This window comes from Pseudoalteromonas sp. ABV4_021, assembly GCF_056159365.1.
Map to the genome: position 1 here is coordinate 1 of NZ_JBSWVB010000002.1, position 57,671 is coordinate 57,671.

Here is a 57,671-nt window from a genome sequence, read left to right on the forward strand (position 1 = left end):
GTTAATTAACTGATTTTAATATTAAAACCCGAGATGCACTCTCGGTTTTTTTGTTGCGTAAAATTTGCTTTGAATAAAAAGTGTGCGAAATTGATTTTTTATGGTACAAAGTGGTTGTACATAAAACAACCGCAAGAGAATCGTTATGTGTCGTAAAAATAAATTAATTATGCGCGTGGTATTAAGTGAGTTGATGACATCTCACCCAAAGCCAGTTAAGCGCCATGAATTAGAACTGTCTGGCGTGGCAGATAGCGATGTTGATACGGTAATCGAGTATTTAACGCAAGAAAATTACATTCATTGTGATAACCAAGGTCAGCTAATATTAAGCGATGATTTTGAGTCTGTTACGTAACTTGAACTTTGGTTACTTGACCTGATTATGTAAAACAAAAAGCCCGAAATAATTTTCGGGCTTTTTAGGGTACGTAAATTAGAATGAATAACGTGCTTCAAAACGCAGGTAACGTGCTCCTAAACGTGATGATGTCATCCCCCAGTTTGGATTCACTTCTTGCCCGTTTTCACCGTCACGCGCATGTTCTTGTACAACAGCTGTTTGCGTATCGAAGTTAAACACGTTAAATGCTGTTGCTTTTAACTCAAGTGGGTTACCGGCAACTGAAATGTTGTAAGCTAGGCTTAAGTCAAACTCTTTTAGCCAATCTGTTTCGCCAAATGTGCCACGTGGAGCAGGGTTACCATCAGCATCATAGAATGATACATGGTCATAGCCACGGCTATTACATTCACTCCACACTGAGTTCGCTGCGCAGCTATCAATGCCTTCTGGGTGACGTGAGAATCGGCTAATTGGTACACCTGAAGTAACACGCGCGTTAAAGCCAAGCACAAGATTTTCAGTAATGTTGTAATAACCATTTACTTTAAATGAGTGGCGACGGTCATTTGGCAGGTTACCGCTTGAATGATCCATTAAATCAGCATAGTCATAAGAGGTTGTCCAACCTGGATCCGCTTGACCGTTATCGGTACGTACAAGGCCTTCGGTGTTACCCCAGCTGTGCGACCAAGTGTATGATGCATTGTAATGGAAATCGTTGCCAATACTGCCTTTTAAGGTATTTTCAATTGCGCCATATTTACGTTTAGGGTCCGGTAATGCGATGTAATCTGCTGGAATAACAATGCGCTCGGTCACACCGTCGCCATTTGTATCGTAGAAAATATCAAGGTCAGTACCTGGGTTATTCAAGATATAAGCGTAACCAGGATCGCTGTCGATACCGTTTTCTGCAAACCATTTTCGCATAACTGGGCCGTAGTTGGTGTCTTCAATTGATTTCTTTAAGTCGCGATAAATACCGCGTACACCATAAACTAAATCACCGTCTAAAAATTCACCCTGATAACCAATTGTAATTTCATCAGAATACATGGCTTCTAGGTCTTGGCTCACAATCATACCCGTGTTGATCTCACCAGTTTGTACAACATCTTCACCTAAAAATGCACCTGTACTTGGTGAGCCATCAGCAAGTAGCATTGGTTCGCCGTTTGCATCTAAATCACCTAGTTCATAGTAGTAATGAATATCACGGCGTTGGCCACCTTGCGTGATGTTCATGTTTGCTGATACTGGCTGGTAGTAGCGTCCAAATGTGGCATAAACTTTTGACGTGCCTTCACCTAAATCATAAATCGCTTGCAGGCGAGGAGCGATTTGCTCGTCAACATCTACGTACTTTTCACCCGTAGAAACCGTATTGTAAACGCTTGAGTAACGTAGGCCTAAGTTTAAGGTTAGTTGATCGGTAACCATCCACGTATCTTGAATGTAGAATGCGGTTGAGTTAACCTCTGAATTAGTGAAGTCGGTTCTTACACGTTGATCAATAAATGCTTCGCCCGCAGGGTGTCCAACCGGGTTACCTTCCCACGCGTAAAGTACTTCCCACCAACCAGCGCGATCACCAACACCATTTGGGCTGTTTTCGTAATCAACATCAATATTTACGTAATCAAAACCAATCTTGATATCATGGTCGTCGAGTGTCCAGCTAAAGTCTGCGCGGAATTGATCGCGAATAAACTCACTTTCAGTAATTGATGATGCTGACTCTTGTGAGATTTTGTTCCAGCTACCTGAAAGTCGTGACCACACGAGTGGATCTGAGCTAGTTGCTGAGTTATACGTTTTATCTACTGTGCGACCAGCAACCACTTCAATCGACATATCGTCATTGAGAATACCTGAATATGTTAAGCCATAAATATCGCCACCTGTACGGGACTTATAATCACTTCGGAGCTCACCAATGGTTTCTGTTTGCCAATCGTTTGCGTAAGTTTTACCTTTGCCTTTGTTAGTAAAGCCAATGGCTGTGGCAGTAATTGAATGATCGTCAGTAATAAACCAGTCAACAGTAGCAAGGTAACGATCTGATGTATTTTCACCGATATCTATCGTGTTACTTTCGCCGATTTCGTAATCAGTCTTTTCAGGAGCATAAACACCATAAAAGAATAGGGTATCTTCTATTAAAGCGCCGCCCGCCGAGATTGAATAACGGGTAAATGTGCTTTCGCTTTGCGCTGTATTTACGAGGTTTGTGTCTTCTATGGTAATTAAATTGTCGTGATGTGAACGCGTAAGTTCTGGGTCGATACGAGCGTAGGCTTCGAATTCCCACTCATTACTACCTGATTTTGATACGGCATTTACAATTCCGCCTAAAGCACCCCCAAATTCAGGGTCAATGCCGCCTGTCATAACTTCGGTTTGCGCAACACCTTCCCATGGTAAACCTATAGAGCCAATACCGGTTTTGATATTGGTAATATTAATACCATTTAGATAATAGGCATTTTCAGCAGACGAACTTCCGCCAATGCTTGATGCGCCGAATTCACCGTTACTTACAACACCTGGTGTCAGTAAAGCGATTGCCTCAAACCCTGCTTCCACAGGTAAACGCTCTAGTTCAGCTTTTGTAGCAACGATACCACCAGTAGAAGATTCCATATTAACGCGAGCAATGCTGCTACCGGTAATTTCTATGGTTTCCATATCGGTGCCGACAGAATACATGGTATTGTTAAATACAACTGAGCCACCTACGGTCACCAGAAGATCTTGCTCGCTGATCTGTTCATAACCATTTTTTTCAATGGTCATAGTGTATTCACCAATAGGCAGTTTGCGGAGGGTATAACTGCCGTCTTCGTTAGTTGTGATGGTTCGTGTTACGCCCTTTGTTTTATGTTTTAGTGTAACCGTAGCATTTTCGAGTACTTGCTGTTGCGCATTTGACACAACACCTTTCACAGTACCATTGAAAGTGTCATTTGCAAACGCGGGAGCGCTTATCGCGATAGCGCCGGAAACGGCAAGAGCGCATGCCGAACGCTTGAGTAAATTGCTTGTTTTTATCATTGTTGCATATCCTGAATTGTTGTGAAGGTATAATGTATACATTATGTAAATAGATGTAACACGAACGTGCTTGCTGTGTAAATATTGTATACATTATATTTTGTGTTGGTTTACATTTGCGGACGAAATGTAACTCTAGTGAAAAAATTAAAATTCAAATAATGCAAGAGGTTATGGGTTTTTGTTTAATGTATCTTCGGGTGAAATTTAAACAATAATAATTTATTTAATTAGCGGCTTCATAAGGTTTTCGATGTAAAAAATGTGTTTAAGACTGCCAACATTAATCAATTGGATATGTTAAGAATTGAGATCAAAATTAGGCAATGTGAATGTAAAAAAAGCTCATCTTCTTAGTCAAAAAGCATGGCTATTTTTAGTTGTTTGTATGGAAGGAAAATATTAAAAGCTTGATTACAGTACTACTTAAGCCATTGAGCGCAATGCGATTTCAGGAAAATTGGTATGTTGGTAATCTAAAAGTTCGAACGAACTTGTAGTAAATAGCCTAATTAGTCTTTATCTAACTCAAACAGTTGGTCGAGTGAATAAACCGCTAACGGTGATGCTTGATTAAGTGACACATCGAGCATTTTTGTTGCTACTTGCGATGCGGTTATCGGTTTAAAGCGCTTTAAGAAAGTTAACTTACACAGTGTAGGTAATATCAAACTTGCTAAATATTCACCAAGACGAAACGTATCTCGATTCCCCAAAAGTAATGACGGTTGTAAAACACTAATATGTTTAAAAGGTAGCGCCTTTATTTTTGTTTCTAGCTCGCCCTTCATTTTGAGGTACGCGCTCGCACTTTTACTATTAGCGCCACTAGAAGACAGCAAAATATAGCGACTAACGCCATTTTCCGCTGCAATTTTTGCTACTGTATATTGATAATCAATATCGACGATACGTTGTGCGTTAATTGAACCCGCTTGGCGTTTTGTTGTGCCTAAACAAGAAAATAACATATCACCGGTTATCAATGTGTGATGTTGCGCTAGTTCGTCAAAATTAATAATGTGACATGTTACTTTGGCATGGTTGTACTCAACATTTCGCCTTACCAGTAAATTTATGTGCTTAACTTGGTCACATTTAATTAATTGCTTTACTAGTTTGCTACCAACAAGGCCTGTTGCACCAATCACTGTTACGTTAAACGCCATATACTTTTCTCAATCTTTTCGTATTCAGCTTATTGCTATCGCTTTCTATTTTTACTTTGTTGTTCTACAAAGTAACGCGGCCATTAATCTCTTTTTAATTTAAAAACGATTTGGCCTGAAACTTAATACACGCCAGCCGCTAAATATTGGTTACTACAACGCGTATTGCCAACAAAATAAATGCAATGGCAAGAATATTATTAATTGCTTTGCCGTATCGTAACAATTCAAATTTTTGATTAGCATGACTCGTAATAAGGCTGACCAAGCAATACCATAGTGTGTCGACCACTAAAACAGTAATGCACATAATAGCCGCTGAACTAATCGTTATGCTATCTGGGTCAATAAACTGTGAAAATAGCGCCAAAAAGAATATAGCGAGTTTTGGGTTTAAAAATGCAATGGCAAAGCCATCTTGCGCTGCAGCAAAATTCCCCGTATTTGCATTATTAGCGATTTCAAAGTGGTTGGTTTTTTGTCGCAGAATATTAACTGCGAGATAAACTAAATAAGCGGCACCAGAAAATAAAATAACTTTATAGGCAATAGGAAATTCATGGATAAAACCCGCTAATCCAACAACCGCAAGTGTTGCGTAAATTCCAACCCCCATGCCATGGGCGATGCTGGCAATCAGCCCTTGTTTTAACCCGCGAGTCATAGAATGAGATAACACCACAGCTAAACTAGGCCCTGGGGACATAGCACCGATTGCGCAAACTCCGACAAGGCTTATCCAAAGTGTAAAATCCATAATTGTTCCTTTTCTTAGCTGTGATGTTTACTGGTGCTGCAAATTTAACATACGTGTTTGTTTAGACTGTGTAAAAGCTAAATTAGACGATTTAATCACAATCGGCTTTATACAAAAACGTAACCCATTCAGGGTGGTCGATAAAGGGATTACGATTTGCTTGAAAGGTATAAATTACCGTATTTCTGTTAATTTCAAAACTATCAACTGGGTCGGCAAAATGCCACTGTAATAACGTGCATAAATCGCCAATCTGGCCAACGCCGTCTTCGATTTTGCTGCGTGCAGTATCGTGATGCGTTACAACTTGTAAATCTGGCATATCAGGGTGTGAATCACTTTCATACATCACGTCCATATAAAAAATCATGCGCGCAATATCGCCTTTAACCCCGTTATGTGGCTCAAAAGATAGGGACTTGTGCTTTTTATTCCAAGGGGCTTCTTTAATCGGCATACCCCCATTAAAAAAGTCATTATCACTGCGCTGAGTATTGAGTGACACATCGGCTGGTTTTATGTGATGAACATCGGTATAGCCTTGTTGCGAGCGCTTCGGAAAGCCATGACTTTTGGGCCAAATATGTTCTCGGTTCCAGTAATCTTGATTACGGCTAAATTTACCGGTGCCATTATGTTGTTTTGGAATCGAGGTGTTTTTGTAAATTAATCTGATATTTTCGCGATTATTTGGATCTTCATCGCTGTAGGTAAGTACCGACCATACCTCTTTATATTTAAGAGTGTGAAATTGTCGATTGATATCTTTATGAATGGCGTGTTTGAGATTTTGGTGATCAGTTGTGAGCGTGCGGTAGCTATCGCGGTAATAATTATTTGCATCAAATAAGCTGGCGTCTTTAACGGTGTTGACGATAGGGCAATGAGTACACGGAGCATTCGATTTTGCAAGTACAGTACTAACACTCAAATATAAAACAAGCAAAAACAAACAAGGTTTTAACATTACGCGCATTTATTATTATTTTTTTAGGCCGCTAAATTGTACCTAGTTTATTGATAATTATGCAATCAAAAGCCGTGTGGTAAGTAAAGTCACCAGATTTACACTAGTTTATCTACTAAAAAACCTCACTAAATATAAGTGATTGACTTAGTTGGTATTGTTGCTTAATTTTTCAAGTTTAAGAGTGTCAGAAAAGGGTAAAGTAAGATATACTTGAGTAATATACACGCTATTGTTTCATGCCCGTACACACTAGTGTGGCGATTTATTATGTCGCGCAGGTAAATAATTCCAAGCAAACTGACATTAGGTGACCAATGACGGCTGAATTAATGAAGCGAATCGCTATTTTAGAAAGGATGCTAGATAACGTGGGTGCTTGTATTTTTAGTAAAGATTTAGATGGGCGATATACTTATGCTAATCAAGCCGTCTTAAATGTGTTTGATTTAACCGAAGAAGAAGTGCTTGGAAAGGATGATAGCCATTTTTTCAACTTAGCTAAGTCGCAAGAAATCATTGAAAATGACCGCGCCGTAATGCAAACAGGCAAAGTACTGGAAAAAGAAGAAACAAGCTTCGTAAAGCCCTTTAATAAAGAAGTCACCTACCGTATTGTAAAAAAGCCAATTTATGATGAAGACTCAAAAGTTATTGGTTTATTTGGTATTGCGAGTGATGTGAGTGAGCAACGTGAATTAGCAAGTAAAATACATGAACAAAACCAACTGCTTGATATTGTTTTAGACAATGTCGCAGCGCACATTTATATGAAAGATGATGCCCGTGAGTTTATGTATGTTAATGCTAAAGTCGCCTCGTTGTTTCGCTTACCGGTAAAACAAATTATCGGTGCGAAAGAGCAAGACATATTGCCTGCTGAAATGGCTGCACATTTCCACCAAAGTGATTCGGAATTATTTGCCAGTGGCAAAAAGCAAACGATTGAAGAAACCGTTACGGATGAAAGTGGTAATACGCGCCACTACCTAAGTGTAAAAGTACCCTTTGAGCAACAAGGGCGCCGTTCGCTTATTGGCTTTTCTACCGAAGTGACAGAGCTTTATGAGCTGAAAGAACAATTTCGCAAACAAGCTAACACCGACTATTTAACCGGACTATATAACCGCCGCTATTTTGTTGAAGTTGCCGAACGTGAATTTAAGCGAGCGGTGCGCAGCGGCGAGCCATTTGCATTAATGTCGCTCGACATCGATCATTTTAAGCGCATAAACGATAAATATGGTCACCCCGCAGGTGATGAAGTGCTTAAAACAATAGCAAAAAACCTGATAGGAAATTTACGTGACGAAGACGTATTGGCACGTATTGGTGGTGAAGAATTTGCCATTATTTTGCCACATACGACCTTTGAACAGGCTAGCAAGGTCGCAGAACGAATTCGCGACTATCAATCATCTCATGCCATTGCTACAGAGCAAGATGACGTGTTGGCAAAAGTGAGTATCGGCTTGGTGATGGGCGAACATGATGATGAAACGTTTGATAGTATGTTTAAACGTGTTGATAAAGCGCTTTATCAAGCTAAAGAACAAGGCCGCAATCGAGTCGTCGCGCACGTAAGTTAAACTGTTGTACGTTACTCATTTTCAAACAGGGCATTTTACAGCCCGTTGTTAGTTAAAAGCCGCGAAATCGCGGCATTTTTGTATCTGTTCGCGTTAGTTCGAACACTACATCGCGAATAGATGAAGTCAGTAACCGGTTATTGGGTGCGTGTTTGTTCTAGCCGCGTCAGTACATCAATGGCATTTAGATAAACCTCATTCGACCCACTGCTTTGCCCGCCAAATGATGTGCTTAGCTTATAGGTGTGTTTCATATCATTGAGTAAATCATGCTTTTGATTTGGTAATTCATTCATTGAGGTGGGGGCGCCAATTGCCATCATTTCACCGCGGCCAATAAATCCACCTTCAAATAACTCTTTAGATAGGCTGCGAATTTCATCGCCATAGATACTGTGTAAATCGTACTGAGAGGCAATGGTTTGCCAGTTTTCATTCATTTTATGGGCTTGTTCACTGATTGACACCGAATCACTGACACTTTTGTTCACTGTATCTTGAGGCGTTTGATCTGCTTGTGTCACCCGAAATAATTGAGGTTTGTTAACCGCACTGAGGTTACTTGCGCTGTATACATTCATAATTGAGTTCCTTTCATACGTATTGTGTGGAACAAAATATGAGCAAGTTAAGTGCCAACCCGAATTATTTTAGAGCGTTAACAGCGCATAGTTATTTCAATTTTGTTGCGTTTGCACCCGTAACACAGTGTACTATTTAACCTGATACATTGTTTGGGTATTTAGCCATCGCCTTTGGATATTGTTGTTTGATAAGGGCTAAGTCAGATTCGATATTACCGCTTAGTGTAACCGCTGGCATTACAATAAATTCTTTGGTGCGAAAATCGAGTGCCATGGGCACAACAGGAACATTAGCAGCATAGGCTATGTGTAAAAAGCCCGTCTTCCATTCATCGGTGTGTTTTCGTGTGCCTTCTGGCGCAATGCCTAGAATCAGTTTTTCTTGTTGCTGAAATACATCGGCAACCTGTGCAACTAAACCATGTTTAGAAGAGCGTTCAACGGCAATGCCACCCCACTTTTTAAGTAAAACACCCAGCGGCCAGAAAAATATGGTGTGTTTACCAAGAAACTTAATCTCGATACCTAACGAAAGCTTAACGGCAATCGCGATTATAAAGTCCCAGTTTGATGTGTGTGGTGCCACAGCCGCAACAAATTTTGACTGATCTGGGAATGCCCCAGAGACACGCCAACCTAATACCTTTAGAAAGTTGCGTCCGATAAAACGACCAAGTTGGCTGTTTGTGCGAGGAATAGAATGAGGAATGTCAGTGTGCATAAGCATTTATTATTTTTACTACCATCTATCACCATCACAGATTTAGAGCATAAAGTCTAGTAACTGTGATCTATAACGAGTTCATCTTTATACGTGAAAGCACTTAAAGAATCGATATCAACTTAGGGAATTTAATATTATTTACAATAAAACAGTCTATATTCTGAGTGGAGATATGAGTTAATAAAACAAAGTTAAAAAATTAAAAAAGAGGCAAATGCCTCTTTTTTGCGATTAGAATGTGTAGCTGTATTGCACTGCAGCTAAACTGGCGTCGCCGTGCGATTCAAAACCCCAAGTTTGGCCTAAATCATCACGTTCTTCAAAACTAACCGACTCACCATCAATGAAAGTGACTGCAAAATCAATTTTATGCTGTTTGTTAGGAGAATAGCTTAATCCGGTGCTGTACCAAATTCGGTCGCTATCTGGAATTGAAATTGACTTGTGCGCCGAGTTAGTCGGTGTTGCATCATTGGCGATACCTGCACGGATCATTACTGTCGGCGTAAGTTGATAACTCGCACCGAGCGATACACGATATGCATCGCTGAAATCTTCAGTTTTGCTAAATACTGCGTCTTCTTTGCCTTCGACATAAGCGGCTAACTCTTGGAAATCACTCCAGTCGGTCCATTGCACGCTGTAATGAATAGCCAATGCCGGAGTTAATGCGTGATAACCCGAAAACTCAGCAATATCAGGTAAGGTAATGGCAAGTTCGCCTGGTAATACCTTACCTTGTAAGCCACCGATCATGGTAGGTAGTTGATTAGAGTAATCACCTTCTAGATCGAGCTCTACTTGAGAGCGGTAGCTTAGGCCAAAACGGTGGTCATGGTTTACTTCGTACAATGCACCGATATTCCAACCAAATGCAATATCATCACCTTCTAAGTTCGCGGCTTCTAACTCATTTGGTAGGTTAAATGCTGTTTCACCAAAGTGTCGAACTAAGTTTGCGTCGGCATAGACTAAATTTAAACCTGTGCCTACGCTCAGTTGCTCTGTTACCTTGTATGCAGCACTTAGGTTAAAATTGACCGTGGTAAGTGATGTTTCGCCAGCAAGTTGGCCCGCGTTGTAATCGTCATTTAGCTCGGTACTTAAACCGTAGTTTGAAAATGCACCACCACCAAGCGTTAAATGCTCGTCGATTGGTAACACAAAATACCCTGCTGGAATGACAGCTGAAGGCGCGATGCTGTTGTCATTTAAGCTTGCGATATCACTGCCGTTTGAGGCACTTAATCCAGATACCGACACATCGGGCGCAATGTATGACACAACACCACTGATTTGTGCGTCTTTAATTTTGCTCATACCTGCAGGGTTACGCGCAACAATACTGGCATCATCGGCAATTGCAGCGTCACCTGCGAAGGCTCGGCCTAAACCTGATGCACTGTGTTCATTGAGTTGAAAAGCGCCAGCGGTGGCATTTGCACACACCATCATTAGCGATGATGCGATAAGTGTTTTTCTAATAAGCACGGACGTTACTCTTTATAATAAGATTTCGCGCTAGTGTAGAGTAATGAAAAGTGTAAGCCTGTAGTTATTGGTGATTGTTGTAATTGCGTGGTTACAAATGTAAAAAAGGGAAGCACGCTTCCCTTTTTAATTGCTATTATTCAATTATTTCTGGCAATGGAGAGGCATCTTCATCCTGTTTGAACGCTAACATATCGCGAATATTCTTTTGTACTGTGATGGCTGAAAACAGTGATAAGGTATACGCCATGGCAAAAAAGCCCTTTTCACTGAGTAACATATCGGCGTTAAACAGGCCAATTGCGAGTAATGCGATAGCAATTGCCAGTGATACCCAACAAATCATTGTGTACGGCTTTGATATAGGTAAACCTTGTTGTTTATCACGTACCACTTTTTGTAACGACACTGCGGCAAATAAACTGTAAAGCAAAATAATTAGGTAATAACCTTTCTCGTTCAACAGTAAGGTTGCATTGTATAAGCCAATTAAATATGCGCCCATGCCAATCACTAAACTTGCGATCGCGCTTAATTTAAATGCGCTGGTTGGTTTTAAATTATCCATAATATTTTTCCATGCTTGTGAATTAAGTTACATACAAGTATCTGGATAATTACAAATAAGTAAACTTTGCTTTTGAAAGTTGCTTATTTTACGCTTAATGGTATTAATTTATGCTACTAAGTTAGCTTTTTGCGCGTTTAAACTGCTCGAATAACGATGGCTCCCATGGGCGCATCGCAAACAATATGCCCATGTGTTTGCGTTTATCAAGGGCAAGATCGGCATCTTCAATATTGAGTTGCGCTGCTTCTTTAGTCAGCTGCTCTAGTTTCTTCTTAATGTAATCGATGGAAGTTTGTGAATAACGGCCGCGTAAATAAAAGCGAGATGCATCAATGTTATCGAATTTGTTAGCCATAAACTTAGTCATGACTTCGTTTTCCATAAAGCGCTCTAATGGTCCATTTTTTTGCCAACGAAAATCTTGTGCGATAAGCGATTTGTAATGATTATTGGGCAAGAGCTGAATAATTTTGAGTTTGTCTAGCTTAGCCATCAAACGGATCGCTTCGAATTGATCTATGTCGTATTGCTCAATAATTTCATCAAATTGCCAGCCATCGCGAATACATACCGCAACAAGTAACAGTTTAGGGTTATCAACCAGCTGTTGTTCTTGTTCTAAGTTTAATTGTGATAATTGGCTTTGTTGTTTCTCAGTTAATGAAAACAAATCAGTAAGGCTAATATTGAGCAGTTGGCAAATTTGTTCAAGCCGCGTTAGCGAAAAGTTATTACTAGCAAAAACACGCTTTACATTTGCTTCACTTAAATCTAGATGCGCTGCAACATCGCGGTAGGTAAGTTTATGTTGTTTAAGCAATTGTTTAAGCGTTAAGGTGACGCTTTTAATTTGGCTCATAATCATCCTTGGTATTATTTTTTGATACTTTAAGTCTTTAAATTTCATACTTCAACCATTTTGGTTTACATAGATAATTCTTTCTCCTAATTTAAAAAACGTAAACGGAACCACCCAAGAGGAATTAACATGAAGTTTATTAAATCAATTGTAATCAGTTCAGTACTTTTCGCAGCAATGCCGTATCACGCAAATGCAGCATCAGATAATTTTAGTGAGGCGAGCAAACATTCATCGCTAGCAACGGTCCATTCAGCAAAAGGCTCAGCACAAGTTGCTAGCGGTGTAGTCGCGGTACCTTTAATTGCCGCTGGCAGTGTTGGCATGGTGAGTATGGCTGCGGGCGATAAAGCAATGCGCACTGCAAAATCACTTAGCAAAAAACCAGATGCATCGCTTGAAATTACCGAGGTGACCATCACAGTAGACCGTTCACCTGCACATGCAATGAAGAAAAAATGCAAGCAGTAATTAAGTAATCTGAATACGGAATAACAAATTACTTTCTAGCAGCTACTTTTACTTATTTCCGGGTTAAATAGTATTAAGGGAGAAACATTATGAAATGGACATATGCGCTAATTAGTTGCTTGTTGTTATCGAAGGCTGCCATTGCAGGCAGCCAGCAACAACAAAAGAAAACGTTTCCGGTTGAGGATGTCACCGCATTTGCTAAACAAGTTGAACACTATGCCGCTAAAAAAGGTGCGCGTGCATTTATTATTGCGCGCATGGGGCAAGCGAAAAAAGATTTGCCAAAAGGCGTTAATTTCACCCATTCGGCATTAGCGATTTATTCGGAAATTGCCCTTGATAACGGCGACACAGCGAAAGGGTATGCTATTTATAACTTGTATCAAGAGCCAAAAGATAAAGACAAAAGCAGTTTAGTGACCGATTATCCTGTGGATTTTTTTTGGGGTGTGCCTGAGCTTACAGCGGGTATAATTATTCCTGACAGTGACCTACAAACAAGGCTAATTGCAGCCGTTGTTAACGGTAATAATGTTACTCTGCACAATAGCAATTACTCACTTATATCAAACCCTTACTCAACAAAATATCAAAATTGCAACGAGCATTTACTAGATCTGATTAACTCAGCGATTTATCAAACTACAGATAAGCAGCAATTAAAAGCGAATACCAAAGCGTATTTTAAGCCGCAGCGTATTAGAGTAAACCGTGTAAAATTGGCGATGGGAAACTTATTTATGGATGGCGTGTCGACCGATGATCATGGTACGAAAATTTATACCACCACGTTTACGAGTATTGCGAAATACTTGTCATCGTATGATTTGGCGTCAAATGTCATAACGCTTAGTTACAATCAACCCGCTCGTCAGTTACTTGCGTCTAACTAGCGCATATTATGAGTCAGCGTAGGAAAACACTGATTGGTGCGGTAACTCGCACCTAAAAAATCTCGCCAGCCTTGCCACTCATCATACACTTCATTAGGTAAAATCGGCAGGTTATCTGCAATGAAATGGCGCTTGGTAACATAGTCATTAATACTACGAAATTGTTGTTCGCGCACCATAGTTTTAAGTGTTGAAAACGAAGGTAGTGCGTGTTGGTTACAATCGCCTATTCCTAAGAAATCACGCCAACCAATCCAGTCTTCTTTGTACTTTTCGCGCGGTTTACAGGGTAGGCGAATGTCACAACGTTTCGCGCGTTTTTGATAATCACTGGCTGAGGTAAATTTAAATTGTTTCGCAACCGATTTGGCGGTGCTGTATTCACTGTAAAGTTTATTGTCTTCACGTTTAGTGCCTAAAAAGTCATACCAAGATACCCAGTCGTTCGCATACTGTTTAATTGGGTTAGGAGGCAGCTTTTCGTCATGTTCTTTACGTTTTGCAAAATAAGCAAGCGAACTTGAAATACCGAGCGCTTTTGCAGCTTGCTGGGCTTGTTTGTAGTCTTTGTAATAGGTTTTTCTTTTGATGCCTAGAAAGTGCGACCAACCTTGCCATTGCTCTGCGTAAAACTGTTCAGGTACTTTGGGCAGGCGCTCGTCAATTGATTTACAAAATAGCTTATATGCACGGGCATTTTTAAAATTGGCGTTTGAAGCAGTGCGTTGTGCACAGGAATAGTCTTTGTAAAGTCTTTCTGTGGCGGGGGCTGTGTTTAAAAAATCATGCCAGCCTTGCCACTCATTTTTGTAATAGGACTGTGGATTAGAATGTAAGCGACTATCGCATTGGCAACGCCGATAGCGATAGTCGATTGCACTGGTAAAGTTAAAAGTGTGTGCTGCGTGCTTGGCTTCGGCAAATGTCGTATAAAAGTCACGCTTGCTCATCCTAAAGCCCCGCTATTTTGCTTGAGTGTGCTTTTGCTTCCCCCCAAATAAAGGGGGTGGGTTGAGACATTTGTGTACCATGAAACTCAAAGCCACATACAATATCGCTGCTAAGGAGCAAAGGCCCGTCTAAATCAACAAAATCCGCGTGTTGTGCAATTAGAAAGGCGGGTGCCATCGCTAACGAACTCGCTACCATGCAGCCGGTCATAATAATAAAACCGTGTTGTTTTGCTTCGTTTAATAAAACTAATGCCTCGGTTAGACCGCCAGTTTTATCAAGCTTAATATTGATTGCCTGATAGCGGTTTTTAAGCTCTGCTAATTGGTGTCGTGTATGGCATGATTCGTCGGCACAGATTGGAACGCACGGCGTTAACTGAGCGAGCGCCTGATCATTATCGGCTGACAGGGGTTGTTCTATCAATGCAACATTGTACTGTTTCAGCGTAGGCAATACGGCTTTTAATAAATCGAAATTCCATGCTTCATTCGCATCAACAATAAACTTGCTGTGTGGCGCTGCTACGTGAATTGCTTTCATTTTATCTAGCACCGAATCGGCATCAAGTTTGACCTTGATGAGCGGTGCATTGGCTAATGCTTTTGCCGCAATAGCCATATTTTGTGTACTGTCTAAACTAATTGTTTGAGCTGTCGTTAAGGGGCGTAATGGTATTTTCAGCATTTTGCTAACACTTTGCGATTGTGACTTCGCGTTAAAGTCCCAAAGTGCGCAATCAAGCGCGTTACGAGCGGCACCTGCTTTTAACTCACTGATTGCGTGCTGGAGCGCAGCGTCCGATGAAAATTCACAGCCCAGCGCTTCGATTTGTGCAGCTACTGATGCACAGGTTTCACCATAGCGAGCATAGGGCACAGCTTCACCAAAGCCTTGAAATTCGCCGTCTGAAATTGTCACAATAATCGTTTGTGCATGGCTTTTAACCCCGCGTGAAATACGAAACGGCTGTGCTAAGGGCCAAGATTGTTGATGCAAGGATATCGAAATAGCCATTATAAATTGTCCACAATTGATTGTACGCCATGACGTAATGGATCAACCACGGGCAGTCCCAGCTCTTGACTTAAATTACGGCAGATTTCATTGGCTTGTTGTTCACTTACCGAGGATGTATTAATTGTAATACCAGCAACTTTAACCGCTGGATTAGTGATACTGGCTGCCGCAAGATTAAGTTCGATTGTGTGCTTTAAAGTAGGTAAAGGGCGATCTGTTAGCCCGCGTATTGAACTGCGTCCAAGCGCATGACAAATAACCAGCGCATCTGGTTGTGAACCGTGCAATAATCCAAGGCTAACTCCTGCAAAGGCGGGATGCGATAACGAACCTTGGCCTTCGATTATATCCCAGTGTTCAGCAGTATTATTGGGTGATAATGTTTCCGCTGCACCGCTAATAAAATCTGCCACTACACAGTCAATTGCAAGGCCTTTGCCCGCAATTAGTACGCCGCATTGACCTGTTGCGCGAAAATCCACATTTATGCCGTTTTCACGCATTGCACTCTCAAGGGCTAACGAAGTATACATTTTGCCAACCGAGCAGTCAGTACCAACGGTCAATAGGCGTTTACCGCTGCGTTTATAGCCAGTACCGGTGGCGAATTTTTCAGTTGGGTGGCGAATGTCGATTAATTTGCAGTGATGTTGTGAACTTAGCGCTACAAGCTCCTGAAAATCAGTGAGTTTATCGTGAAGGCCGCTGACTATATCCATGCCATTTTCAATTGCTTCTTTTATATAGGGCAGCCAGCTTTCATCAATTTTTCCGCCAGAATTGGCAAACCCTAGTACAAAGGTTTTCGCTCCTTTTTCAGCAGCTTCGGCAATGCTCATATCGGGTAAGTTAGCACTTTCAGAACAGCCATCTAAACGATATTGACCAACGCATAACTCTGGCTTCCATGTGGCTACGCCTTTGGCCATTTTGATGGAAAGTGGATCGGTGGCATCGCCAAGGAAAACTAAATAAGGGGCTTGTAGCATAGTGGGTCTCGTTGTTCTTAATGTTGATACCGCTACACTAAGTGAATGTACAAACCTTGCCTATTTCCAAGCCTTTTTAGGCCTATAACTAAAGGTTATAGGTGTTATTTTTGAATGTGTTAACTAAACCTGTTTCAGTAAAATATCGATAAATGCCTGGCAGTTAACCGATAAAGGTTTATCACTTAAATGAAGCGCTTGTACATCAAATTCCAGCTTAGGTTTGAATCCTGCGTAGTCGGTATCATTTGTTAAATTACCTCGCGCAGTAAATTCATCTACCACACATACGCCAATATTTTGCGCCACTAAACGCGACGCAATGAAATAGGTTTGTACTTGAATCGAACTTGACACACTGACTTCATTTTCGGATAAGCGATTCCATAATAAGTCACCGAGCGGTCCGCTATCCCAAATGCCGATTAGTTCATGCTTTGCCAGCTCACTGGTTTCGATATTAGTTTGCTGCGACGGTAAAATTGGTTTGGGTGCAACCATTACCATCTCGCTTTTACAAAGTGGAATTGCGCTGATGTTGGCTATCGGTGGTGGGGAAAACATAATCGCTAAATCGAGTTTATGTTCCATCAATGCTTGTTGTACATCTTCGTTATGTAATGTTTGCAAGTTTATATGTACTCCTGGGTAGCGCTTTTTAAATTCGCTAATTACAAGAGGAATAAGATCAAAACCAAGCGCTGGAGTAAAGCCAATATTAATGTGCCCAGAGCTGCTTTTCTTGATATTTTCTGCGGTATTTCTAACCCCGCGGATCTGCTTGTATACCTTGTCGACTTCGCTAAACAAGGCTTCTGCTTGCGAAGTGGGGATAAGGCGTCCTTTTACCCGTTCAAATAGTGCAAAACCTAATTGTTGTTCGGCATGAGCCAACACCTTACTCACTGATGGTTGAGAAACATGAAGAAACTGCGCCGCATTGGTGATTGAACCAGTTGTGTATATGGCGTGAAATACTTCAATGTGTCTTAATCGCATAGTGCTCTCGTTCTTTTAATGCTGAATTTAATGCTTAGCAAGTCGCTAAATTGGACTCGTTGTAAACCAAAAGTCTGCTCAACGTATCGATTTATTATATTTGTATATTATTTTATGCAATAAAACGAGTTTCTGTGAGAAAGATGTAACGTCATATTAACAAAGGTGAAATCCCCCTGGTAGTGACGAAATAATCGCTATGCATAACTTTAGGTTATGGGGTGGTAAAAAACTATAAGTTGTTATTTTGAAGCCCATCTGTAACTTTTGTTATTCAGAAATGAACAGCTAACCCTGTTTGGTAGCGTCACTATAACAATAAATGGTAATTCATTATGAACAACACGGGCAAAACCAGATTTCAGCTAAGTGCAATGGCACTGGCTGTGATAACCAGCATAACAGCAAACGCAAATGAGCAAACGACAAAAGACACTGAAATAGAACGTGTCGAAGTACTTGGGTCAAATATCAAACGTGCTCAAGTGGCAGATACCCTACCGATTACAGTAATGAGCAGTGACGATATCGCAGCAACAGGGGCGGCAACCGGTGAAGAGTTGTTACGTTCAATTCCACAAATCGGTGAAATGGCGTTTAATAACGAACGTGCTATTGGTGGTGTAAACGATGCACGTGGCGATGTATCGTCAATTAACTTACGTGGCTTAGGTACTGGTAATACACTTACCTTATTAAATGGTCGTCGTTTAGTGTTACACCCAGGCACGCAAACTGAAAACTTTGTTCCAGTGTCAACGGTTAATGCAAACACTTTACCGGTAAGTGGTTTAAAGCGTGTTGAAGTTTTACGTGATGGTGCTGCGGCAATTTATGGCTCAGATGCCGTAGCGGGTGTTGTGAACTATGTATTAAAAGATGATTATGAAGGCTCACGTATCAGTGTAAACCACGGTACGTCACAAGGTACAGAGCTTAGTCAAACAAGTATCTCTGGTGCAACAGGGTTATCGTTTAATGATGACAAAACCCACCTAACAATGAGCTTAAGCCTATATGACAGAAAAGGCATGCCCGCGTCAGACAGAGATTATGCGGCTTCGCAAGACCGCAGAGAATACGCAGGGTTACCTGAAGAATATATTGGCGATACGCAACTTGATAATCGTTCAACCTCATCACCTTGGGGTGAATTTTCAACAGATACGCTAAAAACATTTCATATTCAACCAAATACAATGTCAGGCTGTGTTGTTGAGTTAGGTGACGGTTTATGTGCTGATAAGGGCAGTTTGTCGCGCGACATGCGTTATGATCGTGCACTTGAGCAAAGCATGACCTCTGACGTGCAACGTACAAACTTTTACGGCTATTTAAATCACGACTTGGATAACGACATCACATTATTTGGCGAAGCCATTTATTACCATGCAGAAACCCAGCGCTGGCGTGAACAAGCTGGCAATTTAACCGCACAACGCTTTACTATCAGCCCTGATGCGTATTACAACCCGTTCGGTGAAACAGTGACAATGCGCCGTTACCGCCCAGTTGATACAGGATTGCGAGACATTCAGGTTAAAGACACAAGCTTTCGGGTGTTAACAGGTTTGTCTGGTTATTATCAGGATTGGGATTGGGAAAGTGCGGTACTGTACAGTGAAGCGAAAACCCATGATAAAACTTATAACCGTATTGATGCGAATGCCTTTTTTGATGCGGTAAACAGTACAGATGCAGCTACAGCATATAACATTTTTAATGGTGCAGACCCAGCAAACTTAAACTCAGGTGATGCAACAACTAATTCACAAGCTGTGATTGATCAGTTTTTAGTAAATATTGATCGAGAAAGTAAAACATCTCTGGCACTTATGGACTTTAAAGTTTCAAACGCTGCGCTATTTGAATTAGGCGATGGCGAAGTGGGAATGGCCAGTGGTGTAGAATTTCGCCGTGAAACCTATTCAGATGATCGTGACCCCTTGTTAGATGGTAGTAAAGCGTTTTTTGATAAAAATAGCGGCGAAATGTTGTCTGAAAGTAGTGTGTTAGGCTCTAGCAATACTCCAGACTCAAATGGCTCACGCAATGTGTTTTCAGCCTATGTTGAATTTGTAGCACCATTATTAATGGATAGAGCGTTTGCCAAAAATTTAGAGCTTCAACTTGCTGCGCGTTATGAAAACTTTTCTGATGTGGGATCAGTGACCAAACCTAAAGTGGCATTGAGCTGGATGCCAAGCGATTGGTTACAGGTACGTGCCGCCTATGCCGAAGGGTTTAGAGCGCCAAACCTACCACAGGTTGTTGAGCAAGGAATTTCACGTTCAAATACGCGCTACGACCCGATTACCGACAGTTCTTATGGCATAACAGAAATTCGCGGTGGTAACAAAAACTTAAAACCTGAAGACGATACTAATACATCGTTTGGTTTAGTACTTATGCCATTTGATAACATCACTGTGACTGCCGACTGGTGGAATATTGAACAAGATGGTGTGGTAGGTATTTTAAACAGTCAAACGCACTTACTGTATGATTCATTATTGCGCTCGCAAGGTGGCAGTAATGCAAATGTTATTCGCGGCGATGACAATGAAGTGATCCATGTTAATAATCAATATGACAACTTAAGCCCAAGAGAAATTGAAGGCGTTGATTTTAGTGTTTTTTATGATTTAAAAACCGACTTTGGTAATTTTGATTTTAAGGTGAACGCAGCGCGCTTAATTCGTTTTGAACAACAACCTGATGACATTACAGCGCAAGTGCTAGCGGCGCAGCAAGCTGGCGATCCAGCCGTACCAGAATCTATTGTGATTACGGGCGCTGGCGATTTAATCCAGCAAAATGGCCGACCTGAGTGGCGCGCATATGCGTCAATGCGTTTTAAGCGCGACCAGTGGTCAGTTGGTACCACTGCAAACTACGTTAGTGATTTTTACGATACTAGCATTACCACATCAGATGGTGAGCCTTTGCCAATAGATAGTTTTACGACCATAAACTTATACGGCGACTATCGTTTTAAAGACGCAGGTTGGTTATCTAAAACGCGTATACGTGTTGGCGTTCGTAACATTGCTGACGAGAAGCCACCGATTGCGGATGAAAGCTTTGGTTACTTCTCAAGTGTGCATTCTAACCGAGGCCGTTATTTCTATTTTGATATCAGCAAATCGTTTTAATTCTGAAACGTGATGTAAGCAACCAGCGGCATGAACAAATGCCGCTATTTCTCGTATTCTTAAGGCACATTATGTTATTTCATAAACATTTCTTATCTGCATCGCTTTTATTCATTTGCTGCACGTTACACGCAAGCGTTAATTTTGATGGTAAAGCAAGTTGTCAAAGTGAGTCACTGTTGTTAACGACTGATTTTGAAAGTGCACGAGTGAATGATTGCAAAATCAATGGTAACCATGTCTCAATTAGCATTAAACCGGAAAATAAACCGATTAATGACAGCCCTTGGTACGCGTTTAAGTTAGAGGCCAAAACCACAAGCGAGGTGACCGTTAGGGTTAAGTACTATGGTGGTAAACATCGTTATCATCCCAAGGCTAGTGTCGATGGCGTAAATTGGACCGCGCTACCGTACCGTATTAAAAACGGTGATTTAGTGTTCCAAGTGACACTTGGCGACACGCCATTATTGGTTGCAGGACAAGAAATTGTGTCTAATCAGGCGTATGAAAATTGGATGCAAAACATTAAAACGCGGTTTGAATTAACCTCAGTTTCTCTTGGCCAATCGGTTCAAGGACGCGCCATTACAGCGCTATTGAGTAAAGGGCAAAGTGACAAATACTTATTGGTGATAGGACGCCAGCACCCACCAGAAATTACCGGTGCTTTAGCGTATTTCCCATTTAGTGAAACCCTGCTAGAAAATTCAACTTTTAGGCAACACTACAATATTGTGTTTGTACCAAATATTAACCCTGATGGTGTAGCACTTGGTCATTGGCGACACAACGTTAACGGGGTTGACCTCAACCGCGATTGGAAACACTTTAAGCAACCTGAAACCGCGGCAATTAAGCAATATTTAGATACGATAGTTAAACGTGGCGGCAAGATAACCTACGGTGTTGATTTTCACTCAACACACCACGATGTGTTTTACACAATGCCGCAAGGCAAAGGCTTAACACCTGATGATACCACCGTTAATTGGCTTGAACGCTTAGCGAATGCTGAACCAAATTTCACTGTGCTTGATAAGCCGGGACATAACCCAGGACGCGGCGTATTTAAACAGTGGTTATCAGATACCTATGGTGTGCACGCCATTACATACGAAATGGGTGATAACACCAATCGTAAGGTGATTAAGCAAGTGGCAATTTCGGCTGCGAACACCTTGAGTGAAACCTTACTTAATCAGTCCAAAACAGCAAAATAGGAAACACCATGAAGTATCTACTATTAACATTGAGTGTGTTGAGTCTTAGTGTGTTTGCCAAGCCCCAAATTGATTATGTGATCAGTAGCGAACGCGTATTCAATAGCGATAAAAAATCCTTTGAAGCCCTTGATATCGCAATTTGTGGAAAAACAATATGTGATATCGGCCAACGCTTTAAATACCGTTCTTTAGATGTAAATTATATTGACTACGGTAGTAAAGTGATTAGTCCAGGCTTTATTGACCCGCATACGCACAGTTTGTCTGAACTGAAAAACGAAAAAACGAGCGCTAATTTGAACTACCTCACGCAAGGCGTCACCACAGTAATTAACGGTAACGATGGCAAAAGTCCGCTCTCAATTGCTAAAACTACAAAGCAGCTGTTATCGCACGGTATTGGTACAAATGTCGCATTTTTTATTGGCCATAATACAGTGCGCAATGCGGTAATGGGAAAAGAAGACCGTCAACCCAGTACGCTAGAAATGAATAAAATGAAAGCCCTTGTTGAGCGCAATATGCAAGCTGGCGCATTAGGTTTATCAACAGGGCTTTATTATTTACCGGGCACGTTTGCTACGACCGAAGAAGTGGTGACACTTGCTAAAGTCGCTGCTAATTACCAAGGCATTTATGAAACGCATTTACGAGACGAAAGTACTTTTAATATTGGCTTTTTAAACGCGGTAAAAGAAGCAATTCATGTAGCAGAGCAAGCCAAGATGCCATTGCATCTTGGTCATATTAAAGCGCTCGGCGTTGATGTATGGGGACAAGCAAATGATGCCATTGCACTTGTTGAAGCCGCGCAGCAACGCGGCATAAAGATAACAGCTGACCAATATCCTTGGCTTGCATCAGGTACCTCAATCAGTGGCGCTGTTGTACCAAGCTGGGTGCGCGAAGGGGGTAAAAAAGCCACCATTAAGCGCTTAAAAGATAAACGTTTATATCAACAAATTTTCACTGAAATAAGTGAAAATATCCGTCGTCGTGGTGGTGCTGAACGCTTGCTTATTGCCGTAACTGAGCAGCAGGGGATTACTGGCAAAACTCTCGCTGAGGTTGCAAATGAACGTTCACTTACACCTGCGGATACCGTGATTGAATTGGCACAAGGTCCTGTGGTGAAAGTTGCGTCGTTTAATATGTCGGAACAGGACGTTAATCACTTTATGGTTAAGCCGTGGGTTGTCACATCATCAGATGGAAGTAATGGTCACCCACGTAAATATGCGAGTTTTGCGAAAAAACTAACCACGTATGTGCTTGAGCAGCAGGTACTTAGTTTAGAAACGTTTATTTATCAAAGTACTACTGCAACTGCTAACGCATTAAATATTGATGATAGAGGTGCTATCAGACTCGGCTTAAATGCTGATTTAATTATCTTTGAGCCTACTTCTGTCAAGGTAAACGCAAGCTTTAAACAATGGAATGTATTATCAACTGGCTTCAATGACGTGTTTATAAATGGTCAATATGTGGTTCAAGACGGTAATTATAAGGCTGTGTTAGCTGGTGAATTTGTTAAACCACATACTCTTTAAGTTAAGCACCTCAAAAACTTTTCCGTGACTTGTTTAATTAAATCTTTAAGTCACGGAATGCTTATTAAACTAAATACAGAGTATCGTATTTGTATCATTCGATTTTAAGCATATATAGTTAATTGTATAACCCGTTAACTAATTTTGTTTATGAGTGCTTACGAATTTAAATTTAAAATACTACCGGAAAAAAACATAGTTGTTACTCAGTCAAGTGGCGCATTAACTTTACCGAGTTATTTAAATGAATTTAAACGAATTAGCCTTCAACCAACATTCAAACGCGATATTAATTACCTACATGATTTGCGCTGTGTTGATAGCATTGAAGGTTCATTATCTGATCATGAAGAGTTTGCAAAGTTTGCCGTTTCGATTTCATCAAGTAAGTCCACAAATGTGGTGTTTATCATTAACGATCACGCTATAAAAATTAAGCAATTTATCGAAGGTTATGTGCTGATGGCTTCGTGCTCAAACCGGCATTATTGGATTTATCCTGAGAGTCAAATTGATCAAGCATTAGATAAAGTTGATTTAATAGCGATGCCGCAATTTGAAAATGCTATTTAGCAAGGTATTTAAAGGTTTTTAGCTGGACGATCACTTTCCCGATGGCATTGGACTTTGCTAAAGTCCTTAAATTGTAATCGGGGTTTACAACAAAGTTGAAATTCTGAGAAGAAGAGATTTCTAATTGATGTGATTTGTTTATCACATCAATTGAAGTTTGAATAAAATTATATTTTGCTTACAGCATCAAGTTGTTTATAAATATAAAAGACCAAAACTGCGTTAGGGATCCCTAAAGCCACAATTAGTTTAACTAAAAAGGCTAGTTGTGGCACTTGAGCATACATAAAACCAATTACAAAAAATGAAATTGCTACAGTAAAAATAGTGAGAATTACTGAAAGTCGTAAATTAAACTGTTCATCTTGGGCTTTCAGTATTTGCATTACATTAGACATTGTTATCCTTAACATTATTTAGGTTAGATTATCCATAAAAAAACCATATTAATTACTATCAAATAAAATATCAATAATCTAATGCCAAAGTTAAATCTACTACACCGTTTAGAGTATCACTATTCATTACTTATTTCGTGTTTTTTCATTAATTTGTAAAAATCGGAGCGGTTTCGTTGTGCCAGTTTTGCAGCTTCCGACACATTGCCACCAGACAGTGCTAACACCTTTTGAATATAGTCATATTCAAACTGACGTTTGGCTTCATTTAAACCAACAAAGGCGTTATGCGTTTCGTCTGAATCAGGCAATGCGTTTGCAACAACATCTTCGGTAATAATATTTCCAGCGCTAATGGCAATACAGTGTTCAACGATATTGTGCAGTTGACGCACATTACCCGGCCAATCGTAACTTAGCATGCGCGTGATACTTTGTGGGTTAAATTGTTTGGCATCGTCGGTGAGTTTGGCTAAAAATCGCGTGGCGAGTAGGGGGATATCATCTAAGCGTTCTTTTAAGCTCGGTAAAGTAATTGAAACCACATTTAAACGATAATACAAATCTTCACGGAATTGATTGTCTTTGACCGCTTGCACAATATTTTTATGGCTTGCCGAGACTACACGAATATCTACTTCTTGTTCAATTTGGCTGCCAACCGGACGAACTTTTTTCTCTTGTAACACCCGTAATAATTTAACTTGCAAATCAAGTGGCATATCGCCAATTTCATCTAAAAATAAGGTACCGCCATTGGCCGCTTGCACTAAACCTTCTTTATCGCTTACTGCGCCTGTGAACGCCCCTTTTTTATGACCAAATAACTCTGATTCAAGCAAGTGACCTGGCATTGCACCACAGTTAATGGCAATAAAAGGACCGTTGGCCTGATTACTGGCTAAGTGAATGGCTTTTGCTGCGACTTCTTTACCGCTACCGCTTTGACCTTGAATAAGGATATTAACCTTACTGTTTGCCAGCGCTTTTATTTGCTGCACTAATTGGTGCATTTTTTCACTTTGGTAAATGAGGCCATGAAAGTTATCTGGCTCAACGCTGCTGTTTTGGCTTACTTTACCGGCAAGCGTTTTTTCTATCACATCAAGCATTTGCTGGCTATCGATAGGTTTTGTTAAAAAGCTAACAAACCCTTGGTGCATGGCATCTACCGCATCGGGAATAGAGCCATGTGCCGTCATCATAATCACTGGCATGCCAGTGTAAAATTTTTTGATTTCTTGATTAAGAGCAAAGCCATCCATATTCGCCATTTTAAAATCAGTGATCACTAAATCAATGGCGGTTTGCTTTAACAGGGCAAGTGCTTGATTACCATTTTCAGCCACAGTGACATTATATCCGTTGCCTTCAAGGCGAATCGCAAGCAGTTCTGCAAGCGCAGTGTCATCGTCAACCAGTAATAAATTGGCAGCGCTAGCCAAATGTTTCATAGGTGTCCTTTATTGCGTTCTGTTTTCTGAAAGAGAGGTTTCAAGGCGTTGTTTTTCAATGTCGACTAGCTTTTGTTTAAGTTCAATTAATTGCCTTTGCAGCTCGAGCAATTGTTGCTCGTGTTTTTGAGCTTTTGAATCTGAATAAAAGTTAGTGATCTTTTGTTTTCGTAAGTTTTCCGTATGCCAAGTTAACGAATCAAACCAAACTATGTAATCATTTGGCCATAACGCGCTGGCTTTAATTTCCTCAATCAGTTTTAGCTGTTTGTTGGTAGAGGTCGTTGTACAGTATTCACCAATAAATGTTTGTAACGCCTCGTTTTCGAGAATTGGGCGGGTTGGCGCATGAGTACAATTTGCAAACAAGGCGCTTATTACCGCGGTAATCGGTTGATGCGTTTGTTCTGCCGCTTTATTTGTATTTGTTGTCGGCTGAGTGTGTTCGTTGTTATTTTGCACAGGTGGTGTACTTGTACACGCGACAATAAACAGTGCTGCACTTAAATGTGTAATGAGTTTAAATATCTTCATAGGCTTGGGAATGTAATTAGTATGTTTGCACCTGAGTCTGTTTCTTGCCATGTGATATCGCCTTTTAATTGATTGACGCATTCTGACACAATGGCAAGCCCTAACCCAGAACCTTGCTTGTTTTTATTGTGTTCGCTTTGGTAAAAAGGCTGAAAAAGTAAGTGTGCTTCTTCTTGATTAATGCCTGGTCCGTCGTCCGCCACGTTGAGTTCAATGGTATTATGATTTTGTCTAATGTAAATATCTACTGTGCTCGTCGCATGATTTAGCGCATTGCTGACTAGTTGCGTAAGGAGCAATTTACACGGTAAGTGCGGTACCTTATTTGTCGCGCTAATGTGCCAACATATAGCGATGTCTTTATTCGCAATAGTATCACTTAAGTGACGGTTAATTTCTTCTTCTAATGTGTTGAAAGAGGTAACCTGTTGAAGTCCGTCAGGGTGGCTTGCTGCACTGTAATTAAGTAAATCATCAATCATGCGCGCAAGTTTCTCTACCGATTGCTGCATTATGGTTAAAATTCTACCTTGTTTATCACTTACCTCGCCAAGTAACCCGCTGTTTAACAAGCTACTGCCTTCATTAATCGAGGCTAGCGGTGTTTTTAGTTCGTGGGTGACATGACGTAAAAAGGTTTCCTTTTGTTGTTGTACGCGTTTTAGTGCCAAGCGAAGCCAGTCTAGGCGTCTGCCAAGCTGTTGTAGTTCGTGGCTACCTGATAATTTTATCGGTTGATCTAACTGCCCTTTACCTACATCAGATAATACGGTTTCAACCTGATTGAGTTGACGACAAATGCGAAAGATTAAAAACGAACTAATAATCACTAGTATCGGCAGTAACACTATCAGGCCAACAACAAACTCGGTTTGTAACGACTTAAACTGTTCATTTTTATTCGCGAGGCGGGTATCAAGTGTGTCATCAAAATTGGCATCAAGTTGTTTAAGTTGAGCCACTAGTTGCGCAAATTCATCAGCGCTTTTTGGGTCCAATAATGTCGCCTGTTGCAATTTAGCAACAAAATCACTTTTCGCGAGTTTTAATTTTAGTAATTCGATGCGATTTTGCGTGGTTTGCCATTTTTGCTCGATACTAATTTGTAATTGTTCACTCTTTAAAAGTTGGTTGTTCTTGAGCGCCTTTTCAATGCCATTTACGTCTGCTTTTATATAATTGTATTCGAGTATAAGCTCCTGATTTTCATGATAAATACGAAGTGTTTCTTGCTGGTGTTTCGAGATGCTAGTGGCATACCACAGTGTAAGCAATACGATCGGAAGTACGCCGACTAACATGGCAACTAACGCTTGTTTTTGTAACGACTGAGAAAAAAATTGTTTCACTAAAAAAACCTTTGCAAATACAGGCTGAACCGAACAGCTTTTGCTCGATTAAAAGTAGAAATTAAATTAGTTGTTGCAAAATTGCGACAATTTAACTAGTTGTTTTATAAAGATAAAAATATGTTTCTTGTTTATTTGTTGCAATTTAGCAACAAATAAACTGATGATTTTCGAGCGAAATGACTCAAAAATACCCTATCCATTTGTTTTATATGCTTTTTTAAAAGTTGGCATCATGTTTGTAATAGTCTTAGCGACAATGCGAAAGCATAGAACGAGTCTAGCTTAACAAATGTATTTTGCGTTAAGCAAAAATTTAACAGACATACAAATATAGGGAGAAATACCCATGAAGATTAGAGCAATTGCATATTTAACAGCAGTACTTGGTGTAGCAGCATTTAATACACAAGCAAACACATTATTTGATGAACTTGACCTTAACAAAGATGGCTTCATTTCTGAAGTTGAAGCAGGTGCAAACAGCAAAGTAGCTGAAGTGTTTGAAGAATTAGACACAAACGAAGATGCGCAAATCAGCAAAGATGAATTTGCGGCATTTGAAGGCTAACAAACGCCTTACCACTTAATAATAGGGAAGTGCGCTACTTTCCAATCAGTTTAGGTATTCAAAGTTAAAATGAAAGGAAGTTCCAAATGAAAAAATTAGTAATGTCAGTATTTGTTATCGCAAGTTCATTCTCAGTAGTTGCAGCGGACGATTTCGAAACACTTGATAGCGATAGCAATGGTGCAATCAGCCAGCAGGAAGCGGCACAAAATGAAGCACTTTCAGAGCAATTTAAAACACTGGATGTTGATGGTAACGGCGAGCTAAGCAAAGACGAGTTTGCAGCATTTAAAGGCTAATCCGTACCAGGGGAAGTGCGCTACTTTCCAACGTTAAGTAAAAAAACCAAAGTAAAGATAAAGGAATTTAAAATGAAAAAATTAGTAATGTCAGTATTTGTTATCGCAAGTTCATTCTCAGTAGTTGCAGCAGACGATTTCGCAACACTTGATACAGATGGTAACGGCTCTATCAGCAAAGACGAAGCAATGCAAAACGTATCGCTAGTTCACCAATTTGCTGACTTAGATGTAGACAACAGTGGCGAGTTAAGCAAAGAGGAATTTTCGAAGTTTAAAGCGTCATAAGTTTAAAGCTTCTTAAATATCCCGTTTTACAGTTGGGCTTACTTAACTCCTTGTCAATCAGTATGCCGAGTAAGTCCAACTTTTTTTATTTAATCAAGTAGTGAAGTGAAATGAAAAAAGCCTTAGTTATTGCAATCTCAATGTATGTAATGTTATTTGCCACCGTAAAAGCTGTTGCAGATGAAGAGTTTGCTTTGTTCGATTCTGACAACAGCGGCACCATCAGCGTAGATGAGGCGAAACGCAATCACGCACTACTTGAACAATTTACACATTTAGACCGTGATAGTAATGGCGAATTAAGTCCACAAGAATTCGCTAGATTCACTGGATAACCCCGTATCAACCCTCCCTAGTGCGACCTGAACTATTTTTTGTTGGACATGAATACTTTTACGGTCGCACTATTTTCGCGTTAAAAGGGCTTTTGCTTTTGAATTGGCTTATGTAAGCTGCTTATAACATCTTAGTTTTATGAGCAAAATCATGACGCCAGCGATTAAAACAGCAGAAAAAGCGAAAATAGATTTCTCCGTACACCAGTATGAACACGACAGCAGCTTTGCGTCTTTCGGGTTAGAAGCCAGTGAAAAGCTTGGCGTATCTGCGGCCACTGTGTTTAAAACGCTGGTAGCAAGCTTAGATAATGGCGAGCTGGTTGTAGCAATTATTCCTGTCGATCAAAAATTAAATCTAAAAGCTGTGGCCAAGGCGAGTAAAGCAAAAAAAGCAAAAATGGCCGAACCGCTCGATGTTGAGCGTTCAACCGGTTATGTACTTGGCGGCGTAAGCCCACTAGGACAAAAGAAACGTCTTAAAACCCTGCTTGATGACTCAGCTAAAGAACAATCCACTATTTATGTAAGCGCCGGCCGTCGCGGTTTGGAGATTGAACTTCAACCAAGTGATCTTTTATCACTTACTAATGGGCAGTTTGTAGCACTAAAAGCCGAATAGCGCTTACTTAAGGTTTACCTCGAACCGTTATTTGTCATTGAAGTTTCATAATTCAAGGTCATTTTTATGCTTAAATAATCTGGACTATACCAGATTGGAAAAGATGAAATGAATGAATACTTGTTATTGACGCCGGGCCCACTTTCAACCAGTGAGACAGTAAAGCAGGCAATGCTTAAAGATTGGTGTACCTGGGATGACGACTATAACATTGAGATTGTGCAGGCGATCCGTACGAAACTCACGGCACTTGCGAGTAACACTCACGATTATACCAGTGTATTAATGCAAGGAAGTGGTACCGCAAGCGTTGAATCAGCACTTGGCAGTTTAATTAAAAACACAGATAAACTGCTCATTATTAATAATGGCGCTTATGGTAAGCGTATCGCTGAAATTGCTAATTATTTAAATATCAATGCCATAGTACTTAATTTAAATGAAACTCACCTTCCAAACATGGCAGAGGTTGAAGAGCAGTTACAAGCGCACAGTGATATTACTCACATAGCCATGGTGCACTGTGAAACCACCACGGGTATGCTTAACCCCGTTGCAGAAATGGGCGCGCTTGCTAAAAAATACCAAAAAACCTTTATATTAGATGCAATGAGCAGCTTTGGTGGTATTGAGCTTGATATGGCTGAACTTAACATAGATGTGCTTATAAGCTCTGCTAATAAATGTATTCAAGGTGTACCGGGGTTTGGCTTTGTGATTGTTAAAAAAGCAATTATTGAAAAGTGCCAAGGCATTGCACGCTCACTTAGCTTAGATTTGTACGCGCAGTGGAAAACCATGGAAGATCATAACGGTAAGTGGCGTTTCACGTCGCCGACTCATGTGGTAAGAGCTTTCTATCAGGCGCTTTTGGAATTAGAAGAGGAAGGTGGTGTTAAAGCGCGTTATAACCGTTATAAAGAAAATCAACAGCGTTTAGTTGATGGTATGCACGCACTTGGATTTGACACCTTGCTAGCGAAAGAGCTGCATTCGCCGATTATCACCTCGTTCTATTCACCAACCGGTAATAAATACAATTTTGCTTTGTTTTACAGTGCGTTAAAAGAGCAAGGGTTTGTAATTTATCCGGGTAAAGTATCAGATGCTGATTGTTTCCGAATTGGTAATATTGGCGAAATTTACCCTGACGATATAACGCGATTACTTTGTGCAATAAAGCGCAGCCGATTTTGGTTAGAAGATTAAGTTAGAATTGTTGATAAGCTAAAGGTGATAGCTAAGGTTATTGCCTTTTGTTTTGTTAGTTAATGGTTGTTTGGTTACGCCCAGCTTGTTTAGACTGATACAAGGCTTTATCAGCTTGTGCAATATTATCATCCAAAGACACGGTTTCATTAAACTGTGTTAATCCAACACTGATGGTTAATGGCCCGTAGGCTTTATCTTTTGAGTGTTCCGTCACCGATCCACGAATGCGTTCGGCAATTTGAAAGCCAAGATTACTGTCAGTATTGGTTAAAAAAATAAAGAATTCTTCACCGCCATAACGGCAATTAATGTCGTATTCACGCGTGCAGTGTTGTATTTGCTGTGCCACAAGCTTAATTGCATCATCTCCTTGTTGATGCCCATGCTGATCATTTACTTGTTTAAAGTGATCAATATCTAACATAAGTACAGCGCAAGCTTGTTTATTACGTTTTGCTAGCGCCAGCTGGTTGTTAACTAAATCATAAACAGAAGTCCGATTATATAAACCAGTGAGTGCGTCTTGTGTAGCGAGCGTTTTGTATTTCAGCGTAAGGTTTATTAATTGGCTGGTAAAAATAAATACCGTTAATACTAATATTAACGATGAAAAATAAACCAGCGGATAATAGAAATCAGATGCGTAATACTCAATTCGACTAATGTTATGGGGAATACTATTTAATTCGTAAAATATAACCAGCAAAGACACAGCGATAAATATGGCTAAGCCTTTATCTGCTTGGTTTAAATTTTTACTACGAATAAGGCTAACAAACGCAAGCAGAATGCAAAATGCCGAAAAAGACATGGTGTAATGAACGTGGTTTGCAACAAATAATATCGACGCTGAAAACGCAATAAATGCTGCGATTAATAATTTACAAAGCCATTCGCTATGGCTTTTTTTACAAATGGTTAAACCAAAAAAGAGCGATGTTAAGCTCCCCAATAAGTCTTCAATGTACCAACCTGTATTGCCAATTTCTAAGGTCGATTTATTAAGAAAATAAAAGAACAGTAATGAGCTAATAAAGTAACCAAAAAGGTAGGGGGTTTCTTTGTTGTCTTTCATTACCGAGCGCAAAATAAATAGCGCGAAGATACAGGCGATGATCTCTATGGTGGTGCTAACACCCACTGCTTCTTGGTAACTGATACTCATTAACTCTGCCGCTTAGCAACTTATGCTTTGAGTTTAGTAAAAATCCAACAGAGTTAAAATGTTAGCGGTTAAATTTAGAGTAAAAGTGATAAAAAGTGAATGCTAGTGTTTTACCTATTATTGGCCAAGTACAATCATTTCAATGGCATCGTGTAACCAGTATTCAATATTGTAATCGATTAAAATACCACTTGTTTCGTAACGCTGACGAATCACTTTTAAACACGGCGCACCGCTATTTTTTTCAAGGCTTTTGGCAACATCATCGGGCAGTACTGTAACACTTATCACGCATTCTTCGTTGTTAATATCCACATGATAATGAGAGGTCATAATCGTGGTGATTGAGCCATTGAGCGGTTGTGATTCTAAATCATCAAAACGACTGGCATCGCAGTTAATCTGCTCAAACATAATTGGTCGGCCATCAAGGCTACGAACACGTTCGATTTTATATAACGTATCTCCACTAAAGTGCTGGTTAAGCGACACATTTTCTTGCTTCTCGATACTCAACACATGGGTGTTTGGCGTAAAGCCTTGCTCTTGCGCTAATTGATAAAAATTAACCTTAGTTGCAGGTCGCCACTTAAGTTTATTGGGTGTGACAAACCAGCCGCGGCGTTTTTGGCTGTAAATTAAGCCTTGTGCTTCAAGGCGGTTTAATGCTTCACGCACAGTGATACGAGTAGAATTAAAGTGTTCTTGCAGTGTACGCTCAGATGGCAGTTTATCACCAATAGCAAGTTCGCCACTGGCGATATGTGTTTGAATATACTTTTGTATTTTTTGGTATAGCAACATAGAAAGTGGCTTTTAAAATCTGCAGAAAACGAGGCCTATGCTATTAGGCCTAAGAAATATGTCAAGCGTATGAATCGCGCGTTAATTTGTATCTGCCTTTGCAGCAGCACCAGAAAGCTTAGCTAAGAAATTATCGAGTTTAGAGGGTGCTAAATTGTTATCCTCCGCGCGCTCTTTTCGCCTTATGCCGTTGCGAATGACATAAGCACCAAGTGTGCGAAAGGGCTCGACGGGAAAACGTTCAAGGTTTTGGTTTACTAGGCCACACGTTTGCCATTCATCGTTCGTATTTAAAAGCATAGACGCGAGAATTTGACCGCCTAAATACGATTGCACCACACCATTACCCGAGTAACCTGCGGCAACCACTACATTCTTATCGCTCTCTTGGAAAAATGGAAAGCCGCTTACGCTGCGATCCGATGGACCTGTCCAGGTGCGGTCAATTTCAAAGCCATGATTGCCAAAGAAATAATTTAGAGAGTGTTGTAATTCATCTTGATATTGGCTGGGAGCATTGAATTTATCACTCACCTGGTTGGCAAAACTAAAATAGTTACCGCCTTTACCGAGCATTAAACGGCCATCGGATGTTGTGCGGTAATAATTCACAAAGATACGCGAATCGATAACTGCTGCACCATGGTTTAGGTGAAGTGTTTTTAGCCTTTCAGGCATTGGCTTAGTAATCACCATATCGGATGATACCAACACAACATTTCTTGAAAATTGCGGCATTAACCTTGGTAACCAGGCGTTGACAGCAAATAATAATTTTTCAGTTTTAAGGCTTTCTATTGACTGGCTTTTATCGCTATAACAAACGCTAATAGTCTGGTTTTGTGGTGCGTTTATCTTTGCGTGGGAAACATAACGGGTAGATTCACTTATCACTATGCCCATTTCAATGGCAATACGGCGTAGCCCGCGAACCAGTTTAGCTGGTTGCACACTGCCAGCGTGAGGTGAAAAGACCGCGTGTTGATTCTGACCTGAACTCGTGTGTTTCAACTGTTCTTTATTTACCACTTGCCATTGATTAAGTGAAACAGCGTCTAAGGCATTAAGACAGGGCGTAAGCACACCTTGTTGCGCGGCATTAGACGCGCTGATATAACAGCCATCGACACGTAAATCACAGTCAATATTATGTTCTTTGGCAAATTGGGATATTGCATGAACGGCGTTTTCAGATTGTTGCACTAGCCACTTGGCTTGTGACTCACCAAAGCGTTTTTTCAAACTTAAATACTTGGTTGACCACGTCAGCATGGCACCGCCATTGCGACCTGAAGCCCCTTGGCCACATAAATCTTTTTCAAGGATCACAATACGCGTGTTTGGTGCGCGTTGTTTTATGGTGATTGCCGTCCAAAGTCCGGTAAATCCACCACCAATAATCGTAATATCATAAGGGCTTTCATCAATACCGGCTGAAGAAGCAGAGGTTGTTTCTTCAGCCATTGCTTGATCAAACCAAAAGGGTTGATATGTCATTAAGGGCGTTCGCCTCTTGCTAAGCGTGCATTAATTTCAAAAAGAACCGGTTCAATATCGGCTAAACTATTAATCACGAAATGGGCACCTGCACTTGATAATTGGGCATATGCTTCGCGTTTTAAATTGCTTTGCTCACTTGCTGATAATGCTTGCCACTCTTCTTCACTTTTGCCTACAGCATTGCCCGTCAGTGCCACACCCACTGTCCACATGCCCGCATTTAACCCTTCCAAAATACCGGGGACTGAGTCATCGACTTTTACACAGTGATTGACAGAATTGATTGCCAGTTTGTTAACATTTTCCAATGCCATCCAAGGACCGGGGCGAGAGCCCGCAGTTAATTCGTCACTTGCAACACAGTAATCTGGGCGGTAACCGTGTTCAGCTGCGGCAATTTCAAGTTCGGTCATTACTTCGCGTGGGTAACCTGAACAGCTGCCAATTTTAACTCCTTTAGCTTGTAAGCGATGTATCACTGGTAGCACGCCTTCGATAGGGGCTGAACGATCCGCAACTTTGGCTTTTTGCAGCGGCATAAAGGTTTGGTAAATATGATCAATTTGCTCGGTTGTCATTGCCGTACCAAACTGTTCACACCAACGGCGATTTACACTGTCGAGCTTGCCAAGTGTTTTGATGTGATCCCATTTACCCATGCCCATTGGAATTCGCGCTTCTTCGAGCGTGATGTCAAAATCATAGGCTGATTTAAACGCTTCAACAAAGATGGTAGTGGGTGCGATTGAGCCATAGTCAACAACGGTGCCAGCCCAGTCGAGAATAAGCGCTTCTACTTGTTTCATAAATAGTCCTTAATGAGTTGGTGCGAGCGACTTAGCATTAAGTGCTCGTTTAGAGGTGTATTTGTTAGATAAAATAATGCTAAAGTAGCAAAGAGAACTGATGACCAATACGCTTGCAACCGTACAGATCCAGTAACTGGTAGCAATAAAGTAGCTCAGCCATGACAGCTCTGGCTCGGCAAAGGTGCGATACAGCAAAATACTGACCGAGCCGATATACCCTGCAGAATCAGCTAAATAGAGTAGAAAGCCCACATTGGCAACACCGCCCACGGCGGCAATCATGCGGTCGAATAAAAAGCAGTTGTAGGGGATATACGCGATATAAAGCCCTGCACCCAGTAACACCATCCAGGCTTTAGCATCTAAGATGCCTAATTCAAAGCCATAGGTGCTGGCACCGAGTAACAATGTGCCAAATAAGATAAAACCATGATTAACTAAAAACGCGGTTTTGTTGTTTTTAATCAGTACCATCATGGCAAGGGCAATCAGCACGATAAATGAAATGCGAATGCCTGCGTAAGCAAAAATGGTAGGCTCTTCTCCATAACCTAGCGCCATCCAGAGTTCTGCTTGAAAATTATCTAAAAAGTCGCGAAAGCCTGTGAAAAGTAAAAAACTTAAAACGAGCGCTGTAATACCAAACCAATATTGTTTAAAGAAATTAAACCGTGCTTTGCCATCCATTGGTGTGCGTTTTTGCCTTGCAGCAATATCGCTTTTATCAGGTTTTGGAATGGCGTTTAAACATACTACACTGAGCAGTAATAAGGGTAAAAAGAGTAGGCCAGTTAGGGCAGGCATCCATAGCTCAGAAACGCCTAGGTTGTTGGTAATAAAACGGCCAACAGTTTTCACCACACCGGATGATAAAATAAAGGTGATACTTAAAATGGCACCGAGGATTTCGGTAGTGCGTCTGCCTTCTAAATAACTAAAGACGACCCCCCAAATCATGCCAAGAGATAAACCATTAAAAAATAGGCAAATAATGTTAAGGCCAATTGGCAATAGTGCAAATAACACCAGCGAGATCTCTGCGCCTAAGATCATTAAAATTATGGCTTTAGCTCGCTGACCCGATTGCATTTCGGAAATCACTTTTACACCGATAAATTTTGCTAGCATGTAACCAAATACTTGGCTTAATACCAGCGCCACTTTAAAGCTTACAAGCCAGTTCTCTTGCTCAAATGCAAGATAGCTTGATGCGGCAAATGGCTTTCGAAATGCGTACATACAAAAATAAGTCATAAAGGCAGCGGAGGCTGCGAATAATACGAACGCGGGGCCTTGTGTCTTTTGTAACCAGTTAGCATTTTTAAACAACATAATACGTCTCGACTGCGTTTGAAAAAGGGTGCAAAGCAGGTGCTTTGCAACCTCGGTACTATCAACAAATCAGTGTTAATTTAGGGCAATTTATTCGAGAACCCATTGTGATAGTGTTATGTGAACTTAATGTGTAACCAAAGGGGTTAAGTTTGCACTGTGATGCAGCCTTACCCCTGTAAGCTTGTTCGCGTTAAAACTTCGTTAGAACATTCGTTAAAAACGATAATTAAGGCCGAGCATGCCGCGAATACCGTAATATTCGACTTGCAGCGGGCGACCTTGCTGACCTTGGTAATACATTAAGGGTTCGTTCGTTAAGTTATTAAGCTCAAGGTAAACCATGGCATCGTCATTAATTTGATAAGAGGTAGTAAAATCAACGCTGGTATAGTCACCGTAGTAACTGTCGCTTTGTTGAACACTACCATGCTCTTCGATGTATTCGCCTTTGTGGTTCACAGCTAAGCGCGCAGCAAAGAAGGTGTTGTCGTAGTAAAGGGTAATGTTAAATAATTCATCGGCTTGGCGAGGGATGCTAACGTTGTCATCGCGCTCTGGGATAGTCATTTCTGAATCCATAAAGGTCGCATTTGCCATTACCCCAAAGTTCTCAAGGCTTGGCGCGATAAAGCCAAAATCACGATTAAATGCAAGTTCTAATCCCACTAACGATGCGTTGTCGCCATTTTCTGGGCGAATTAAATTAACGCCTTCACGGCCGTTATAACTGCCAATGGAACTGCTTTGGAAAATTGGATCTTCAATATCTTTATAGAACACACCGGCTGACACTACGCCAAGGCGGTCAAAGTAATGTTCAAACATGACATCAATGTTGTTTGAATAGGTTGGTTCCAGTTCAGGATTACCTGAAAACAGTTGGTTATCTGCTTCTAGGTAAGTTGCACCTGGCGATAATGAGCCAAAATCCGGACGGGCAAAAGTGCGCGTGAGTGCTAAACGCCAATTGGTCATATCACTCATTTTATATGTGATATGAAGCGACGGCAGCACAGAGAGATAGTCATTCTCGGCCTTACTTTCAACCACTTTGTCTTGATCGGCAAGATAGGTAAAGCCAGATACTTCGGTATCGGTTTGGGTTACACGCAAGCCTCCGAGTACTTCGATTTGTTCATTTGCTTGCCATGTTGCCATACCGTAAATACTGGCATGTTGCTCGTTTACATCAAAGTTACGGCCAAGGGCACCACCGTTTGAAATAAGCGCTGATTCACCCGCATCGAGCTTAAATTTATTACGGTTTTGTGTCCAAAACTGCGCTAACGCATCCGTTGAAGCCACTTGAGAGAACTGACTTGCGTAATCAATGCTAAGTTCGTTTAAGTAATCATTTCGACCTGGTTGGTCGCTTAACGCAAAGTCGGCAAGCGTAGGCGCATCGCCATAGTTCTCACTATCCCATGCATAAAACTCATCAGCAAATTCGGCAACGCGTTCTTTATCACGGTACTTCACACCGAATTTAAGTAATAAGCTGTTATCTAGTTGCCAGTCAAAATCACTGCTGAAAACGATTTTGTCTTTTTCATTAACGAAAACTTTGTAGAGCTCTACCCATGCAAGCTTGGTATCGCTCGGTGACATTTGAAAGCCATTTGGCAAGTGGTTACTGATGGCATTCCATGGGTCACTGCCACCGTCCACTTCGTTGTAGGCATAGTTTTTACCTGTGCCACGGTCTTCAAGGCCAACATAGCCAACGTTCTTTTGGTCAAAGCGTACAACAAAGTAACTATTGTCTTCGCCATTAGGCATATCGCCGTAGCGGAACTCATTTTCGTAACTCGACAGTGACCAAGAAAGTGTTTTATCAAAACCAAAATAATGTTCACCAGCAAGTTCACCGCCACGCATTTCGGTGATAAGTTCATTGCGAATGTGTTGCACTTCAACACGGTCTTTGTCAAAACGCATACGGTGTTTGTAATGGGTTTCATCGTCGATTAAGGTACCGTACATTGCGCTGGCACTGACTTTACCCTGATCTAAGGTGTACTCTAAAGAGCCATTTAAACCGTAGGTTTCGCGTGTGCCTGTGTAGTCTCGAAGCTCTAAACGACGAATACCAATACCATCATTTCCACGACGAGGTTCAAAGTTATCCGTCGCCCAATCACGTATCCATGCAGTGGCATTAATTAGATAACCGAGTTTGTCATCGGCTACACGGTCGCCATATAGCACACTCGCAGAGTAGTTAGTGCCTTCGGCAAGTTCATTTGCACCCAGCGCGATATTGGTATTTAAGGTAAATTCGTCAGGGGCTTTTTTGGTGATGAAATTAACGTTACCGCCAATCGCATCACCTTCCATATCCGGTGTAATGGCTTTTGATACTTCAACAAATTCAATAAGTTCACTTGGGAAAAAATCAAATGCGGTAGCACGGCTGGTGGTTTCTTCTTCAGCGGTTGGTAAGCGATTACCATTTATTGATGCGGAGCTCCATTGTGATGGTAAACCGCGTACAGCAACAAAACGGCCTTCACCTTGGTCGCGCTCGATGGAAATACCCGGAATACGCTGTACTGCTTCTGCTGCATTTCGGTCTGGTAATTTGCCAATGCCGTCACTTGATATCACATTGATAATATTGCTGGCATTTTTTTGGCTGTTAGCTGCAGCCATTTCGCCACGTTGGATTTGACCAATCGCAACCACTTCTTCAATTTCATTGTTGGTGTTGTTTGCATTGAGGAAAATGGTTTCAAGTACTTTCATTTCATCATCTTTAACAGAAACGCTCAGTAACTTTGTTTGGTAACCCATATAATTAACTTCCAGTTGATACGTACCTGGTGCTAATTTAGGGAGTTCAAAGCGGCCATTAAAGTCGGTAACGGCACTATTATTAGTACCAACTACTTTCACCATGGCACCTGGCAGTGTTGCATGTTGATCTTTTACAACACCTGTCAGTTTTGCTTCGGCGGCAAGAATGTGGGGGCTTGTTATCAGCAGTATACTGGCGGCAATACGCGATATATTTTTCATGTTAAGGCTTCTCAGTTAGTAAAATTATTATGGTCTAGACCAGAAACTGAAAAACAGTCTAACGAGGGTTTTTTACAAATCGGTTACGCTTGTGTGAAAAATAGAAAATCGAATGAGTTTTTTATTTAATCTATTGATTCTAAATGAGATAAAATAAAGCAGTTACAAAGAAAAACCTTGTCACTGCTTATTTGGAATTTGTTGAAGAGGCTCACAGCAAAGTGAAACAGCAAAAAAGCCTTATTAGATTTGCTATACCAGCAAGCTAGCGGGTCTTGGATTTGCTAGTAAATCGGCAAATACCTGCCAAACAGAGGTTTTATCTTGCATATTGGCATGTTTTTCAATGTAGGCTTTAACAATATCTTGGCCAAGGTTGTAATTAAGCACATAGGCACGGTTTGCTTTAATAAACCCTAAGCGCTGTGTTGCACGCGCTTTACTCACTAAGGTGTATTTAACTAATAAATCGACTGCGTGTTGCTCTGATATTTCGCCATCAAGTAAGCGTTGAGCAACCATGTTGTCAGCATAAGAGAGTTTTTGCATAAGCGCTTGTACTTCATAATAGCGCTCAGCTTGTGAGACATCGAGACCGGCAAGCAAGAAGAGCACTTGTTTTTCAAATACCATGCGCTCAGGTTTTGGAAAAACCACTTCAATGCCATAGTTAGCGGAGCCCTCAGCAAGCAGTGACATAGGGGAAAATAATGGGTAAACACAATATTCCATCCAGCCTTTTTCATTCACTAGATGCTTTTCCATTAGAGAGTTAAACACATGGTGGCCGGGATAGCCTTCATGGGCGGCTAAATCGACCGCACGTGAAATATAAATCGGGAAGTCGGTATTCATTTGAATCAGGCTGAAGTTATCGCCTTTGTACCAGTTATAGCCACTCCAAATTTGGTTAGTTACATATTCCAGCTGAAAATTTTCGTTATCTGCGAGAGGAATAAATTGTTTGGTAATCTCTCGTGAGCGTGCCACTGCGGCTTTAAACACGTCATCGAGTTTGTTTTTGGGGATTTCAAATTGTGCGTTAAATGCCACCATGCGTTCGCTTAAATTACCATCGCCTGGCACTAAGCTTTCAAGCTCGAATAGGACTTCATCAAACTCAGATTCCGTCTTACTTGGTGAAATGGCATCGTATAACGCAAGCGACTCCTCATCGAATTTCGGTGCGTTGTCCGAAATCACATTTATAAAAGTTAGTATTGATTCACTTTGCTTGATCAAAAATGTATGTCTGAGTGTTTCGCTTTCACTTGGTGTTATTTTTTTTAAGGTATCTACCAGCTCTGTAACTTGCTGTTGAATAGCTTCAAGCGGCTCTTTCGTTGTGGGTTGCCAGTCACTTGGGCCATAGTAAGCGTCAACATAGTGTGGGTGATGAAGGCCAATTGCCAGTACTAGCTTTACGTATTGCTCTGCAAGGGGATTTAATGACATCGCTAACTCATTTTGAACGTTAAAGAGGTTTGCATCTTAACGAATTTTGAAATTGTATACAATTTTAGGTTCGGTTATTAATTTAAGTACCAATATTCACTGATACGAAGTGCGCCTATGTTTATCGCTATAGGCATACTCTTGCGTAGCTAATCGCGTTACACTTTTAATGCGTTATACCTTTAATGCGTTAGACTTTGAACTGCGATACTTGGTTCTTTAATTCGCTGGCAAGTGCGGCGAGTTCAGTACTTGCACTGCTGGTGTTTGCGGCCTCTTGCGAGGTGTTGTCTGAGATAGTAGAAATATTCACTACATTGCGATTTATCTCTTCATTAACACTGGTTTGCTCTTCTGCAGCGGTTGCAATTTGCGCCGCCATATCGTTTATGTTTGCCACCGCAGTGGTGATCAAATCAAGAGCTTCACCTGCCAGCGTTGCATTGTTTACACTGTCTTCTGCTTGTTGCTTACTTTGCAGCATTAATGCGACCGCGTCTTTACTGCCATTTTGTAAGCTTTCAATCATTTGATGAATTTCTTGAATTGAACTTTCGGTACGCGACGCAAGCGAGCGAACTTCATCTGCTACCACAGCAAAACCGCGGCCTTGCTCACCAGCTCGGGCCGCTTCTATTGCTGCGTTTAGCGCAAGCAGATTGGTTTGTTCTGCAATGCCGCGAATAACATCGAGTACGCGGCCAATTTCTTGGCTATCGTTTGATAGTTTATCAACTGAGAGTGAAGCCGTATCGATTTGTTGTGCAAGCTTATCGATGCTGGTGACTGTTGAACCAACAACTTGTTGTCCGCTGGATGCTTGAGTGTTTGCATCCATCGCCCCTGTTGCAGTGTCAGCAGCGTTGCGAGAGACTTCGTTAGCGGTGATCGCCATTTCGTTCATTGCAGTCGCAACCATATCGGTTTCTTGGCGTTGTTCGCTTATTAACGAGCTAGTATTTTCGCTTGATTGGGCCAGCATGTTTGACGCCTGATGTACCTGTTCACTGGCGTTAACCACCTGTTGTAACGTGCCGTGGAAATTATCAATTAACGTATCAAATGCATGGCTCACTACGCCAAGTTCATCATTAGATTTTACTTGGGTGCGTTTCGTCAAATCGTTGCTCTTTGCTATATCATTAATGGAATTTCGCAGCGTATTTAGCGGGGCAATAATATTGTTTGTGACAAGCCAACTTAATACTGCTGCAACTAAAGCAGCAACCACAGCAAAATAAATACTAACGGAAATCGATGAGTCAATATCGTTGGTCGTTGCCTGAAAAATGACTTCTCTTTCTTGATTCATTTTGCGGTTAAGCGCAGCAAAGTCTTCGCGAGATTTTGCAGCAACAGGACTGTAATCACGTTTATACGTTTGCCATGCTTGTTCAAGTTGTGCTTTTGTCGATGTTGCTGATAGCGTTTGAACCAGCTGAAGGCTTTTTGACAAGAATGTTTCGGTGGATGATTGTGATTTAACAACCAGTTGCTTGAGCTCTTTTTGTTCGGTGCTGTCGTTAAGGGTTAATGAATTTAGCTGTGAAAAATGCGATTGGATATCCTTGATACGTTCACGCATTTTAGCAAGGTTAGATTGATAATCGTCACCAAGCATAATGCTGCGATTAATGCGCGATACGTAATTTACATCGCGATTAATTTTGAGTGTAGTGACTTCTAACTTAACCGCGACACGGCTGTATTGCTCAAAACTTGATTTGATTGAATTGAGCTTATAGATCTCAAAACTCGCAAACAATATTAAGGCAAATAGCAGTGCGCCTGAGATGATATTTATTTTATTACGAACTGAGACGTTAGACAGCAGTGTATTCATGCGCTTATTCCAAAATGAGTTGATATGACGGTATCGATTTTTAACCCAGCTAACAAGTTTAACTGATCTTATTGTATCGGTATGTAATCTTATGTATTAATAGTAAAAATTCATTAAAATTAGATAAATACGATGAAAAAACGCATTTCACTTATTTTAAGCAGTGGCGGTGCACGTGGGCTTGCGCATATCGGAGTAATTAAAGCGCTAGAACAGCACAACTTTGAGATTTGTTCCATATCAGGGTGTTCAATTGGTGCTTTAATCGGTGGTATTTACGCGGCAGGTAAGTTGCCTGAATTTGAGAAATGGATTTTAGAAATAGATAAATACGATATTGTGTCATTGCTTGATTTAGCGTGGGGCAATAATGGGTTGGTAAAGGGCGACAAAATAATTAACACCTTAAAGAAAATGGTAGGGGATATTACCATTGCCGAGTTACCAATTAGCTACACGGCTGTTGCGTCTGATATTTTAAACGGTAAAGAAGTATGGCTAAATTCAGGCTCATTATTCGATGCGATCCGCGCATCGATTTCACTTCCTTTGTTTTTTACACCGATTGAAACCAATAATAGAATTTTAATTGATGGTGGGGTACTAAATCCTGTGCCGATTGCGCCTACGTTTAATGATGACAGTGATTATAAAGTAGCGGTTAATTTAGGCAGTGAAAAAGCAACCCCACCAGAGCCCATCGAAAAAGTCGAAACTCATGATGATACATCCCCAATCTCACGTTTTATTGATTCATTGCGATTTGACAAAGAAGAAAAAGAGGTGAATAAACTGGGGGCTTACGAAGTAGCTGATAAAGCATTTGATGCCATGCAGTCTCACTTAGCTGCTGCTAAATTAGCGGCATATCCGCCTGATGTACTGGTTGAGATTAGCCGTAATGCCTGTGGCACATTAGAGTTTGATAAAGCCGCTGAGATGATTGCGCTTGGTTACAGTACCTGTATAAAAGCGCTTAAAAATAACTATTTACTGCTTGAGTAAGGTGTAACCCATAGCGTCATAACACAGCTTGTCGTAGCGCAAAGTTAGCGATTTTAAAGCACTAAAACAGGTGAAGAACTTTACAATTTAAACTGGGTTTACTTGGTTGTAGGTTTAACATGCATGTTTTGTTGTGTTTTATGGCCAAAATACGCTCACTTAGGCCAATACAGGCTATTATAGATGAAAGGCAAATATAAAGTTATATTGTCAGGGCAAGATCGGACTTGATAAGCATAGTTTAGCTTTAAAGTATTTTGATACGACAAAAGGATTGTTCCGCATTATGTGTTTTATCGTTAATAATTAGCTATTTCAGCTTGTTACGGGTTTGGCTTTGCTTTAAAGTTCGTTTTGTAATGTTAAGAAGTTGTTTTAAAAAAGATCATTTATTTCTTCTTTGAATATGCATTGTGTTTTACACTATATTAATGAAACGACAGCAGTGATAGCGTGTTGGTTCACTTCTCATATTCTGAACGGATTCATGTGACTAGGGTTTAATTTTTTTGTTTCATAAAGTCTTTTCTTTTTTACTCATCTTACTCATCACGTGTAGTGTAAATGCTGCGGAATACAGCCGCTATCTGAAAAATTACTCCGTTGAAGATGGATTATCACAAAGCTATGTTAACCAAACGCTGCAAGATAACTATGGCTACTTATGGGTTGCCACAGATTATGGTTTGAATCGCTTTGATGGGTACGAATTTGAGAGAGTAGCAGGTCCTGATAATGTTTTCGCAAACAATGGCATTATTGCTCTTCATTCCCTAAAAAACGGCAGTTTGATTGTTAGCACTTATTATAGCGGCGCTTATTTTGTTGATCCTCTTACGCTTGAAGCCACACGTTTTTATGACGGTAAATTAGTTGAAACTAAGGACGAATATTTAAGTATAGAGAGTGTTATTGAAGTTAAGGGCGATGTGATACTAGCAATTGGTCGCCACTTAGTTTCATATAATCTTGCAGATAAAAAAATGAAAATTTTATTTTCATTGAATGAAAATCAAGACCTTATTCGTACCCTTTATTACAAAGGAGAATACATATACTTTGGCACATCGAAAGGCCTTTATGTCTATCATATCGAAACAGGTGGTGCAGGGTTAACGCATCATAAACCCCCTAGCATACAAGACACCTATGATAACAACAATGTGAAATACTTAGCGTGGGATCATCGCTTAGGCCTGTTGATTGGCACGGTTCAAGGGTTATTTGCACTTAAGCTTGACGAAAAAAATGCGAAACCCATGCAGCTTATTGCCGATTTAAATATTTGGGGTGTGGTTAGAAATGCAGATGCATTTTATATTGGCTCTGAAAAAGGACTGTATCGCTTTGACCCAATGTCGTTTGAGTTAAATCTGCTGGCACAATATTCAAAACGTCACCCATTAGTCAGTAACGACGCAATTAAAGACATTTACCAAGATGACAGCGGGCTACTTTGGCTTGCGTCTGAGTCAAAGGGCGTCTATTACTGGCACCCCGACTTACAAAAATTTTCAAGTTACAGCAAAGCGTCTGGTATCGATTTGTCTAATTCTTCAGTGACCGACTTTATTGAATTGCAAGCGGGTACACTTTGGGTTGCAACCGAGAACGGTCTGACAAAACTAAATACTGAAACAAAAGAAACTAAACATTTCTTCGTTGAAGATAACCCCAAAAATAAATGGGGAAAGCATTTTATTCAGTATATTTTTGATGCAGGTGATGGAAAGATTTGGCTGGTACACAGTGAGGGATTGACACTTTTTGACACTGAAAAAGAAGTCATTGTGCCGACCAACTTATCTGTCGCAGTGAGCGAAGAGTTTGCGCGATTACAGGCGTTTGGCGTCTACCCAATAGACAAACATAGATTGATCTTTGTTAGTTACAAAGGGCACTATATTCTAGATACACAGAAAAATACCCTCACTTCGCTTAACAGTCTTGATAAACACTTTGATCCTGATTTATCAATTGGCTTTATGAAAAGCTTTGTAGATGATTCGGGTGTGCTTTACAGTGTTGGTGGAGCGATTTATCAGTACAACTATCAGGAAGATACATTTGATTTAATTCATCAACTCGAAAATTATCAAGTACACGATTTTAAGTTTGTATCTGACTGGACACGAGACGCAGATAATACAATTTGGATTGCTTACAACGCGCATGGCATAGTGGCCCTTGATGATAAATACCAACAACAAAAAGAAATTACCTTTGCCGATGGTTTACCAGATAATCGGTTATTTAGTGTCACGCAAAGTGATAATGGCGCACTGTGGTTCAGTTCGCAAAGTGGTTTAATCAAATATGATAAAAACTTAGATGCACTTAATCAGTATACCCACGAACAAGGACTGATAAGTGATGAGGTTTACAGTGCTCCACATAAATTAAAAAATGGCCGCATTGCGTTTACTACACCCGCTGGCATTATTTTATTTAACGCTGAAGAACTTGAAAAAACACGCAACGACAAACCGGTAAAATTGCTTGATGTCGAGCTAAAATCTCGTGATGAGAAACTCACTTTGTCAGGTTTTATGGAGCAGAAACTATCGCTTGAACATGATGATTTTGGCCTGAAATTTCACTTTTCTAACTTTGACTTTGCCAATCAAAAGCAAATTAAGTACCGTGTTGATTTACAAGGGCCAAGCAGTGTGGTGTATGAGCATTACGGAAAAAATAACATTGAGTTTACCCGCCTGTTGCCAGGTGATTATATCTTCAACGTAGCAGCTTATTCATTAAAAGATGGCCAATTAGGCAAGCCTGAAACTTTTTCGTTTTATGTGAAGCACAACCCCTGGACATCGCCATATGCCATTGTTGGCTATATTATTCTGTTTCTGGGTAGTTTTACCTTTATCTATATAAAGCGGGTTAAACAGCAACATAGGCTACAACAGCTACATGATGAATCGATGGCGGCCAAGCAACGTGCACGTTTAGCACTTGAAGCAAGTAACAGCGGTGTGTGGGTGTATAACAGTCATAATCAGCAGTTGGATCAAGAGCGCATTGTTTCCGATTTAGGTTATGAGCGTGAAATGCTTACCACTCTTCATGACCATATGTCACTAATTCATCCTGAAGATCGTATTCGTTTAGAAGCAAAATGGCGAGCATTTTCAGGTGGTGAAACAAATTTGTGGGATGTGACGTATCGCATGCGTGCAAAAAGCGGTGAGTGGGTATGGTATCGTGATTTAGGCAAGCGTTCTAAAGAAAGTAAAAATGAAGAAAACCCCGTTTATGCAGGTACTTACACCAATATTAGCGAAACGAAAAATAAGGAAATTCAAGCTCGGCTCTACGGTGAAGCACTGCACAAAATGAACGAATGGCTGATTATTTTAGATAGTAAGTTTAAATTAGTGGCGTCAAATGAAGCGTTTAATAAACGCTTTTCAAAACATGCAGAAGATGCGACCCAAGATACTTTATTGGCGTTATTTGATGAGCAACGTCAAGCATTTTACGTTGAGCAATTAGCCTGTCTTAAGGTTGGTGAACATTTACGTCGCGAAGAAACTTGGGCATTTGATAACGAAACCATTGAAGTATTGTTATCAATTTCAGCGATTGGTGAAGAGAGTGTCAGTAACTATGTGGTTGTTGTATCGGATTTGACGCAACAAAAAGCAGCAGAGAAGAAACTTACACAAATGGCTAATTTTGATCACCTTACCCAATTAGCTAATCGTAGTCTAATCAACGATCGTATCGAACAAGCCTTGCTGCATGCGCAAAACAAAGTCGTTGCGGTGTTGTTTATTGACCTTGACCGCTTTAAACAAGTGAACGACTCGCTTGGCCACAGTGTCGGTGACAGATTATTAGTTAAAGTTGCCGAGCGCATGACCTCGGTTGTTGGTGAGCAACACAGTGTAGGTCGTCAAAGCGGCGATGAGTTTATAGTGTTGTTTGAAGATGTGGTTTCGCCACAGGAAATTAGCCAATATGCTAACGACCTCAACAGCGAACTTGCCAAACCTTATAAAATTGGCGGTAACACGGTCAATATTAGTTCATCAATCGGTATCTCGTTTTATCCATTTGACGCAGAAACAACTGAAGAATTAATACAAAAAGCTGACATTGCGATGATCCACGCGAAAAACAGTGGTCGTAATTGTTACCGTTTTTACACCGAGCAGCTTAATAAAGAAGCGCGCAACCGTATGTTGCTTGAAAACGAATTAGTTAATGCGGTACAAAACCGCCAACTGACTAACTTCTATCAACCTATTGTTAATACGCAATCACAAAAAGTAGTGGGTGTAGAGTTGTTATTACGCTGGTTTAAAGACGGCGAAATGATTTCACCGGGAGTATTTATTCCGTTGGCTGAGCAAATTGGGCAAATTGTCGCGATTACCGAAATAGCGCTTGAAACAGCGACAACAGAGTTAGCGTCATGGTTAGCAAGTAATGAGAACCGCTATCTATCAATTAACTTATCAGCGTTACATATTACTCAGCCTAATTTGGTTGAGCGATTTGTCACCATTTTAGCTGACAACAACGTATCGCCACGTCAAATTCGCTTAGAAATTACCGAAGGTATTTTGATTGAAGACACGGTGAACGCCCTTGAGCAACTAGAGCGCTTACAAAAAGCAGGCTTTAAATTGTATTTGGATGATTTTGGCACAGGGTATTCGTCGTTAACTTATATTAATCAATTTCCAATTGATGTGATTAAGATAGATCAGAGCTTTATTCGCCAAATGTTATCCAGCCGTACAAACCAAGCGATCGTACAAACTATTGCGGATTTAGCAAAAAATTTAGGCAGTTACTGTATCGCTGAAGGGGTTGAAGAGCTTACGCAAGTCAGCGTGTTAAAACGTTTGGGCTGTTATAACTTACAAGGCTTTTATTTTGCCAAACCCGTACCAGCAAATACGTTTTTAAGTGACGAATTTCAACGCGACGTGTCACGTAAAATAAGTGCGTGTAAGAATGCGTAAAAAAAAGGGGCGAAACGCCCCTTTAACACGAAGGGAGTGTTTAGTTTAAAGTTTCGGTGATCACAGTATCAATAACATGGATAACACCGTTAGTAGTGTAAATGTCGGTAGTTACCACGTTAGCGCCTTGCACTTGCAGCGCAACTTGCGGTAATGACACTTTCCACCATAGATTATTTACGCCGTCACCTTTGGCTTCACCAGGTGCCATATCTTGCGCATAAAAGTAAAGCGGGCGTCCCATAAAGGCTGCTTGTTTAGTACCGTCAGCACGTGTAATAACGCTAAGTCCTTGAATATTATCTACCACATCATCATCCACCAATACAGGCGGCCAAGCAGCGGCGCAACTATCAATACAGGTACTTGTTGATTGCCCTAAGTCATTATCGAAAACATACAGTGTATTTCCTGCGTTTGTTGAACCTGCGCCGCCGACAAGCATTTGTATTTCTTTGTTATAAGCGACTTCGTCACTTGCAGTATTGGACGTGCTAGCATAATTAACTAAATCTAAGCTGACATCTTCCATCGCTAGCGTGTTTACTGTTTTCCCATTGGCTGCATAGGCACTAACTGAGTCAATTTCGCCGTCAATAACGTGTTGTAGTAGTACGTTTGTCAATGCAGTGTTGTCGGCTAAAAGTGCTGACAATGCGTCATCAGGAATTTTGTCAAACGCCGCATTGGTAGGCGCAAAAACCGTGTATGTTTTGCTTTCATCAGCAAGTGCATCAACTAAGTTCGCCGCTTGTAATGCGCTGACTAGCGTTGATAAATTAGGATTATTTACCGCAACTTCGACAATGTTTTGTGTCGGTTCGCCTTTCATTGATGGAGGTAAAATTACTTGGTCAACAACATGAATAACACCGTTACTTGCCGCAACATTGGCAGCAGAGACTTTTGACGTATTGATATAAAGGTCTGATTCTGAAACAGAAAGCGCAGCCATTTGCGTATTGGCCATTGTTACTTTGTTATCGTCGCTATTAGCAATTGCTACTGCGCCATCCGACATCACTTTCGCATCAGCAATAACGTGGTAGAGCAATACATTTTTCAGCGCTTCTGTATCGACGAGCAGGGCATTTAGTGTAGTTTCAGGAAGTTGTGCGAATGCAGCATCTGTTGGTGCAAAAACGGTGTAAGTTGCAGATTCATCTGCAAGTACTTCAGCCAGGTCCGCGGCAGCCGCTGCGATTAATAATGTGTTGAATGAACCGGCTTGTGATGCAACATCAACAATGTTTCCTACAGGTTCTGGTACACTCACATCACCTACGATAACCGCATCAATAACGTGAATGATGCCGTTGGCAGTATAAATATCTTCAGAAACAATCTTGGCCCCTCCAAACATTAGATTGTCGGATTCAGCGTTTATTGAAATAGGGAAGGATGCGCCTGAAACTGTTTCCGCTTCCATACCATTTAGCGTATATGCGGTGATGGAATCGACTTCACCCATCACGACATGTTGCAGCAAGATATCACTTAAAACGTCGGTGTTGTTAAGCAAGGTATTAATGGTCTCTTCACCGAGCATGGCGAAGGCATCATCTGTCGGCGCAAAAACAGTGTATTGCTTTGATTCATCTGCCAATACTGAATCTAACCCGGCTGCTTGAAGCGCCGCTACTAGCGTATTGAAAGACCCAGCTGCTAAAGCAGTCTCAACGATATTTGCCGCTGGCATGGTTTTTTCTTTCGGTGGCATTAATACAGCATCAATTACATGAATTATACCGTTGTCTGCCATTATGTCGGTTGCTGTAACGGTTACTGTATTGACCAGCAAACTATCACCGTCGAGCGATAAACCGACCGAATCACCATTAACCATGGTTACTTTTGAACCTGCACTAGACACTGCCGTTGCCGCATCTATTTTGTCCGCTATAACATGATATGTGAGGATGTCAGAAAGCGTGTCTGTATCGGCTAAAAGTGCTTCAACAGTGCCCTCAGGTAACAGCGCAAAAGCGGCGTCTGTTGGCGCAAATACGGTAAAGTTGGCATCTGTGTCTGCAAGCGTTTCATCAAGCCCTGTAGCCTCAAGTGCAGCTACTAGCGTTGTAAAGTTGCCATCGCTCACTGCAACGTCGACCACTGTTGTTGGTGTGGCAACAGGCGTCGTTGGCGTTTCCACTTTATGATCGTCGTCATCGTCGTTACACCCAGTTACTACAAGCGTTGATGACACTAAAAGTGCTATTTTTAATAAGTTTCTCACCTTGTTTATCCTTTTTTTGATAATTAACTGGCGAGATCTTGTACGGGTTAAAAATTTAACTAGATCAAATTAACGTGAGGTTTCGGTTTTGTTAATCATTTTTAATGAATAAACTAAACGCAAAATGGCCTACCAATTGATGTCAATTTGACGATTAAATTTTTGTATTCTTTCAGTTTGTTACTAGACTTAAAAAGGAAAGGGCTGGCGTCAAAGATGTTCTTACTTGCAAGGAATGCGACATGCATAAAAATTTAATTAAAATTGCGATTGTTGACGATTCGAAAACCATGTTGTTAACGCTAAAAGCAATGCTCAATGGCCTCGGCTATCAGAATACCGAGACTTTCTCTTCCGCGCGTCTTGCATTTGACGAAATCAAAAAAGATAGTTCAGCTTACCACTGTGTATTAACTGATTTGAATATGCCCGAATTAGACGGTATGGCATTTATTAGGCAGTTAGGCGAAATTGGCTTTAATGGTGGAGTGGCAATTGTTTCAGAAATGGATGAACGTGTTATCTCGTTGGCCGCTGACCTTGCTAAAATTCATAAAGTGCGGCTTATTGGTAATTTGTCAAAGCCGGTTAGTGTTAAACAAATTGAAATGGTGTTAGACCGGCTAAAAACACTCAATGTTGTTAAAATGCAAACCTTGCAATACCTCTCTGAACAAGAACTGATTGAAGCCATTGAAAACCAGCAAATAGAACCTTACTACCAGCCTAAAATTAATAGCCAAACTAACCGCGTCGACAGTTTGGAAATTCTTGCAAGAATCGTAAAGCCTGGTCGTATTGACGCCATTCTACCGCAACATTTTTTGCCTACAGCAGTATCGCTTGGTATCGAAAATATTATTACTTTTCAGCTTGTTGAAAAAGCCGCGCGGCATTATTGCGAATTGCAGGTGATTTTTGATCACGATTTTAAACTGGCAATTAATTTATCACCCAAACAAATGCAAGATTCATTTTGCGCCGAGCAAATGGCGACCATATTGTGTGTTAACGGATTAGAGCCAAGTCAATTCATTATTGAAGTAACTGAAGAATACGCGTTGCGTACGCCTGAACAACTGGAAACGTTAAATCGCTTGCGTATACATGGGTATGGAATTGCGCTTGATGATTTTGGTACGGGGTTTACCAATTTAAATCAGTTAAGAACCTTGCCTTTCACTGAGATTAAAATAGACAGATGTTTTATTTCGAGCATTCGTGATGATAAATTTTCTCAGGTGATTGTGAAGTCGCTTATTGATATTGCAAAAGAGCAAAAGGTAGAGCTAGTTGCGGAAGGCGTTGAAGATATTGAAGACTTAGAATACTTGCGCCAAAGTGAAATTGGTATTTTATTACAGGGCTTTTTTATCTGTCGGCCAAAACCCATCAATGAAGTCGTGCGCTGGTACAGCAAATGGAAACAAATCTCCGAAAAATCTATCTCTTAAAGATAAACTGCGTTAGTGTAAGTGTGTAAATAGTAAACTAAAACGAATTTTAGTCTTTAAGGATGAAGCGCATGAAATATCGCATTCTAAGTACGTTGCTTGTACTAAGCTCATTTACTGTCACAGCAAACAATTCCGCTGATATCGCCAAAAAATTACAAAATCCTGTTGCCGATATGATCAGTGTGCCAGTGCAGTTTAATTACGACCCGAATATAGGTCAGGATGAGCAAGGTGATCGTTGGTTAACCAATGTTCAGCCTGTTGTACCGTACGATTTAAATGATGATTGGAATTTAATCTCTCGCACAATTATTCCCATAGTAAGCCAAGACTTTGGCTCGTTTCGTGAAGAAGGCATTGGCGACATAGTACAAAGCTTTTTCTTTTCACCTAAACAACAAACCGACAGCGGCTGGATTTGGGGGGCAGGGCCTGTTTTAATGTTTCCGAGTGCCTCTGAGCCTATGTTTGGTAGCGACAATTGGGGAATAGGCCCAACGGCGGTGCTGCTTAAACAAAGTGATGGCTGGACTTTTGGTGCATTGGCAAACCATATCTGGGGTTTTGGTGCAGATAAGGACCAAGGTCAGGCTGATGTAAATGCAACTTTTATTCAACCGTTTATTGGTTATAGCTGGCCAAGTGCAACCTCGGTATTCTTAAACAGTGAAGCAACAATCGACTGGGAAAATGATGTAGAGTCGGTACCAATCAATTTGGTTGCCAGTCAAGTGATAACCATCGGAGATAATGTATTTAGCCTCGGTGCAGGCTTGCATTACTGGGCAAAAGGCCCAGAAAATGGGCCTGATGGAATGGGGGCGCGAATTATGATCACTTGGTTAATTCCGCAGTAACCAATCTATAAATGTAAACTTGTTGCATGGTACGGTTAACGAATCACCATCCAATCGTTCACTTTTTCATTTATGTAGCCGCTTTGTCGATACGCTTTATTGATTAAACCGCGGCTTCGTAATTCTTTTAAGCCCCGTTGCACATAGGCAAATATTTCTGAGTTGCCCGCGGCTTTTGACACAACAAAATGCCTGCTACCGGGAAGCTTAACTTTCAATCCATGAATTGGTACAAAGATTTCGTTGTCTTGTGTAAAGCTCAGGTCGTCGGTGTTGTAAAATGTTGCAAGCATAACATCACTTCGGCCTTTCATAATCATATCTGTCATTTGTGTAAATTGGCTTACGCTATCTAAATGAGCAAAACCAATTGACGACATTATTCGCCAATCAATTTGCCAGTTTTTATTGGAAATTGCGTTTAAGCGTTGTAAGCCAAACTTGTCATTGACCTGACGTGCGCGTGTATTGTTTTGATGTACATAAAAACCTGCCTCGGCTTCACCATCACGTAATAACGGCCTTGAAATATACAGGTTATCTTTAATGGGCAGAGCGTCGCTTAGCCAAACTCCGGTAACGCTTAAATCAAGAAGTCCTTGTTCAAGCAGGCGCAAGCGACGTTTATAGTGATCTGCTTGTACTAATTCAATGTTGCCACGAAATCCACCATAGTGAAGCGCTTGTAACAACAATACTTGCTCAACCACATCGCGATACGCAAACTCACCTGAGTAATCATCTATGCTGCTAATTTTGCGACCCGCAATAAATTGTTCGACATGTTTTTGGCCTTCTAGCTGAACACCAATTCTAAGCGTTTCTTTTGCCGCAAGCGAACACGAATACACGATGCTTAAAACAAAAAACCAATATCGCATTTTAAATCCTTTAAAACTAAAACTACTCGTAATTTGAGTTGTACTTGATTAATTTATATCGTTTTTTGGTTAAGTTGGCTTAACTTCAGTTTATTTTTGAAAGGTCTGTTAGGGAGTTAGATAAGTCCCTGTGTAATAATCGCGCAATATACCTGTGTTTTGTTTAAATATCAATGTGTTGTTGGCTGGTAACAACGTTATTTTCTACGCTTTTTTATTTTGTATTGCTGATTACTTGCGCGTTTTGTTGTTTTAGGGCAAAGTAAACCTACATTTCTTATTGGAGTAAACGCCGACATGAACAACTAACTCCCCAAACAATTTTAACTTTCTGTTTAATGTTAGGGATTAGTAGGCGTTGCTTTGCCAATTTTTCACTGAAAATCAATATTGACGCTAAGTGCAATAATGCTTAGACGTTTCTCGCAGGTGATGCTGATCCCTTTTACTTGGGTAAAAGGATGGTCTTATGCCACATATTTCGATTTCAAATTTTTCATACAGCGTAGCGCAAAAACATATTTTAAAAAACGTATCACTGCAACTAAAAAACGGCGTTTACGGGTTAGTGGGTAACAACGGTAGCGGTAAGTCGACACTTATAAACGCAATAGCAAAGCTTGATGGCTGCAAAAACACGATTAAAGCCTATGGCAAAACCGCTATTTTTTCACAGCTCAATGACATGCCAAATTGCTCGGTTGCAGGCTATTTAGGTATTGCCGATAAATTAAACGCGTTGTGTCGCATTAATGGGGGCAGTATCGACGTTAACGACTATCAAACGTTACAAGATGATTGGCATTGTGAGCGGGATATAATAACTCTGTTAACGACGCTCGGATTACCAAAAGACCCGTTTATATCTTGTAATAAATTAAGCTATGGGTAGCTAGCTCGTTTAATGCTGCATCGATGCTTTACCAGTGATGCAGATATTATATTGTTGGATGAGCCAACCAATCACCTCGATCTAAATGCCAGAAGTTGGTTAATTAACCAGATAAAAGCCTTTAGAGGCATTGTGGTTATGGCAAGTCACGATGAAAATCTGTTGGAGCACAGCACACGTACATTGCACGTAATTAATGGTACGGTGAATGAATATGGTGTTGGCTATCATGAATTTAAAGCGCAGTTTAATGCCGAGCAAAAAACACTACGAGCGAAGCAAGAGCACATTAAACGCGAACAAATGCAATTTAAACGTATTGCGCAGCTAAGCTTAGAAAAAGCAAATCAGCGTGCGGCGCAGGGCAAGCAAAAAAGAGCATCGGGCAGTCAGCCTAAAGTGCTACTCGATAGTAAAAAAGAAGGCGCGGCTAAGTCCCATAGTCGGCAAATTAAATTACAAAAAGCCCGAATTGATACATCAAACAAAATGTTGGATGCCGTATGCGATGATAAGGTATTAAACGACCCTGTTACATTTCATATGGCGCACGTAAACACTCATAAAAATAAGGTACTGGTTAATATAAACAATTGGCACTGTGAGTTTAATCATCATCCCCCACTGAACGCTACCATTAAACAAACAAGTCGTGTTTGGCTTCAAGGCCGTAATGGTTCGGGAAAATCTACCTTACTTAAAAGCATTGCGAACCTGAGCAAGGCGAACCTAACAGTTAATCGTAATTGCGATGTGATTTATCTTGAACAAAATTGTCGCTGGCTTGATCAATACAGTGATGTTTTAAGTGCTATTATGGCTTTGACAACACAGATAAGTGAACAAACCGCGCGTACCTTGCTCGCGTCTGCTGGGTTTCGAGGCGATAGCGCTTTTTTACCAGTCGAATCACTAAGTGGCGGCGAAAAAATGAAGTTAGCGATGCTATGCGTAAGCCATGCACAAAAAGACGCGGTATTACTGCTTGATGAACCTGATAATCATTTGGACATCGTTGCGAAAACTGCTTTGGCGATTTCGTTAAAAAACTATCCTGGTGCGTTTATCTTAGTGAGTCACGACACGCGGTTTGTTGCGCAAATTGGGGTGAATATGCGCCTTGATATTAATTCTGGCAGTGCTATTGAAGAACATGAATAAATGTTTAAAGTTCAATAAGTTATCATTGTTAAATTTTACCGCATTAAGGAGATGCAATGGAAAAGCATGATAGTGGCTTTGATGAAGCAAGTTATGATGATAAAGCGATCCGTTTTAGCCATACTGTTATTCGCTTTTGCGTAAAAATACTCGCAATTTTAATGACGTTGCTCATTATTTGGGGGGTGTTAGATGTTGTCTACGTGATGTATATGAAATTGAGTTCACCGCCTTATTTCTTACTATCAATTAGTGACATTCTCGCGGTGTTCAGCGCGTTTTTGGCTGTATTGATTGCAATTGAAATCTTTATCAACATTGTTATGTATCTGCGTGATGATGTAATTCATGTTAATTTGGTAATCGCGACAGCACTAATGGCGATAGCGCGAAAGGTAATTGTACTCGACTTTACAAAACTCGCCCCTGAATACATTTGGAGCACTGCAGGCTTAGTACTTGCGCTTGGCGTTACCTATTGGTTGATTGCAGTCAAGGACAAGAAAAAAGCCAGCTTATTGTAACGTAATAACAACTGGTTTGTTAAAGTGGAAGCGGCATATTTAAGTCGCTTTCACTCTAATTTTTTTCATGCGTAACGCTTCGGTGTTACGATTTTCCGTTTTCAGCAAAGTTCTCTAACGTTTTACCACTCATACGATAGCCAATCCACTCATGCTGCGGCTCAGCGCCAAGCGATTCATAAAATTCACGCGATGGGGTATTCCAATCTAAGCAACTCCATTCAAAGCGGCCACACCCTTTTTCAACAGCAATTTGTGCTAAATGCTGAAGTAACGCGATGCCCGCGCCTTTACCGCGGTATTCAGGTGATACGTACAAATCTTCTAGATATAAGCCTGGTTTTGCAAGCCAGGTTGAATAGTTGTAAAAGAATACAGCAAAGCCAATGGCATGACCGTCTAATTCGCAAATTAAACCATAAACGCCAGAGTGCTCAGAAAATATGCTCTGTTTGATGGTCTCGGGCGTTGCTAATACTTCGTGTTCTGCCTTTTCGTATATTGCTAACTCTTTTATAAAGTGCAAAATTGTATCTACATCGCTTAGTGTTGCCGGGCGAATTGTTAAGCTCATTGAAACCTCGTCGTTTAAACTTTTTTGCTAGTTTAAGATTAACGCGTTAATGAAGCCAGTACATAATAATCATAAATACATGAAGGGTGCTGCTCATAGTATATGAATCTAAAACAGTTAGCTCTGAATTTACTTACTTTATTCCATAAACTCTATATAAGATA

At 40.7% G+C, this 57,671-nt stretch carries 49 protein-coding genes; 21 read left to right on the forward strand and 28 right to left on the reverse strand.

The window, feature by feature from the left end; genetic code table 11:
- The first annotated feature begins 145 nt into the window (after window positions 1–145).
- Window positions 146–358, forward strand: coding sequence for a hypothetical protein (locus ACXAFE_RS14320; protein WP_475153615.1), 213 nt, complete (start codon window positions 146–148; stop codon window positions 356–358).
- A gap of 78 nt (window positions 359–436) precedes the next feature.
- On the opposite strand, the gene ACXAFE_RS14325 is transcribed toward ACXAFE_RS14320, so the two are convergent.
- The 4 genes from ACXAFE_RS14325 to ACXAFE_RS14340 form a co-directional block, all read right to left on the reverse strand.
- Complete coding sequence (locus tag ACXAFE_RS14325; RefSeq protein ID WP_475153616.1) at window positions 437–3,400, reverse strand: TonB-dependent receptor; 2,964 nt, start codon at window positions 3,398–3,400, stop codon at window positions 437–439.
- A 512-nt stretch (window positions 3,401–3,912) separates the two neighbouring features.
- Window positions 3,913–4,569 (reverse strand): NAD(P)H-binding protein, encoded by a 657-nt coding sequence (locus ACXAFE_RS14330; protein WP_475153617.1) that lies wholly within the window; start codon window positions 4,567–4,569, stop codon window positions 3,913–3,915.
- A 139-nt stretch (window positions 4,570–4,708) separates the two neighbouring features.
- Entirely contained in the window at window positions 4,709–5,326 is a 618-nt protein-coding gene (locus ACXAFE_RS14335; protein WP_475153619.1) for a LysE family translocator, read from the reverse strand.
- Window positions 5,327–5,417: 91 nt separating this feature from the next.
- Window positions 5,418–6,293, reverse strand: coding sequence for an endonuclease I family protein (locus ACXAFE_RS14340; RefSeq protein ID WP_475153624.1), 876 nt, complete (start codon window positions 6,291–6,293; stop codon window positions 5,418–5,420).
- 317 nt (window positions 6,294–6,610) lie between these two features.
- Here ACXAFE_RS14340 and ACXAFE_RS14345 point away from each other — a divergent pair, with 317 nt between their 5' ends.
- On the forward strand, window positions 6,611–7,882 hold the full coding sequence (locus tag ACXAFE_RS14345; protein ID WP_475153628.1) for a sensor domain-containing diguanylate cyclase: 1,272 nt from the start codon (window positions 6,611–6,613) through the stop codon (window positions 7,880–7,882).
- 137 nt (window positions 7,883–8,019) lie between these two features.
- On the opposite strand, the gene ACXAFE_RS14350 is transcribed toward ACXAFE_RS14345, so the two are convergent.
- The 5 genes from ACXAFE_RS14350 to ACXAFE_RS14370 all read right to left on the reverse strand — a co-directional run bounded on the left by ACXAFE_RS14350 (window position 8,020) and on the right by ACXAFE_RS14370 (window position 12,111).
- A complete protein-coding gene (locus ACXAFE_RS14350) occupies window positions 8,020–8,463 on the reverse strand; it encodes a hypothetical protein (protein WP_475153632.1) in 444 nt (147 codons plus the stop codon).
- 136 nt (window positions 8,464–8,599) lie between these two features.
- On the reverse strand, window positions 8,600–9,193 hold the full coding sequence (locus tag ACXAFE_RS14355) for a lysophospholipid acyltransferase family protein (protein WP_475153636.1): 594 nt from the start codon (window positions 9,191–9,193) through the stop codon (window positions 8,600–8,602).
- A gap of 228 nt (window positions 9,194–9,421) precedes the next feature.
- Window positions 9,422–10,681: an outer membrane protein transport protein gene (locus ACXAFE_RS14360; RefSeq protein ID WP_475153640.1), complete on the reverse strand. Its 1,260-nt coding sequence runs from the start codon at window positions 10,679–10,681 to the stop codon at window positions 9,422–9,424.
- A 136-nt stretch (window positions 10,682–10,817) separates the two neighbouring features.
- Window positions 10,818–11,249, reverse strand: a complete 432-nt coding sequence (gene yiaA, locus ACXAFE_RS14365) for an inner membrane protein YiaA (RefSeq protein ID WP_475153643.1) — start codon at window positions 11,247–11,249, stop codon at window positions 10,818–10,820.
- 121 nt (window positions 11,250–11,370) lie between these two features.
- Window positions 11,371–12,111 (reverse strand): helix-turn-helix domain-containing protein, encoded by a 741-nt coding sequence (locus tag ACXAFE_RS14370; protein WP_475153647.1) that lies wholly within the window; start codon window positions 12,109–12,111, stop codon window positions 11,371–11,373.
- Window positions 12,112–12,240: 129 nt separating this feature from the next.
- On the opposite strand from ACXAFE_RS14370, the gene ACXAFE_RS14375 reads away from it, so the two are divergent.
- Entirely contained in the window at window positions 12,241–12,582 is a 342-nt protein-coding gene (locus ACXAFE_RS14375; protein WP_475153649.1) for a hypothetical protein, read from the forward strand.
- An 89-nt stretch (window positions 12,583–12,671) separates the two neighbouring features.
- Window positions 12,672–13,478 carry a DUF2145 domain-containing protein gene (locus ACXAFE_RS14380; protein WP_475153652.1) on the forward strand — a complete coding sequence of 269 codons (807 nt, stop codon included), beginning with the start codon at window positions 12,672–12,674 and terminating at the stop codon, window positions 13,476–13,478.
- On the opposite strand, the gene ACXAFE_RS14385 is transcribed toward ACXAFE_RS14380, so the two are convergent.
- The 4 genes from ACXAFE_RS14385 to ACXAFE_RS14400 form a co-directional block, all read right to left on the reverse strand.
- A complete protein-coding gene (locus tag ACXAFE_RS14385) occupies window positions 13,475–14,428 on the reverse strand; it encodes an integrase repeat-containing protein (protein ID WP_475153656.1) in 954 nt (317 codons plus the stop codon). The two genes, ACXAFE_RS14380 and ACXAFE_RS14385, sit on opposite strands and share 4 nt — an antisense overlap.
- A 1-nt stretch (window position 14,429) precedes the next feature.
- Window positions 14,430–15,446 (reverse strand): N-acetyl-D-Glu racemase DgcA, encoded by a 1,017-nt coding sequence (dgcA, locus tag ACXAFE_RS14390; protein WP_475153658.1) that lies wholly within the window; start codon window positions 15,444–15,446, stop codon window positions 14,430–14,432.
- Window positions 15,446–16,438: an N-acetyltransferase DgcN gene (gene dgcN, locus ACXAFE_RS14395; RefSeq protein ID WP_475153661.1), complete on the reverse strand. Its 993-nt coding sequence runs from the start codon at window positions 16,436–16,438 to the stop codon at window positions 15,446–15,448. Before dgcN ends, dgcA begins: the two co-directional genes overlap by 1 nt.
- A 123-nt stretch (window positions 16,439–16,561) precedes the next feature.
- The gene (locus tag ACXAFE_RS14400) at window positions 16,562–17,437 is read right to left on the reverse strand and encodes a LysR family transcriptional regulator (RefSeq protein WP_475153663.1); all 876 of its coding nucleotides are present in this window, start codon (window positions 17,435–17,437) and stop codon (window positions 16,562–16,564) included.
- A gap of 335 nt (window positions 17,438–17,772) precedes the next feature.
- Here ACXAFE_RS14400 and ACXAFE_RS14405 point away from each other — a divergent pair, with 335 nt between their 5' ends.
- The 4 genes from ACXAFE_RS14405 to ACXAFE_RS14420 all read left to right on the forward strand — a co-directional run bounded on the left by ACXAFE_RS14405 (window position 17,773) and on the right by ACXAFE_RS14420 (window position 23,944).
- Complete coding sequence (locus ACXAFE_RS14405) at window positions 17,773–20,592, forward strand: TonB-dependent receptor domain-containing protein (RefSeq protein ID WP_475153665.1); 2,820 nt, start codon at window positions 17,773–17,775, stop codon at window positions 20,590–20,592.
- 71 nt (window positions 20,593–20,663) lie between these two features.
- Window positions 20,664–21,815, forward strand: a complete 1,152-nt coding sequence (locus ACXAFE_RS14410) for a M14 family metallopeptidase (protein ID WP_475153668.1) — start codon at window positions 20,664–20,666, stop codon at window positions 21,813–21,815.
- Window positions 21,816–21,823: 8 nt separating this feature from the next.
- Window positions 21,824–23,371, forward strand: coding sequence for an N-acyl-D-amino-acid deacylase family protein (locus tag ACXAFE_RS14415; protein ID WP_475153674.1), 1,548 nt, complete (start codon window positions 21,824–21,826; stop codon window positions 23,369–23,371).
- 150 nt (window positions 23,372–23,521) lie between these two features.
- Window positions 23,522–23,944 carry a hypothetical protein gene (locus ACXAFE_RS14420; protein WP_475153676.1) on the forward strand — a complete coding sequence of 141 codons (423 nt, stop codon included), beginning with the start codon at window positions 23,522–23,524 and terminating at the stop codon, window positions 23,942–23,944.
- A gap of 167 nt (window positions 23,945–24,111) precedes the next feature.
- Here the strand turns inward: ACXAFE_RS14420 and ACXAFE_RS14425 are convergent, their stop codons facing one another.
- The 4 genes from ACXAFE_RS14425 to ACXAFE_RS14440 form a co-directional block, all read right to left on the reverse strand.
- Window positions 24,112–24,342, reverse strand: coding sequence for a hypothetical protein (locus ACXAFE_RS14425; protein WP_475153678.1), 231 nt, complete (start codon window positions 24,340–24,342; stop codon window positions 24,112–24,114).
- Window positions 24,343–24,461: 119 nt separating this feature from the next.
- Window positions 24,462–25,796: a sigma-54-dependent transcriptional regulator gene (locus tag ACXAFE_RS14430; RefSeq protein WP_475153681.1), complete on the reverse strand. Its 1,335-nt coding sequence runs from the start codon at window positions 25,794–25,796 to the stop codon at window positions 24,462–24,464.
- A gap of 9 nt (window positions 25,797–25,805) precedes the next feature.
- Entirely contained in the window at window positions 25,806–26,330 is a 525-nt protein-coding gene (locus ACXAFE_RS14435; protein WP_475153682.1) for a hypothetical protein, read from the reverse strand.
- Window positions 26,327–27,679, reverse strand: a complete 1,353-nt coding sequence (locus ACXAFE_RS14440) for a sensor histidine kinase (RefSeq protein ID WP_475153684.1) — start codon at window positions 27,677–27,679, stop codon at window positions 26,327–26,329. The genes ACXAFE_RS14435 and ACXAFE_RS14440 overlap by 4 nt, the downstream gene beginning before the upstream one ends.
- A 349-nt stretch (window positions 27,680–28,028) precedes the next feature.
- On the opposite strand from ACXAFE_RS14440, the gene ACXAFE_RS14445 reads away from it, so the two are divergent.
- The 6 genes from ACXAFE_RS14445 to phnW all read left to right on the forward strand — a co-directional run bounded on the left by ACXAFE_RS14445 (window position 28,029) and on the right by phnW (window position 31,003).
- Window positions 28,029–28,250, forward strand: coding sequence for an EF-hand domain-containing protein (locus tag ACXAFE_RS14445; protein WP_054978670.1), 222 nt, complete (start codon window positions 28,029–28,031; stop codon window positions 28,248–28,250).
- Window positions 28,251–28,336: 86 nt separating this feature from the next.
- On the forward strand, window positions 28,337–28,549 hold the full coding sequence (locus ACXAFE_RS14450) for an EF-hand domain-containing protein (RefSeq protein WP_475153686.1): 213 nt from the start codon (window positions 28,337–28,339) through the stop codon (window positions 28,547–28,549).
- A 72-nt stretch (window positions 28,550–28,621) separates the two neighbouring features.
- The gene (locus tag ACXAFE_RS14455) at window positions 28,622–28,837 is read left to right on the forward strand and encodes an EF-hand domain-containing protein (protein ID WP_010558931.1); all 216 of its coding nucleotides are present in this window, start codon (window positions 28,622–28,624) and stop codon (window positions 28,835–28,837) included.
- A 110-nt stretch (window positions 28,838–28,947) separates the two neighbouring features.
- A complete protein-coding gene (locus tag ACXAFE_RS14460) occupies window positions 28,948–29,172 on the forward strand; it encodes an EF-hand domain-containing protein (RefSeq protein WP_237128927.1) in 225 nt (74 codons plus the stop codon).
- Window positions 29,173–29,323: 151 nt separating this feature from the next.
- Window positions 29,324–29,794, forward strand: a complete 471-nt coding sequence (gene ybaK, locus ACXAFE_RS14465) for a Cys-tRNA(Pro) deacylase (protein WP_475153692.1) — start codon at window positions 29,324–29,326, stop codon at window positions 29,792–29,794.
- A gap of 108 nt (window positions 29,795–29,902) precedes the next feature.
- A complete protein-coding gene (gene phnW / locus ACXAFE_RS14470) occupies window positions 29,903–31,003 on the forward strand; it encodes a 2-aminoethylphosphonate--pyruvate transaminase (RefSeq protein WP_475153694.1) in 1,101 nt (366 codons plus the stop codon).
- Window positions 31,004–31,058: 55 nt separating this feature from the next.
- On the opposite strand, the gene ACXAFE_RS14475 is transcribed toward phnW, so the two are convergent.
- From ACXAFE_RS14475 to ACXAFE_RS14510, 8 genes are all read right to left on the reverse strand, one after another.
- The gene (locus ACXAFE_RS14475) at window positions 31,059–32,171 is read right to left on the reverse strand and encodes a GGDEF domain-containing protein (protein WP_475153696.1); all 1,113 of its coding nucleotides are present in this window, start codon (window positions 32,169–32,171) and stop codon (window positions 31,059–31,061) included.
- Between the two features lie 117 nt (window positions 32,172–32,288).
- On the reverse strand, window positions 32,289–32,975 hold the full coding sequence (locus tag ACXAFE_RS14480; RefSeq protein WP_394225721.1) for a UTRA domain-containing protein: 687 nt from the start codon (window positions 32,973–32,975) through the stop codon (window positions 32,289–32,291).
- An 81-nt stretch (window positions 32,976–33,056) separates the two neighbouring features.
- Window positions 33,057–34,472, reverse strand: coding sequence for an FAD-dependent oxidoreductase (locus ACXAFE_RS14485; protein WP_475153698.1), 1,416 nt, complete (start codon window positions 34,470–34,472; stop codon window positions 33,057–33,059).
- Window positions 34,472–35,281: a phosphonoacetaldehyde hydrolase gene (gene phnX / locus ACXAFE_RS14490; RefSeq protein WP_475153700.1), complete on the reverse strand. Its 810-nt coding sequence runs from the start codon at window positions 35,279–35,281 to the stop codon at window positions 34,472–34,474. Before phnX ends, ACXAFE_RS14485 begins: the two co-directional genes overlap by 1 nt.
- A gap of 9 nt (window positions 35,282–35,290) precedes the next feature.
- On the reverse strand, window positions 35,291–36,616 hold the full coding sequence (locus ACXAFE_RS14495; protein WP_475153702.1) for a DUF5690 family protein: 1,326 nt from the start codon (window positions 36,614–36,616) through the stop codon (window positions 35,291–35,293).
- Between the two features lie 216 nt (window positions 36,617–36,832).
- The gene (locus ACXAFE_RS14500) at window positions 36,833–39,637 is read right to left on the reverse strand and encodes a TonB-dependent receptor (RefSeq protein ID WP_475153706.1); all 2,805 of its coding nucleotides are present in this window, start codon (window positions 39,635–39,637) and stop codon (window positions 36,833–36,835) included.
- Between the two features lie 252 nt (window positions 39,638–39,889).
- Complete coding sequence (locus ACXAFE_RS14505; protein ID WP_475153708.1) at window positions 39,890–41,092, reverse strand: hypothetical protein; 1,203 nt, start codon at window positions 41,090–41,092, stop codon at window positions 39,890–39,892.
- Window positions 41,093–41,282: 190 nt separating this feature from the next.
- Window positions 41,283–42,935, reverse strand: coding sequence for a methyl-accepting chemotaxis protein (locus ACXAFE_RS14510; protein ID WP_475153711.1), 1,653 nt, complete (start codon window positions 42,933–42,935; stop codon window positions 41,283–41,285).
- Window positions 42,936–43,067: 132 nt separating this feature from the next.
- On the opposite strand from ACXAFE_RS14510, the gene ACXAFE_RS14515 reads away from it, so the two are divergent.
- Together ACXAFE_RS14515 and ACXAFE_RS14520 are read left to right on the forward strand one after the other, a co-directional pair.
- Entirely contained in the window at window positions 43,068–43,940 is an 873-nt protein-coding gene (locus tag ACXAFE_RS14515; RefSeq protein ID WP_475153713.1) for a patatin-like phospholipase family protein, read from the forward strand.
- A gap of 509 nt (window positions 43,941–44,449) precedes the next feature.
- Window positions 44,450–48,925 (forward strand): EAL domain-containing protein, encoded by a 4,476-nt coding sequence (locus ACXAFE_RS14520; RefSeq protein WP_475153715.1) that lies wholly within the window; start codon window positions 44,450–44,452, stop codon window positions 48,923–48,925.
- 40 nt (window positions 48,926–48,965) lie between these two features.
- Here ACXAFE_RS14520 and ACXAFE_RS14525 read toward each other — a convergent pair whose 3' ends face one another.
- The gene (locus ACXAFE_RS14525) at window positions 48,966–51,161 is read right to left on the reverse strand and encodes a fasciclin domain-containing protein (protein ID WP_475153718.1); all 2,196 of its coding nucleotides are present in this window, start codon (window positions 51,159–51,161) and stop codon (window positions 48,966–48,968) included.
- A 242-nt stretch (window positions 51,162–51,403) separates the two neighbouring features.
- On the opposite strand from ACXAFE_RS14525, the gene ACXAFE_RS14530 reads away from it, so the two are divergent.
- Both ACXAFE_RS14530 and ACXAFE_RS14535 read left to right on the forward strand, forming a co-directional pair.
- On the forward strand, window positions 51,404–52,615 hold the full coding sequence (locus ACXAFE_RS14530) for an EAL domain-containing response regulator (RefSeq protein ID WP_475153720.1): 1,212 nt from the start codon (window positions 51,404–51,406) through the stop codon (window positions 52,613–52,615).
- 71 nt (window positions 52,616–52,686) lie between these two features.
- On the forward strand, window positions 52,687–53,475 hold the full coding sequence (locus ACXAFE_RS14535; RefSeq protein WP_475153721.1) for a transporter: 789 nt from the start codon (window positions 52,687–52,689) through the stop codon (window positions 53,473–53,475).
- Between the two features lie 35 nt (window positions 53,476–53,510).
- On the opposite strand, the gene ACXAFE_RS14540 is transcribed toward ACXAFE_RS14535, so the two are convergent.
- Entirely contained in the window at window positions 53,511–54,356 is an 846-nt protein-coding gene (locus tag ACXAFE_RS14540) for a hypothetical protein (RefSeq protein WP_475153723.1), read from the reverse strand.
- Between the two features lie 469 nt (window positions 54,357–54,825).
- Between ACXAFE_RS14540 and ACXAFE_RS14545 the strand changes: the two genes are divergently transcribed.
- Genes ACXAFE_RS14545 through ACXAFE_RS14555 form a run of 3 tightly spaced genes read left to right on the forward strand, consistent with a single transcriptional unit; the run spans window position 54,826 to window position 56,933 of the window.
- Window positions 54,826–55,248: an ATP-binding cassette domain-containing protein gene (locus tag ACXAFE_RS14545; protein WP_475153725.1), complete on the forward strand. Its 423-nt coding sequence runs from the start codon at window positions 54,826–54,828 to the stop codon at window positions 55,246–55,248.
- 12 nt (window positions 55,249–55,260) lie between these two features.
- Complete coding sequence (locus tag ACXAFE_RS14550; RefSeq protein ID WP_475153729.1) at window positions 55,261–56,409, forward strand: ATP-binding cassette domain-containing protein; 1,149 nt, start codon at window positions 55,261–55,263, stop codon at window positions 56,407–56,409.
- A 56-nt stretch (window positions 56,410–56,465) separates the two neighbouring features.
- Entirely contained in the window at window positions 56,466–56,933 is a 468-nt protein-coding gene (locus ACXAFE_RS14555) for a phosphate-starvation-inducible PsiE family protein (RefSeq protein WP_010558950.1), read from the forward strand.
- A gap of 85 nt (window positions 56,934–57,018) precedes the next feature.
- On the opposite strand, the gene ACXAFE_RS14560 is transcribed toward ACXAFE_RS14555, so the two are convergent.
- Window positions 57,019–57,507: an N-acetyltransferase family protein gene (locus tag ACXAFE_RS14560; protein WP_475153732.1), complete on the reverse strand. Its 489-nt coding sequence runs from the start codon at window positions 57,505–57,507 to the stop codon at window positions 57,019–57,021.
- Window positions 57,508–57,671 lie beyond the last annotated feature (164 nt).

Bases quoted from the DNA above. Each gene is read 5' to 3' on its own strand.
- ACXAFE_RS14430 (WP_475153681.1), bottom strand. From the start codon at position 25,796: ATGAAACATTTGGCTAGCGCTGCCAATTTATTACTGGTTGACGATGAC.
- ACXAFE_RS14380 (WP_475153652.1), top strand. From the start codon at position 12,672: ATGAAATGGACATATGCGCTAATTAGTTGCTTGTTGTTATCGAAGGCT.
- ACXAFE_RS14340 (WP_475153624.1), bottom strand. From the start codon at position 6,293: ATGTTAAAACCTTGTTTGTTTTTGCTTGTTTTATATTTGAGTGTTAGT.
- ACXAFE_RS14355 (WP_475153636.1), bottom strand. From the start codon at position 9,193: ATGCTTATGCACACTGACATTCCTCATTCTATTCCTCGCACAAACAGC.
- ACXAFE_RS14510 (WP_475153711.1), bottom strand. From the start codon at position 42,935: ATGAATACACTGCTGTCTAACGTCTCAGTTCGTAATAAAATAAATATC.
- ACXAFE_RS14330 (WP_475153617.1), bottom strand. From the start codon at position 4,569: ATGGCGTTTAACGTAACAGTGATTGGTGCAACAGGCCTTGTTGGTAGC.
- ACXAFE_RS14320 (WP_475153615.1), top strand. From the start codon at position 146: ATGTGTCGTAAAAATAAATTAATTATGCGCGTGGTATTAAGTGAGTTG.
- ACXAFE_RS14540 (WP_475153723.1), bottom strand. From the start codon at position 54,356: ATGCGATATTGGTTTTTTGTTTTAAGCATCGTGTATTCGTGTTCGCTT.
- ACXAFE_RS14450 (WP_475153686.1), top strand. From the start codon at position 28,337: ATGAAAAAATTAGTAATGTCAGTATTTGTTATCGCAAGTTCATTCTCA.
- ybaK (WP_475153692.1), top strand. From the start codon at position 29,324: ATGACGCCAGCGATTAAAACAGCAGAAAAAGCGAAAATAGATTTCTCC.
- dgcN (WP_475153661.1), bottom strand. From the start codon at position 16,438: ATGCTACAAGCCCCTTATTTAGTTTTCCTTGGCGATGCCACCGATCCA.
- ACXAFE_RS14475 (WP_475153696.1), bottom strand. From the start codon at position 32,171: ATGAGTATCAGTTACCAAGAAGCAGTGGGTGTTAGCACCACCATAGAG.
- ACXAFE_RS14500 (WP_475153706.1), bottom strand. From the start codon at position 39,637: ATGAAAAATATATCGCGTATTGCCGCCAGTATACTGCTGATAACAAGC.
- ACXAFE_RS14495 (WP_475153702.1), bottom strand. From the start codon at position 36,616: ATGTTGTTTAAAAATGCTAACTGGTTACAAAAGACACAAGGCCCCGCG.
- ACXAFE_RS14550 (WP_475153729.1), top strand. From the start codon at position 55,261: ATGCTGCATCGATGCTTTACCAGTGATGCAGATATTATATTGTTGGAT.
- ACXAFE_RS14530 (WP_475153720.1), top strand. From the start codon at position 51,404: ATGCATAAAAATTTAATTAAAATTGCGATTGTTGACGATTCGAAAACC.
- ACXAFE_RS14535 (WP_475153721.1), top strand. From the start codon at position 52,687: ATGAAATATCGCATTCTAAGTACGTTGCTTGTACTAAGCTCATTTACT.
- ACXAFE_RS14335 (WP_475153619.1), bottom strand. From the start codon at position 5,326: ATGGATTTTACACTTTGGATAAGCCTTGTCGGAGTTTGCGCAATCGGT.
- ACXAFE_RS14420 (WP_475153676.1), top strand. From the start codon at position 23,522: ATGAGTGCTTACGAATTTAAATTTAAAATACTACCGGAAAAAAACATA.
- ACXAFE_RS14560 (WP_475153732.1), bottom strand. From the start codon at position 57,507: ATGAGCTTAACAATTCGCCCGGCAACACTAAGCGATGTAGATACAATT.
- ACXAFE_RS14455 (WP_010558931.1), top strand. From the start codon at position 28,622: ATGAAAAAATTAGTAATGTCAGTATTTGTTATCGCAAGTTCATTCTCA.
- dgcA (WP_475153658.1), bottom strand. From the start codon at position 15,446: ATGGCTATTTCGATATCCTTGCATCAACAATCTTGGCCCTTAGCACAG.
- ACXAFE_RS14555 (WP_010558950.1), top strand. From the start codon at position 56,466: ATGGAAAAGCATGATAGTGGCTTTGATGAAGCAAGTTATGATGATAAA.
- ACXAFE_RS14505 (WP_475153708.1), bottom strand. From the start codon at position 41,092: ATGTCATTAAATCCCCTTGCAGAGCAATACGTAAAGCTAGTACTGGCA.
- ACXAFE_RS14435 (WP_475153682.1), bottom strand. From the start codon at position 26,330: ATGAAGATATTTAAACTCATTACACATTTAAGTGCAGCACTGTTTATT.
- phnW (WP_475153694.1), top strand. From the start codon at position 29,903: ATGAATGAATACTTGTTATTGACGCCGGGCCCACTTTCAACCAGTGAG.
- ACXAFE_RS14445 (WP_054978670.1), top strand. From the start codon at position 28,029: ATGAAGATTAGAGCAATTGCATATTTAACAGCAGTACTTGGTGTAGCA.
- ACXAFE_RS14405 (WP_475153665.1), top strand. From the start codon at position 17,773: ATGAACAACACGGGCAAAACCAGATTTCAGCTAAGTGCAATGGCACTG.
- ACXAFE_RS14375 (WP_475153649.1), top strand. From the start codon at position 12,241: ATGAAGTTTATTAAATCAATTGTAATCAGTTCAGTACTTTTCGCAGCA.
- ACXAFE_RS14370 (WP_475153647.1), bottom strand. From the start codon at position 12,111: ATGAGCCAAATTAAAAGCGTCACCTTAACGCTTAAACAATTGCTTAAA.
- yiaA (WP_475153643.1), bottom strand. From the start codon at position 11,249: ATGGATAATTTAAAACCAACCAGCGCATTTAAATTAAGCGCGATCGCA.
- phnX (WP_475153700.1), bottom strand. From the start codon at position 35,281: ATGAAACAAGTAGAAGCGCTTATTCTCGACTGGGCTGGCACCGTTGTT.
- ACXAFE_RS14545 (WP_475153725.1), top strand. From the start codon at position 54,826: ATGCCACATATTTCGATTTCAAATTTTTCATACAGCGTAGCGCAAAAA.
- ACXAFE_RS14400 (WP_475153663.1), bottom strand. From the start codon at position 17,437: ATGCGATTAAGACACATTGAAGTATTTCACGCCATATACACAACTGGT.
- ACXAFE_RS14425 (WP_475153678.1), bottom strand. From the start codon at position 24,342: ATGTCTAATGTAATGCAAATACTGAAAGCCCAAGATGAACAGTTTAAT.
- ACXAFE_RS14480 (WP_394225721.1), bottom strand. From the start codon at position 32,975: ATGTTGCTATACCAAAAAATACAAAAGTATATTCAAACACATATCGCC.
- ACXAFE_RS14325 (WP_475153616.1), bottom strand. From the start codon at position 3,400: ATGATAAAAACAAGCAATTTACTCAAGCGTTCGGCATGCGCTCTTGCC.
- ACXAFE_RS14415 (WP_475153674.1), top strand. From the start codon at position 21,824: ATGAAGTATCTACTATTAACATTGAGTGTGTTGAGTCTTAGTGTGTTT.
- ACXAFE_RS14460 (WP_237128927.1), top strand. From the start codon at position 28,948: ATGAAAAAAGCCTTAGTTATTGCAATCTCAATGTATGTAATGTTATTT.
- ACXAFE_RS14410 (WP_475153668.1), top strand. From the start codon at position 20,664: ATGTTATTTCATAAACATTTCTTATCTGCATCGCTTTTATTCATTTGC.
- ACXAFE_RS14515 (WP_475153713.1), top strand. From the start codon at position 43,068: ATGAAAAAACGCATTTCACTTATTTTAAGCAGTGGCGGTGCACGTGGG.
- ACXAFE_RS14345 (WP_475153628.1), top strand. From the start codon at position 6,611: ATGACGGCTGAATTAATGAAGCGAATCGCTATTTTAGAAAGGATGCTA.
- ACXAFE_RS14385 (WP_475153656.1), bottom strand. From the start codon at position 14,428: ATGAGCAAGCGTGACTTTTATACGACATTTGCCGAAGCCAAGCACGCA.
- ACXAFE_RS14485 (WP_475153698.1), bottom strand. From the start codon at position 34,472: ATGACATATCAACCCTTTTGGTTTGATCAAGCAATGGCTGAAGAAACA.
- ACXAFE_RS14350 (WP_475153632.1), bottom strand. From the start codon at position 8,463: ATGAATGTATACAGCGCAAGTAACCTCAGTGCGGTTAACAAACCTCAA.